General features: G+C 44.1%; 46 protein-coding genes, 1 tRNA gene and 1 riboswitch (2 of these 48 only partly in view). Of the genes, 23 read left to right on the forward strand and 24 right to left on the reverse strand.

Annotation, left to right across the window (positions count from 1 at the left end; translation table 11 throughout):
- Nucleotides 1-884, reverse strand: the 5' portion of a protein-coding gene (locus tag JSY38_RS08460; protein WP_205116425.1) for an ABC transporter ATP-binding protein. 199 nt of this gene lie to the left of the window's left edge; only the first 884 of its 1,083 coding nucleotides appear in the window; it begins with the start codon at nt 882-884; the stop codon falls past the left edge of the window.
- A 74-nt stretch (nt 885-958) separates the two neighbouring features.
- Nucleotides 959-2,068: an extracellular solute-binding protein gene (locus tag JSY38_RS08465; protein ID WP_205116427.1), complete on the reverse strand. Its 1,110-nt coding sequence runs from the start codon at nt 2,066-2,068 to the stop codon at nt 959-961.
- 425 nt (nt 2,069-2,493) lie between these two features.
- On the opposite strand from JSY38_RS08465, the gene JSY38_RS08470 reads away from it, so the two are divergent.
- On the forward strand, nt 2,494-4,380 hold the full coding sequence (locus tag JSY38_RS08470) for a methyl-accepting chemotaxis protein (protein WP_205116429.1): 1,887 nt from the start codon (nt 2,494-2,496) through the stop codon (nt 4,378-4,380).
- 94 nt (nt 4,381-4,474) lie between these two features.
- On the opposite strand, the gene serA is transcribed toward JSY38_RS08470, so the two are convergent.
- The 11 genes from serA to tkt all read right to left on the reverse strand — a co-directional run bounded on the left by serA (nt 4,475) and on the right by tkt (nt 18,620).
- Nucleotides 4,475-5,704, reverse strand: a complete 1,230-nt coding sequence (serA, locus tag JSY38_RS08475) for a phosphoglycerate dehydrogenase (protein WP_114411456.1) — start codon at nt 5,702-5,704, stop codon at nt 4,475-4,477.
- 219 nt (nt 5,705-5,923) lie between these two features.
- Nucleotides 5,924-7,027, reverse strand: coding sequence for a tRNA (uridine(54)-C5)-methyltransferase TrmA (gene trmA, locus JSY38_RS08480; RefSeq protein WP_114411455.1), 1,104 nt, complete (start codon nt 7,025-7,027; stop codon nt 5,924-5,926).
- 113 nt (nt 7,028-7,140) lie between these two features.
- Entirely contained in the window at nt 7,141-8,127 is a 987-nt protein-coding gene (locus JSY38_RS08485) for a hypothetical protein (RefSeq protein WP_205116431.1), read from the reverse strand.
- Nucleotides 8,128-8,131: 4 nt separating this feature from the next.
- A complete protein-coding gene (gene mtnN, locus JSY38_RS08490; protein WP_205116438.1) occupies nt 8,132-8,827 on the reverse strand; it encodes a 5'-methylthioadenosine/S-adenosylhomocysteine nucleosidase in 696 nt (231 codons plus the stop codon).
- Nucleotides 8,824-11,421, reverse strand: a complete 2,598-nt coding sequence (locus JSY38_RS08495; protein ID WP_205116440.1) for a hypothetical protein — start codon at nt 11,419-11,421, stop codon at nt 8,824-8,826. Before JSY38_RS08495 ends, mtnN begins: the two co-directional genes overlap by 4 nt.
- Nucleotides 11,409-12,440: a type 1 periplasmic-binding domain-containing protein gene (locus JSY38_RS08500; RefSeq protein WP_239544447.1), complete on the reverse strand. Its 1,032-nt coding sequence runs from the start codon at nt 12,438-12,440 to the stop codon at nt 11,409-11,411. Before JSY38_RS08500 ends, JSY38_RS08495 begins: the two co-directional genes overlap by 13 nt.
- 265 nt (nt 12,441-12,705) lie before the next feature.
- Nucleotides 12,706-12,790, reverse strand: a tRNA-Leu gene (locus JSY38_RS08505).
- A gap of 124 nt (nt 12,791-12,914) precedes the next feature.
- A complete protein-coding gene (fba, locus tag JSY38_RS08510) occupies nt 12,915-13,982 on the reverse strand; it encodes a class II fructose-bisphosphate aldolase (RefSeq protein WP_114411450.1) in 1,068 nt (355 codons plus the stop codon).
- A gap of 297 nt (nt 13,983-14,279) precedes the next feature.
- Nucleotides 14,280-15,443 (reverse strand): phosphoglycerate kinase, encoded by a 1,164-nt coding sequence (locus JSY38_RS08515; protein ID WP_114411449.1) that lies wholly within the window; start codon nt 15,441-15,443, stop codon nt 14,280-14,282.
- 34 nt (nt 15,444-15,477) lie between these two features.
- A complete protein-coding gene (locus JSY38_RS08520; protein ID WP_114411448.1) occupies nt 15,478-16,509 on the reverse strand; it encodes a type I glyceraldehyde-3-phosphate dehydrogenase in 1,032 nt (343 codons plus the stop codon).
- A gap of 110 nt (nt 16,510-16,619) precedes the next feature.
- Nucleotides 16,620-18,620: a transketolase gene (gene tkt / locus JSY38_RS08525; protein WP_205116442.1), complete on the reverse strand. Its 2,001-nt coding sequence runs from the start codon at nt 18,618-18,620 to the stop codon at nt 16,620-16,622.
- Nucleotides 18,621-18,990: 370 nt separating this feature from the next.
- Between tkt and metK the strand changes: the two genes are divergently transcribed.
- The 5 genes from metK (at nt 18,991) to JSY38_RS08550 (ending at nt 24,648) form a co-directional block, all read left to right on the forward strand.
- Entirely contained in the window at nt 18,991-20,154 is a 1,164-nt protein-coding gene (metK, locus tag JSY38_RS08530) for a methionine adenosyltransferase (RefSeq protein ID WP_114411446.1), read from the forward strand.
- A 105-nt stretch (nt 20,155-20,259) separates the two neighbouring features.
- Nucleotides 20,260-20,991, forward strand: coding sequence for a 16S rRNA (uracil(1498)-N(3))-methyltransferase (locus JSY38_RS08535; protein WP_205116444.1), 732 nt, complete (start codon nt 20,260-20,262; stop codon nt 20,989-20,991).
- 86 nt (nt 20,992-21,077) lie between these two features.
- Nucleotides 21,078-22,586 (forward strand): TolC family outer membrane protein, encoded by a 1,509-nt coding sequence (locus JSY38_RS08540; protein ID WP_205116445.1) that lies wholly within the window; start codon nt 21,078-21,080, stop codon nt 22,584-22,586.
- Between the two features lie 247 nt (nt 22,587-22,833).
- Nucleotides 22,834-23,781: a glutathione synthase gene (gene gshB, locus JSY38_RS08545; RefSeq protein WP_114411443.1), complete on the forward strand. Its 948-nt coding sequence runs from the start codon at nt 22,834-22,836 to the stop codon at nt 23,779-23,781.
- 6 nt (nt 23,782-23,787) lie between these two features.
- Nucleotides 23,788-24,648, forward strand: a complete 861-nt coding sequence (locus tag JSY38_RS08550) for an energy transducer TonB (protein WP_114411442.1) — start codon at nt 23,788-23,790, stop codon at nt 24,646-24,648.
- Nucleotides 24,649-24,733: 85 nt separating this feature from the next.
- Here JSY38_RS08550 and rpoH read toward each other — a convergent pair whose 3' ends face one another.
- From rpoH to ftsY, 4 genes are all read right to left on the reverse strand, one after another.
- Nucleotides 24,734-25,600, reverse strand: a complete 867-nt coding sequence (rpoH, locus tag JSY38_RS08555) for an RNA polymerase sigma factor RpoH (RefSeq protein ID WP_114411441.1) — start codon at nt 25,598-25,600, stop codon at nt 24,734-24,736.
- Nucleotides 25,601-25,729: 129 nt separating this feature from the next.
- The gene (gene ftsX, locus JSY38_RS08560; RefSeq protein WP_114411440.1) at nt 25,730-26,737 is read right to left on the reverse strand and encodes a permease-like cell division protein FtsX; all 1,008 of its coding nucleotides are present in this window, start codon (nt 26,735-26,737) and stop codon (nt 25,730-25,732) included.
- Complete coding sequence (ftsE, locus tag JSY38_RS08565; RefSeq protein WP_110577038.1) at nt 26,738-27,409, reverse strand: cell division ATP-binding protein FtsE; 672 nt, start codon at nt 27,407-27,409, stop codon at nt 26,738-26,740.
- 40 nt (nt 27,410-27,449) lie between these two features.
- Nucleotides 27,450-28,670: a signal recognition particle-docking protein FtsY gene (gene ftsY, locus JSY38_RS08570; RefSeq protein WP_205116447.1), complete on the reverse strand. Its 1,221-nt coding sequence runs from the start codon at nt 28,668-28,670 to the stop codon at nt 27,450-27,452.
- Between the two features lie 161 nt (nt 28,671-28,831).
- On the opposite strand from ftsY, the gene JSY38_RS08575 reads away from it, so the two are divergent.
- The 11 genes from JSY38_RS08575 to JSY38_RS08625 all read left to right on the forward strand — a co-directional run bounded on the left by JSY38_RS08575 (nt 28,832) and on the right by JSY38_RS08625 (nt 42,134).
- Nucleotides 28,832-30,148, forward strand: coding sequence for an insulinase family protein (locus tag JSY38_RS08575; protein WP_205116449.1), 1,317 nt, complete (start codon nt 28,832-28,834; stop codon nt 30,146-30,148).
- A complete protein-coding gene (rsmD, locus tag JSY38_RS08580) occupies nt 30,145-30,744 on the forward strand; it encodes a 16S rRNA (guanine(966)-N(2))-methyltransferase RsmD (RefSeq protein ID WP_114411437.1) in 600 nt (199 codons plus the stop codon). The genes JSY38_RS08575 and rsmD overlap by 4 nt, the downstream gene beginning before the upstream one ends.
- Before the next feature lie 233 nt (nt 30,745-30,977).
- Complete coding sequence (locus JSY38_RS08585; RefSeq protein ID WP_205116451.1) at nt 30,978-32,864, forward strand: methyl-accepting chemotaxis protein; 1,887 nt, start codon at nt 30,978-30,980, stop codon at nt 32,862-32,864.
- 202 nt (nt 32,865-33,066) lie between these two features.
- The gene (gene metX, locus JSY38_RS08590) at nt 33,067-34,224 is read left to right on the forward strand and encodes a homoserine O-succinyltransferase MetX (protein WP_114411435.1); all 1,158 of its coding nucleotides are present in this window, start codon (nt 33,067-33,069) and stop codon (nt 34,222-34,224) included.
- Nucleotides 34,224-34,817, forward strand: coding sequence for a methionine biosynthesis protein MetW (gene metW / locus JSY38_RS08595; protein ID WP_114411434.1), 594 nt, complete (start codon nt 34,224-34,226; stop codon nt 34,815-34,817). The genes metX and metW overlap by 1 nt, the downstream gene beginning before the upstream one ends.
- A gap of 83 nt (nt 34,818-34,900) precedes the next feature.
- Nucleotides 34,901-35,524 (forward strand): RdgB/HAM1 family non-canonical purine NTP pyrophosphatase, encoded by a 624-nt coding sequence (gene rdgB / locus JSY38_RS08600; protein WP_205116458.1) that lies wholly within the window; start codon nt 34,901-34,903, stop codon nt 35,522-35,524.
- Nucleotides 35,521-36,690: a radical SAM family heme chaperone HemW gene (gene hemW, locus JSY38_RS08605; protein WP_205116460.1), complete on the forward strand. Its 1,170-nt coding sequence runs from the start codon at nt 35,521-35,523 to the stop codon at nt 36,688-36,690. The genes rdgB and hemW overlap by 4 nt, the downstream gene beginning before the upstream one ends.
- 418 nt (nt 36,691-37,108) lie before the next feature.
- Nucleotides 37,109-38,692 carry a BCCT family transporter gene (locus JSY38_RS08610; protein WP_114411432.1) on the forward strand — a complete coding sequence of 528 codons (1,584 nt, stop codon included), beginning with the start codon at nt 37,109-37,111 and terminating at the stop codon, nt 38,690-38,692.
- Between the two features lie 69 nt (nt 38,693-38,761).
- Nucleotides 38,762-38,960: riboswitch (yybP-ykoY riboswitch) on the forward strand.
- 6 nt (nt 38,961-38,966) lie between these two features.
- Complete coding sequence (locus JSY38_RS08615; protein WP_114411431.1) at nt 38,967-39,533, forward strand: TMEM165/GDT1 family protein; 567 nt, start codon at nt 38,967-38,969, stop codon at nt 39,531-39,533.
- A gap of 27 nt (nt 39,534-39,560) precedes the next feature.
- Nucleotides 39,561-41,417: a DUF294 nucleotidyltransferase-like domain-containing protein gene (locus tag JSY38_RS08620; protein WP_205116467.1), complete on the forward strand. Its 1,857-nt coding sequence runs from the start codon at nt 39,561-39,563 to the stop codon at nt 41,415-41,417.
- Nucleotides 41,418-42,134 carry a 3'-5' exonuclease gene (locus tag JSY38_RS08625; RefSeq protein ID WP_114411429.1) on the forward strand — a complete coding sequence of 239 codons (717 nt, stop codon included), beginning with the start codon at nt 41,418-41,420 and terminating at the stop codon, nt 42,132-42,134.
- Nucleotides 42,135-42,138: 4 nt separating this feature from the next.
- Here the strand turns inward: JSY38_RS08625 and JSY38_RS08630 are convergent, their stop codons facing one another.
- The 7 genes from JSY38_RS08630 to JSY38_RS08660 all read right to left on the reverse strand — a co-directional run bounded on the left by JSY38_RS08630 (nt 42,139) and on the right by JSY38_RS08660 (nt 51,207).
- Nucleotides 42,139-43,200 (reverse strand): LacI family DNA-binding transcriptional regulator, encoded by a 1,062-nt coding sequence (locus tag JSY38_RS08630; RefSeq protein WP_114411428.1) that lies wholly within the window; start codon nt 43,198-43,200, stop codon nt 42,139-42,141.
- A 106-nt stretch (nt 43,201-43,306) separates the two neighbouring features.
- On the reverse strand, nt 43,307-44,926 hold the full coding sequence (locus JSY38_RS08635) for an alpha-glucosidase (RefSeq protein WP_205116474.1): 1,620 nt from the start codon (nt 44,924-44,926) through the stop codon (nt 43,307-43,309).
- A 66-nt stretch (nt 44,927-44,992) separates the two neighbouring features.
- Nucleotides 44,993-46,087, reverse strand: a complete 1,095-nt coding sequence (locus JSY38_RS08640; RefSeq protein WP_114411426.1) for an ABC transporter ATP-binding protein — start codon at nt 46,085-46,087, stop codon at nt 44,993-44,995.
- Between the two features lie 71 nt (nt 46,088-46,158).
- A complete protein-coding gene (locus JSY38_RS08645; protein WP_114411425.1) occupies nt 46,159-47,301 on the reverse strand; it encodes a carbohydrate ABC transporter permease in 1,143 nt (380 codons plus the stop codon).
- Nucleotide 47,302: 1 nt separating this feature from the next.
- Nucleotides 47,303-48,313, reverse strand: coding sequence for a carbohydrate ABC transporter permease (locus tag JSY38_RS08650; RefSeq protein WP_205116477.1), 1,011 nt, complete (start codon nt 48,311-48,313; stop codon nt 47,303-47,305).
- Nucleotides 48,314-48,424: 111 nt separating this feature from the next.
- Nucleotides 48,425-49,777: an ABC transporter substrate-binding protein gene (locus JSY38_RS08655; protein WP_114411423.1), complete on the reverse strand. Its 1,353-nt coding sequence runs from the start codon at nt 49,775-49,777 to the stop codon at nt 48,425-48,427.
- Between the two features lie 458 nt (nt 49,778-50,235).
- Entirely contained in the window at nt 50,236-51,207 is a 972-nt protein-coding gene (locus tag JSY38_RS08660) for a carbohydrate kinase family protein (RefSeq protein WP_114411422.1), read from the reverse strand.
- A 227-nt stretch (nt 51,208-51,434) separates the two neighbouring features.
- On the opposite strand from JSY38_RS08660, the gene JSY38_RS08665 reads away from it, so the two are divergent.
- The 6 genes from JSY38_RS08665 to JSY38_RS08690 all read left to right on the forward strand — a co-directional run.
- Entirely contained in the window at nt 51,435-52,169 is a 735-nt protein-coding gene (locus tag JSY38_RS08665; protein WP_205116479.1) for a response regulator, read from the forward strand.
- Entirely contained in the window at nt 52,159-53,625 is a 1,467-nt protein-coding gene (locus JSY38_RS08670) for an ATP-binding protein (RefSeq protein WP_114411420.1), read from the forward strand. The genes JSY38_RS08665 and JSY38_RS08670 overlap by 11 nt, the downstream gene beginning before the upstream one ends.
- A 241-nt stretch (nt 53,626-53,866) precedes the next feature.
- Nucleotides 53,867-55,114, forward strand: a complete 1,248-nt coding sequence (locus JSY38_RS08675) for an ABC transporter substrate-binding protein (protein WP_114411419.1) — start codon at nt 53,867-53,869, stop codon at nt 55,112-55,114.
- Nucleotides 55,115-55,293: 179 nt separating this feature from the next.
- Nucleotides 55,294-56,223: a carbohydrate ABC transporter permease gene (locus tag JSY38_RS08680; protein ID WP_181858502.1), complete on the forward strand. Its 930-nt coding sequence runs from the start codon at nt 55,294-55,296 to the stop codon at nt 56,221-56,223.
- Nucleotides 56,216-57,100 carry a carbohydrate ABC transporter permease gene (locus tag JSY38_RS08685; RefSeq protein ID WP_114411418.1) on the forward strand — a complete coding sequence of 295 codons (885 nt, stop codon included), beginning with the start codon at nt 56,216-56,218 and terminating at the stop codon, nt 57,098-57,100. Before JSY38_RS08680 ends, JSY38_RS08685 begins: the two co-directional genes overlap by 8 nt.
- A 99-nt stretch (nt 57,101-57,199) precedes the next feature.
- A protein-coding gene (locus JSY38_RS08690) for an ABC transporter ATP-binding protein (protein ID WP_114411417.1) crosses the window boundary here: on the forward strand, nt 57,200-57,671 show its 5' end (the start). The gene runs 638 nt beyond the window's last position; the window shows 472 of its 1,110 coding nt (coding positions 1-472); it begins with the start codon at nt 57,200-57,202; its stop codon lies beyond the right edge, outside the window.

The following is a 57,671-nucleotide window of genomic DNA, read 5'->3' on the forward strand; positions in this document are numbered from 1 at the left end:
TGCATTCCGTTTTCTGCTTGTAACCTAAAGTGCTCAGGTCGAATAAAAAGCGTGGCATCCGTTCCAATAGCAATGTTGCCTTGTGAACGCCCAGCTAACTTACCAAGCGCACCACAATCCAACACAACAAGACCCGAGTTAGCCTCAATGACTTTGCCAGAAATGCCATTATTTTCGCCCACAAAAGAGGCAACAAATGCTGTATGGGGATCTCTATATAAAGTAATAGGATCAGCAACTTGTTGAATGCGACCTGCAGACATAACAGCCACTCGGTCTGACATAGTCAGTGCCTCGCCTTGGTCATGAGTAATATAGATAAAAGTAATGCCTGTTTTACGTTGAATGGCTTTCAACTCGGTGCGCATATGTTGGCGTAATTTTAAATCTAATGCGGATAAAGGCTCATCCAATAGCAAGACTTGCGGCTCAACCGCCAATGCACGAGCAATGGCGATTCGCTGTCTTTGACCACCAGATAATTCAGAGACTTTTTTTGTTCCACTGCCCTCCAGAGCCACCAATTCGAGTAAGCTGTCAGAGGCTTTTTTGCGCTCACTTTTCGAAACACCGCGAACCTCTAGACCGAACTCAATATTTTCGGCCACAGTCATAAGAGGAAAAAGTGCGAGGTTTTGAAAAATCATCGAGGTTGGACGTTTATTGGCCGGCACGCCACGCATGCTCTTACCACCAATTTTAATATCACCCTGAGTTGGATCTATAAAACCACTAATCATGTTTAAAATCGTGGTCTTACCACAACCTGAAGGGCCTAAGAAACTAAAAAACTCTCCGGATTGTATCGTTAGATCGGTTTTCTGTATGGCGGTAAAGTCACCAAATTGCATGACGGTATTATCTAGGTGAACACTGCTATCCATATTTCTCTCGCTGGTTATTTTTTCTCGATACAAAAAAGCCCCTTGTGACATACAGTCACAAGAGGCCTTCGAGGTTATGCAGACAAGTAACGGTCTTGGTATTCATTGCGTAACGATAAATACCAAGCTTCTTGTATTGGCCACCACCATAGGTTGGCTAAATCTTGTTCGCTGTAAGAGTCTTGGAAGAACTGCTTAGTTTCAGCTGGCAATAAAGCATCCGCACCTTTTGATGTAGAGTTATAACCAGTGGACTTAACGAACATCGCGCCCGCTTCAGGCGTGTAATACCAGTTAATAAATTCATAAACTGAATCCACATTATTAGCATTTTTAGGAATAACAAAGCCTTCCATCCATGCCAGAGCGCCCTCTTTTGGCGCGCCGTAGGCAATAGGTTCGCCTTCTGATTGCAACTTGAAGGCAGTACTATCCCAAGTTTGGCCAATAACCGCACCGTTGGTGCGAAATGCCCCCTGCGCTTCATTTTCTGTAGACCAGAACTGAGCAAGTGCGCCCTTATGTTCGACCGCAACCTTTAAGATGACTTCGAAGTTTGCGCGCATGGCTTTTTCAGTTTTGTAAGAATCTAAAAGAGGGAAAGGAAGTTTGCCCGCTTTTTCAAGCCACAAACCAATACCGACAAGAGCCGAGTGACCACGAACCGTTACGCCACCCGCATTTTCTGGTAACCAAAGATCACCATAACTAAGCTCTTTACTGGTTTTTGCATAGTCCTTATTGTAAGCAATCGCCTCGGTTCCCCAATCAGATGGAGCGAAGTAGCGCTTACCATTTACGATTCCGCCAACATCCGACCCGGATAAAGCGCTTTCCAAACAACCATCCCAGTTAACTCTTTTCACATCAAGAGGCTGAATTAAATCGTAATCTACATAACCTGGGACACGGTCTACTGTCGGCATAATAATATCAAAGCCAGTTCCATCTGTAGCACGCAGTGAGTTCATTAACTCGTCGTTCGTTCCGTACGGCGTAAACGTCGCATTAATACCTGTTTTGGCTTTAAAGTCCGCTAACATTTCATCGGTTATATAACCTGCCCACGCATAAATGCGCAGCTCTTTGTTAGCAGCAATAGCCTTGTTTATCGAAAAAGGGGTAGCGGCAACAGCACCTGCAATAGAGGCGCCTTTCACGAATTGGCGACGAGAAAGGGTCATTCTTGAGCTCCTTTGATTTATATAATTAATGGATATTTCAGTCAGAAAGCATCTCTTCAGCTAAAAACTCACTTTAATTAAATGCTTATTCAATAATCTTATAAAGCTAATACAAAATAATGACGAAAAAGTGACCATGGAAGGTTTTTTTGCTAATCAGTCAGGATCGGCACCATTTATGTCGTAAAAAAACAAAATTATGCCGTTTTAAGTCAAATCGTTGTAGATGTAAATCTTTTGCCCCATATACCTCACACAACGACCGTCACATTTTTGTCACATACACCTATTAAGGTAGTCGTATTCATCGATTTATGTAGATTAAAGTAGGTTCTGAATTGAAAATATCCCATGTCACACGCACTACAACTGTGAGCTATCTTGTTATTGCGGTCATGCTTGTCGCCCTGCTCCTTTGGAGTTTAATGAAATTTCGCAGCGCCTTTGAGCAAAGTGACGCCTACACACAAGTTTGGGAATATTCTTCTATTAATTTAAAGCAGAAAATTGAAGGCTATTTATCGTCAGGGGAAGCATCCGCGCTACAATCATCACAGGAATTCATCGCGAAACAGATTCGCCCCGCACTTAGCTCACTTCCCGACACGATCAAGGACCCAATTAACACCCAATTAATTGAAATAGAAAAAAGCCTTCAATCTGACGTTAGAGCGGCAGGAAAGCTATCTGGAAATCCCTATGCTTTAATCGAAAACAATGAAAGGCAAACCTTATTATCACTAAATACCCTGTCGGATAAGATTGCACAATTTCAATCACTGCATGATATGCAATCCGCCGCAGTTTACTTAGCAAGCCAAGCTTTACTATACGCAGACCTTGCTAATATGAGTGACGCAAAGGGTAACTACCTTGCCAAAAATACAGCGGACAATAAGCAGCGCTTAGTTCAATCTATTACAACATTTCAATCTCATATCGCTGACTTTAATACACTCCCCATTCTAGAGCTGAATGAAGAACAAGATACCGAGACTGCTGATGACTTGTCCTCATTAATGGGGTGGGCAAGCGACGCAGAAGACGCAACCGAAGTAGACGATCCTCTCGAAGAAACCAAAAGCGAGCTTCATACTTGGTCAAGCCGCTATCTAAAAGACGTTGACTCTAGCCTTATCAATATCCAACAAGCCCTAACCGCACAAAACAAAATTCGGTCATTAATCAGCCAACTTGAAGACATTTTAAAAGCAGGCACTGAAGACATTCAGAAAAGTGCTCAAGAGACTCAACAACAAACCTTGATCGCATTTTCTATCTTTGTCATCCTGATGATATTAACCACTATTTCAGTGCATATATTTCAAAATAGAGTCGTTGTAAAAAGTGCTAGAGACTTATACACAGCGGTAAAAGACTTGGTTGAACATCAAAACATCAACTCCCTTAAAGTCGGAAAGAATAAAAATGAACTATCGGACGTAGCACACTATTTAAATCGCTACCTAGAACAAATAGCAGTGCAACGCCAGCAACGGGATACCGAGCTCAGTAACATTTCGACATCACTCAATGACATGCTCAATGCTTTTGGGCAAGTACACGAACTGAGCTCAGCATCGCGGCAAGAACTGGATGATACGCTTAACATGTCGAATCAAGTAGAGACCCTTGCAGGTAAAGCAGAAGTGCGTGCTCAAGAAGTAGCAAGTTATGCTACCGATACCAATACCGCGATGACGCATAGCGTGAAACAAGCCGCTTCGTTAGCCGCCGCCAATCAAACAACGGTGGATCGACTCAGTAGCAGTAAAAAGGCATTAACCAGTTTAAACTCATCCGTGTCTAGCGCATCGTCTATTGTCGGTGGTATCAAAGACATTTCGGAGCAAACCAATTTACTCGCACTAAACGCTGCCATTGAAGCCGCACGAGCAGGTGAACATGGCCGTGGTTTTGCTGTCGTCGCCTCTGAGGTAAGAACCCTTTCAACCCGAACCCAACAATCCCTAGAAGAGATCACTAAGATTTTCTCTCTTCTTACATCGGCGACAGATAAACTTACCCAGAATATCGAACTGATTGAAACGGCTTCGATCGAGCAAATAGACTTAACCCACGCGCTTGGACAGTCCGCTCAAGATATTCTCGAAAAGTCTAAACAATCGAGTCACTTGGCGAAAAAGGCAACAGGCTATGCTGCGGAGCAAAAATTGGGCATGAATAAGCTAAATAGTGCTGTGGTAAAAGTCAGAGAGCAAGCAAACGAATCGGAAGAATTTATGACAGGCGTGACAAACAACATCAAACAGAAGATTCAAGACATCACGACAACCTTAGGAATTAGCTAACTCCCAAGGCTGAATTCTCATCCAAAATGAAAAGTCACAGAAACAAAAAATCCAGCCGTAGCTGGATTTTTTATTAAGAATACAAAGTAAAAGCTTAAAACAAAACGCGTGCTTTAACGGTTCCTTCGACTTCTTTCACTTTCTCAAGCGCTAATTCGCCTTCTTCTGCATCTACGTCCATTACCATGTAGCCAAGTTTCTCCGTGGTACGAAGGTACTGACCTGTGATATTGATGTTGTTCTCAGAGAAGATCGCATTGATCTTAGAAAGCACACCTGGGCGGTTTTCATGAATATGAAGAATACGATGATTATTAGCTTGAGCTGGTAGCGCCACTTCAGGGAAGTTAACCGCTGCGGTTGTCGTACCAACGTCAGAGTATTTAACCAGCTTATCAGCTACTTCAATACCAATGTTCTCTTGCGCTTCCATTGTGCTACCGCCGATATGAGGCGTTAGTATCACATTGTCCAAACCCCGAAGCGGAGAAACAAATTCTTCGTCATTGCCTTTGGGCTCAACAGGGAACACATCGACTGCCGCACCACCCAAAGCACCCGTTTTAATCGCTTCTGCCACTGCGTCTAGATCAGCTACTGTGCCGCGAGAAGCATTAACAAAGATAGAGCCTTGCTTCATCTGTGACACTTCTTTCGCACCAATCATCATCTTAGTGGAACTCGTTTCTGGCACATGCAAGCTGATAATGTCACTTGTTGAAAGCAATTCTTTCAGACTTTTAATTTGACGTGCATTACCCAAAGGTAGCTTGGTAACGATATCGTAAAAGCATACTTCCATGCCTAAAGATTCCGCCAAAACACTCAATTGAGTACCGATACTTCCGTAACCAATAATGCCTAAACGCTTACCACGAGTTTCGAAAGACCCTACAGCAGACTTAATCCAACCGCCGCGATGACATGCTGCGTTTTTCGCAGGAATGCCGCGAAGTAATAGAATTAATTGACCCAACACCAACTCAGCAACACTACGAGTATTAGAGTAAGGCGCATTAAATACCACAATGCCTTTTTCGCTTGCCGCATCTAAATCAACTTGATTTGTACCGATGCAGAAACAACCAATAGCAACCAGCTTATTAGCATGCGCTAAAACTTTTTCAGTCAACTGAGTGCGAGAGCGAATACCAATGAAGTGCGCTTCTGAGATCTTTTCGATCAGCTCATCTTCCGCTAATGCTGTCTTATGATATTCAATGTTGGTGTAACCAGCGTCATGCAATGCGTCCAATGCAGATTGATGAACGCCTTCTAATAACAAAATTTTGATTTTGCCTTTGTCTAGTGAGTTGTTGCTCATGGCTCGTTCGACTTCTCTATTATGGTGGGGGAAATGTATGCGCATATGTTACCACAGAACATTCTTTGTCGTATTCAAGATACAAGAATGTCTTTCATTATGATAAGAGTGAAACTCATACAAAATATTGATACTAATACAATCTAAACGTCTTCAAAAAATGTGAGTCACACTGTCTCAATATAAAAAAAAGAGGCCTCACTGCCTCTTTTTTTTATTTTAGGAATTAGTCTTACGCTCCAAGTAAATGCCAGTTTCCACATGATGCGTATAAGGAAACTGATCAAACATCGCATATCGAACCACATCATGAGTACTTGATAATGCTTCTAAATTTGCTTTGAGCGTCTCAGGGTTACAGGAGATATACAGAATAGAATCTATTTTACGTATGAGCTCTACCGTCGCATCATCTAGACCTGCACGAGGTGGGTCAACTAACACAACAGAGGGTGATAACTCACTCACGCCAGCCTGAAGTAAGCTTTTAGGCAATTCGGCGTCACCATTCAAGGCTGCAGAAACATCTTCACTAGCCATTTTAACCACTTGAACATTATCCATACCGTTAATTGCGATATTCAGCTGCGCAGAGTTTACCGAGACCTTAGATATTTCTGTCGCGACCACTCGCGTAAACTGGCGTGCCAGAGGAATAGAAAAATTGCCATTACCACAATACATCTCTAGCAAGTCACCCGATGCATCTTTGGTCACATCCAAAGCCCACTCTAACATTTTTTCATTAATACCAGCATTCGGCTGTGTAAAGCTATTTTCCACTTGTTGATAGTGAAACTTTTGCCCGCCAACTGTGAGTGTTTCCATTACAAAGTCACGAGTCAAAATTTGCTTTTTCTTACGACTACGACCAATAAAGTGACACGCAGGAAATAATTTATTGAGCTGCTGAGCGGCAAGATTCCACTCGTCATCAATTGGCTTATGGTAAAGCAAACTAATTAGCGCTTCGCCCGTTGTCGTGGTTAAAAAATCCACTTGGAATAATTTGTATCGCAAAACTGGAATATCGCGAACCGCATCCAGAAGCTTTGGCATAAGTTCATTAATAAGGCTCGATGCCGCCAAAAATTGATCGGTACGAATAGGAGTTCTTGGGTCAGCTGAGTCAAACATGGCATAAAACAGGTCATCGCCATCGTGCCAAATACGAAATTCAGCTCTCATACGATAATGAGAAGATGCACTTTCATAGACCTCCAGCTCGGGCAATGACAAGGCTGCCATTAAAGAAGCGAGATCAGACTGCTTTTTTTGCAGCTGTTCTTGGTACATTTCTGGTTGAATTTGATCCGGTCTCATAGCTGACTCTCTTGGAAGCGGTAAGTACTAATTATCGTAGAGCGCGGCATTATACGAGTTACAGGAATGCAAATCTAATAGCACGCAAGAAAATTCGACATTTGACTCAGCAACTAATGCAAATACTCAGGCCCTAGTAGAATAGCCAGCGACAAGGTTAATGAAAAAACGCCATCATAATCGTCTTCGGCCTCATAAGTCATTTGCGGTTTGATTTGTCCAATTAACCAATCTTTATAAAGCAACCTTTCGTATTGAACATTATATAAATAGCTATCCGGCTCAATACTATGTTCGCCAGATTGCAAGAAGCTCAATTGGTAACCCAAGCGATTTTTGTCATTCACGCGATGTTGTATCGAAAAGTTTTCTCGTACATAAAAAAGCCCTTCTTTATCTAACCAAGTAGTACCAAAATCCATTCCGAAGTTCAGTGTCGGACTAGTAGCGTAGCCAACACCAATACCATAACGCGCACCCACGCCTTTAGAATAATAGGCAAACGCCTCTTGCTTCTGCCACCATTCAAACGAACCAATTGCTTCTCCCTGCGTTAAACGAAAACGCAAAAAAGGGTCTAGAGGGAAATCCACCTTTATCCCTGCGTCAACATCTAAGCCGATATCTTCTTTTATGTAACGTACAGCGGCAGAAATACTGGTTTTTAAGGCTGAACTGACTACACTGTCTTGCTGAGAAGATTCGCCTCGTAGGCTTTCCGGAGCTAAAGAGTCACTCTCAGACTCGACGACAAGACGCAATCTATCTTGGGTATTTGGTAATCTTAATTTGGCACTAAAATCAAAAAAACCTGAGCTTTCATCCTTTTCTAAGACTGAACCAAATCGAATCTCCACATAACTATCATTATGCTGCAGGCTTGGTTCACCAGACAAAAAAGAATCTATATTAGTCGACCAATTACCGATCGTATTTGACACTGTTTCATGTGAACTAAACCACCATGGTATTTCAGTTTCGTCGGACGTCTGCTGATCTACAGGCTGAGTCTCCGCAGCTTTAGCCACTTCATCTGTAGCCAGTAAATAGAAGGGACAGCATGCAACTAAATAAGCCGCAATGCGACCCTTCGATCTCATTGTACTAATCGCCTTTAAGCATTTGTTGAATCATCAAAGAAGAATTCTCAGCAGCTACTTTTAGATACTCCTCAAAACTCTTAGGTGATTCTTTTCCTGCGATATCAGATAAAGAACGAACTACCACGAACGGCGTTCCAAATTTGAAACACACTTGAGCAACAGCCGCAGCTTCCATCTCAACAGCAACAAGGGCTGGAAATGTTGCACGCACAGCTTCAACACGAACCGGATCATTCATGAAGCTATCCCCAGTGCCGATCAAACCCACTTTAGCTTGAACCTGAGTCACTGTTTGCAAGGCGCTATTAGCTTTGTTAATTAAAGCCACATCGGCTGGGTAAGTCGCTGGCATATTGGGAACTTGCCCCATAACATAACCAAAGGCGGTCACATCCACATCATGGTGGACAACCTGATCTGAAATCACCACATCGCCAACCTGTAGTTCAGGATCGAAGCCTCCTGCAGAACCAATATTAATCACATATTCAGGTTTAAACTCAGACAATAGCAATGTAGTAGACACAGCGGCGTTTACTTTACCAATACCAGATTTAAGCAAAACAACGTCTTTACCTTCAAAGTGGCCGATAAAAAAATCACACCCAGCAATAGACTGCTCTCGAAGGTCTGTCATCCAAGCTTTGATGACTGCGACTTCTTCATCCATGGCGCCGATTAATCCAATTACGCTCATTCATTACTCCTAGAATTTGTATTGTGTTGCATAACATCTTTTGCAAAAAACCGTATTTTCTCACCAGAGTTAGGTGAAACCAAATCAAACACAACCACATTATCCGGCATTTCCAGCCACTTTTGTACAGCATAGAAGCGCACATTAGGAAAAGCAGCCTGTGCAGCTAAAATGACAGCCGGTGGCTGGGGCTCCAACAACACGATAATGGCATTAGGCTGATACGATAACACCACATCATAATCAACCAAATCTGCCAGCCATTGCGTGGCAATAGTGCATTGATCCAGTTCATTGTACCAAATAGCCTTGGTGACTCGGCTGCCACCGACCATCACCCAACACACTTCTTCTTCGTTATAATGTGCAATGGAGATCCCGTCTTCTTCGCATGCCTTAAGCAGCACTTGATACAAATTGTAATCGAAGAAACAACCTTGCAAGGTATAAACACTATCATCAATATGTAAAGGGAATCGGCTATTCAGCCAAATAACGGGAAGATGGTCTCGTTTATGTTTCAGCTTGAGAGCCAATGTCATATCAATTTGAGATTGGACGTCTTTATCACAACCTATCAATACCGCATCAAACTTCGTTAAAACACTGGACTGAGTAAAAAAACTATCTGAAGAAGCATACACCTCCACCTCCAAGCCAAACCTTTGTAACGCCTCAGTGATATTAGAAGCGTAAGGATAATCATTGGCGACCCAAGCGATAACTTGGTTTGGTTTTAACGATAAAGTTTCCTCTGCTGAGTGGTTAACCTCCATCATTAAATTTAGCTGCAAAGCGTTATTTTGAAGTGTTTGTTTCTGTCCACCAAGACTTTCAGACAACATTTTAATCATCCAAAAAAACAATGGCCGAAAAGCCATATCGTTCATTGCGATGATCTCTAGCTCCATATCGCTGATAAATCGAATACTTAAACGTCGTTCGGCCATATCATTCGACATAACCATCATGAGTAACGTACGAACCAACCCACGAAAATGCTTTCCTATCGCCACGACTTTGCTACCAGACTCAACAGAACAGTCAACCACCGCCCGCGTAGCTTCCATGCCCATGGCTGCCATCACTCTATCGCTTTCCTGTCGAAAGATATCCCCAAGAGGAAGGTAGGAGACATCCGTTTCTTGCTGACTAATGTCATCTAAAACAGACAACAGCAAGGTCATCCATCCTTGTAAATGGCTTGATTCAATATGATCTGGTAATGTAGAAAGGTAGTTTAATTCATTCAATATGGCATCCGTATCTACTTTTTTCTCTACCAGAGATGACAATGGATGTAATTGTTCTAACTGCCAAGTAAGGCTAGTTTCTCGAGTAATATTTTTCCCTACCAATAGCAAACCACGGTAGTCATTTTCATTTCTAAATGTATAAGCCTGCCATTGATATATCCGACCTAAATCATTCATAGTCAAATCAAAGGTAATACCGATATTACCCTTCAATGCATCTTGAATAGATCGATGGCTGGCAATAGGCATAAAGTCAAAAAGCGTTCGGGCTTTGACTGAATCAGGAAAAACATGACGGGCTTCGCTATTAATCAACTCAACTTCTGCAACCTCATTGCAGAAGATAACAGCACTGTTTATCGAGTCTGATAGCAAAAGAAAACGCTTATTTTTCGCTTGAATCTCAGCCATAAGCTGACGATTTTGACGTTGGATAGGCTGCAACTCAATGTAGGGAATAAGCTCTTCTTGATGTTTATATACTACCGTTTCGATAGGCTGAAAGATTAATATTTTCATCTGTCGAGCAAGCAAAAAATAAAACACCAACAAAACAACACCCACAGATAGGATTAGCGGCAAAGCATTCGTAAAAATGGCAGAGGAAATGGAATGCGCTTCTATCACATCCAACTGTAGATTTGCCTGAATAGGTGAAACTAAAGGCAAACTCGCACGCAATGTATTATTGGATAAATTCACTCCCGCTTTACGCTCTTCCAATAAAACACGGTTATGTGACACATCGTAAATACGAACGGCACTCACACCTGCGCTTTCCAACAGCTCATTTGCTAAGGTCAAATTGTCATTTAATGAAATAAAGCCATACAGAAAGCCAGTACTGTCCTTCTCAGCCGATAACAATTTCGTTTTCAGCATCAGCAAGGATGCACCATCGTCTGTCTTAACAGATGCCCACCGATTTAACAGCCCTGCCCCAATGACTGCTTTAAAGTCCGTCTTAGTAAACAGACGAGCTCTTGGATCCATGGAAGAGTTACCATTGGCCCATTCGATATAGAAAAAGTCTAAACCTCCGAAAAACAACACTTCATGATGACTGAATAATAAGTCCAACTCACGCCCAGCAATATAGTCACTCGAAGAAAGGTCTTGCCCAATAAACTTCATCTCATCTTCAGCGCGTGCTAAATACGCATTAAAAGCTTGCTCAGCCACTTGGTGCTTTAGCACCAAGTTTTTGTCTTTCGCAGCTTGAGTCAATGTTTCAATAAAAAAGACACTTAATAATGCGACGACCAAAAAAATCGCGCCCATCAACAAGAGCGATTTTTGCTGTAATCGACGCTGTAAACTCTCCGTTACTGCTGCCATAATTCCACCGAATATTGATAAGCTTGCTGAACCATCAAACGTAAACTCTCTGAGTCTAATTCAGCAGGCATTAGGGTTGAATTCCCAACATAGAGAGCTGGCATGTTCTTTCCTTCGAGATCAAGCTTAATGGCCTCAGCAACAGCAATGGATAAATCATCCTTCATAAACAGAACACTCACTTTGACGTTCCGGTTGACTAAATCCGCAATCCCATTAGGGGATAATCCCCACGCATTGGTTTGCGTCTTCAAGCCAGGAGAGTCTTCTTCCAAAGCCGCAACAACGCCCTCAGATATATGTTGAGAGCAACTAAAAATAAAATCTGTCGGTGTTTCTTTTAAGAATACTTTCGCTGCCTTAAACGCTTGCACCTTATCATCTGCAACGACACGGATACGGCTAACTTGTCGGTTGTACTTCAGCATTTCATCTAAAAATAAATCACAACGTGAATGACCAAGGTAACTGGCTGGTAATACCAAAGCTGAAATGGTGGTTTCTGGAGGCAATTGGCGATCAAGATAGCTTGCTAATCTAGTTGTTGCTCTTTTCTGATCAAAACCGATATACATTAGTGGGGGATTATTCATCCAATGGGTTAGCGGCGAGGCAAAATCATACAAAATAACTTTGCTCTTCCCCGTTCGTAGAAAACGCTCTAAAAAACGTCGCTGAACAAAACCAAGCTTCGTCATCACAATATAATCGGGAGGCGTCGCAGCTATTTTAAGGTACGCCGAAAAATCTGTTTCACTTTCCGTACGATCTAGATAAACATCCAACCGATAATCAATGCCCAATTCTCGCATACGTTTTCTGAGCGCAACCTGAAGCGCTCTATTTTCAATAGAGTCTTCATCCCCAAATAGAAACAACGCAATACGTACCGCACTTTTTTGCGTTATTCGGACTGGACTAGGGGGAGAATTAATAATGGTTGTAAACTGTTCGGCTAAAGGGCCTTGCCTCGGGCTCATCTGATAATAATCATGGCTGTCCATAATATTTAACGCCATATTTGCAGCTTGCGCTGTCAGGCAAGCACATCCAAGAAAAAGGAATACGACAAAAATACGAAGCCTATGCATTATCAAACCTGATATACCATCCGCAGAAAGATTTATTCTAACTAAATTAACGAACTTTCGTGACAACAGGAACAAGAAAATACCGACAGACGCCCAAAAATGGCAGAAAGAGTAACCAAAAGTAGGAACATGACAGGCTAGTACAAATTTCAGACATAAAAAAAGCCGACATAAAGTCAGCTTTTTTTAAATTTGGTGCGGAAGGAGAGACTCGAACTCTCACGCCGTGAAGCACTGGAACCTAAATCCAGCGTGTCTACCAATTCCACCACTCCCGCAAGGAATGGCGAGCATTATAGGTAATTGAGTTTTTCGGTCAATAGTTTTTTTATATTTTTAGTAAAAAACTTAAAAAATATTTCCCTAGCCCCACTTGCTCGCCATTTTTATGCGCTACAGCGTTTAAAAAACACGACCGTTAGCGTATTCGCCACGCTCGTAACGCACAGCCATTTCTTCAAGATCCATCGTGTGGATACGAGAAGCCTGACCAGCACAACCAAACGCTTCATAGCGGTCGATACAAACTGCCTTCATCGCTTTAATACTTTCTGTTAAGTATTTACGTGGATCAAAGTTACCTTTGTGTTCAGCCAAACTACGACGAATCGCGCCTGTTGCAGCCAAACGTAAATCCGTATCGATATTCACTTTACGAACTCCGTAACGAATCGCCTTAACGATTTCATCTACTGGCACACCGTAAGTTTCTGGAATTTCACCACCGAACTCGTTGATGATAGACAACCAATCCTGAGGAACAGAAGACGAGCCGTGCAATACGATATGCGTGTTTGGTAGTAGTTCTACGATTTTCGCAATACGTTCGATGTCAAGAATATCGCCAGTAGGCGGACGCGTAAATTTGTAAGCACCATGGCTTGTACCAATCGCTACTGCCAATGCATCAATACCTGTAGCATTAACAAAATCTACAGCTTCTTGTGGATCCGTCAGCATTTGATCGTGAGAAAGAATACCTTCTGCGCCTACGCCATCTTCTTCACCCGCTTGGCCTGTCTCTAGAGAGCCCAATACACCAAGCTCGCCTTCCACAGATACGCCACAAGCATGAGCGAACTCAACCGTACGACGGGTTACGTCTACGTTGTAATCATAACTTGCTGGCGTTTTACCATCAGCCATCAAAGAGCCGTCCATCATCACAGACGAAAAGCCAAGCTGTATAGAACGTTGGCAAATAGCAGGAGACGTACCATGGTCCTGATGCATAACAACAGGGATATGTGGATAATCTTCAATGGCAGCCGCAATCAAGTGACGTAAAAAGTGTGAGCCAGCGTACTTACGAGCACCAGCTGATGCTTGCATGATAACTGGCGAGTTCACTTCGTGAGCCGCTTCCATGATCGCCTTAACTTGTTCCATGTTATTCACATTGAACGCTGGCAAACCATAGCTGTGTTCCGCTGCATGATCGAGCAGTTGACGCATACTAATTAAAGGCATAAAAGCTTTCCTCTGACAATTTGTCTTATATTGTATTTATAACGTTTGGAGTTACGGTGTTAGTTAACTCACATTATTTGTAGTCATAGCATTGTTCATCACAAGCTATGTGGCTTACGCCTTATCGTTATTGTCATACTCGGCTTTCGCTGAGTAGGTCACTCTCTAGTTTTGTTTTTCATCAACACCGCTTTCAGCACAACTCACATTAAGCTTACACCGGTGTTAACGAAACAGGCTTTACGCCTTTTTATTTCTTATAAAGTGTTTTAGAACAATCTTTGTCATTCTTTGATACTAATTTTGCGCGCGTGATTCCAACATCGCAACCGCTGGAAGCACTTTTCCTTCAACAAATTCTAAAAACGCCCCACCACCGGTTGAAATATAAGAAATCTTGTCTGCCAGACCGTACTTATCAATCGCCGCTAATGTATCTCCGCCACCAGCAACAGAGAAGGCATCGCTATCAGCAATGGCTTGAGCAACAACCTCTGTGCCCTTAGAAAAATTATCAAACTCAAACACACCACACGGGCCATTCCATAGAATGGTTTTAGCATTTTTTAGAATATCAGCAAGCACTTGAGCGGAATCCGGACCTAAGTCCATGATTTCCTCGTTATCAGCTACCTGGTCAACAGGCTTAATCGTTGCAACCGCCGTTTCTGAAAACTCTGTGCCCACACGAACATCTGTCAACTCAGGAATATCTAAGTCAGCCATTAGCTTTTGAGCTTGAGGAATTAAATCTTTTTCATGCAATGACTTACCTACATTGTAGCCTCGAGCAGCAACAAATGTATTGGAAATACCACCACCCACGATCAGCTGATCGCAGACTTTAGATAAGGACTCTAATACCGTTAATTTAGTCGATACTTTTGAACCACCAACCACAGCAACCAAAGGACGTGCTGGATTATCAAGCGCTTTACCTAATGCCTCTAACTCTGCAGCTAATAATGGGCCAGCACAAGCCACAGGCGCGTATTTGGCAACGCCGTGAGTTGATGCGTGAGCTCGGTGAGCCGTTCCAAATGCGTCCATTACGAACACATCACACAAAGCCGCCATTTTTTTAGACAAGGTTTCGTCATCTTTTTTCTCGCCAAGGTTAAAACGCACGTTTTCAACCAAAACAAGTTGACCAGATTCAACCTCAACGCCATCCAACCAGTCTTTGGCTAATGGCACATCTTGCCCTAGCAAACTAGCAAGATGTGTCGCTACAGGTTGAAGAGAAAATTCTTCTTCGTACTGCCCTTCTGTTGGACGACCAAGGTGTGACATCACCATCACTTTAGCGCCAGCGGCTAACGCCAACTTAATAGTTGGCAAGGCTGCGCGAATACGTGCATCACTCGTCACTTTGCCATCTTTAACAGGTACGTTAAGATCTTCACGGATCAATACTCTTTTGTTCGTCAGATCCACGTCTTTCATATTAATTACAGTCATGTACGATGTCCTCGTCGTTTAAACTTCTGATGTCTCAATCCAAATTTGATTGTTCAATCACACCTGCCCAATGCTTAGCCACGTCCAACATACGGTTAGCGTAGCCCCATTCATTATCAAACCAACACAGCAACTTCACCATTCTCTGATCAATTACTTGGGTTTGTGTACTATCGATAATTACAGAACGTGGATCATGATTAAAATCCACAGACGCATGCGCTTCTTTGGTAAACCCCATTAATCCAGCGTATTTTGAGCTTGCTGCTTGCTCTAACTGGGTATTTATTTGTTCTACTGTTACATCCCGCTCTGTACGCAATACCAAATCAATTACAGAGACATTTAATGTTGGCACACGCACTGCATTACAACCCAACTTTCCGTCAAGTTCTGGCATCATCCGTGTAATACCTTTCGCTAAACCGGTATCAACTGGAATAATAGAGCTCAACGCTGCACGGGTAAGACGTAAATCCTTGGTGTGATAGCCATCAATCACAGGCTGATCATTCATCGCCGAGTGGATTGTTTGCGTCATGCCATGCGCCACACCCGCAAACTGCTTCACCACATCCAAAACCGGAATCAAACAATTCGTCGTACAAGATGCCGCTGACACAATGTTTTGATTTGCCTGAATGTCCTGATGATTAAAACCATACACAATAGTCGCATCTACATCAGCCGCAGCAGGCTGGGATAGCAACATTCTGGGAACACCGGCATTCAGATAGGCTTGCGCACCTTCTCGACTAGAAAAACTGCCCGAACACTCCAGCACCATATCCAGTTCAAGAGACGACCAATCCAACTCATCAGGAGTAGCACAAGAAAAACATAAAATACTATCGTCACCGATCAACAAGGCATTGCCTTGGGTCGAAACAGGCTTAGGGAAACGTCCATGAGTGGTGTCATAGCGAGTAAGATAACTGATTGTCTCAATATCGGACAATTCATTAATAGCAACCACTTGAATGTGATCGCGGTAGCCGTTTTCATACAACGCTCGCAATATCGAACGTCCGATACGACCATAACCATTTATAGCGACTCGCAACATATTCCTACTACTTCATCGCAAAGAAAGTGATCAAAAACCATCACCTTCCGCCTTAATAAAAGGAAAAAGAGGCATACAAACGTATACCTCTTTTCTTATCAAGCACCAGATTACGCAGCTAGAATTTTCTCAGCAGTCGCAACCACATTGTCTACTGTAAAGCCGAAGTGTTTCATAAGATCACCACCAGGAGCCGACTCACCAAACGTCGTCATCCCCACCATAGCGCCGTCGAAACCAACGTATTTGTACCAGTAATCAGTATGGGCCGCTTCGATAGAAACGCGCTTAGTCACGCTACTTGGCAATACAGATTCTTTGTAAGCAGCGTCTTGAACATCAAAGACATCAGTGGATGGCATAGAAACCACACGCACATTCTTGCCTTTCGCTGTAAGTGCTTCAGCAGAGTCCATTGCTAGGCCTACTTCAGAACCTGTAGCGATCAAGATAAGATCAGGTGTACCAGTGCAATCTTTCAGCACATAGCCACCTTTCGCTGCGTTAGCTAATTGCTGTGCATCACGTGCTTGCGCAGGCAAACCTTGGCGAGAGAATACCAAAGACGTTGGGCCAGTACGACGTTCAATACCCGCTTTCCAAGCAATCGCTGTTTCCGCGGCATCACATGGACGCCATACAGACATATTTGGCGTCATACGCAAATTCGCTAACTGCTCAATAGGTTGATGCGTTGGACCGTCTTCGCCTTGACCAATAGAATCGTGCGTGTAAACAAATACGTTTTGAATGCCCATCAAAGCAGACATACGAACCGCGTTACGGGCATATTCCATAAACATCATAAAGGTCGCACCGTAGTTAATAAAACCACCATGCAAAGAAGCACCATTCATGATACCGCTCATACCAAACTCACGAACACCATAGAAAACATAGTTGCCTGCTGGATCGTCTTGAATACCTTTTGAACCAGACCATAACGTCAAGTTAGAACCAGCAAGATCCGCAGAGCCACCTAGCAACTCTGGCAACATAGCACCAAAGAAACCAATCGAATTCTGAGATGCTTTACGGCTCGCGATGCTTTCACCTTTGTCTTGGCTTTCTTGAATGAAAGCTTGTGCTTTCGCTTCGAAATCCGCAGGCAATTCACCCTTAATCACACGACGTTCAAATTCAGCCGCCAATTCTGGGTAAGCTGCTTTGTACGCTTCAAATTGTGCATTCCACTGCGCTTCACGAGCAGAACCGGCTTCTTTCGCATCCCAACCAGAGTAAACATCAGCAGGAACCTCGAACGGAGCATGCGGCCAACCAAGGAATTCACGTGCAGCCGCAATTTCTGCATCGCCTAGTGGCGCGCCGTGGCAATCATGACTACCAGATTTATTTGGCGAACCAAAACCAATAATGGTTTTGCAGCAAATCAACGTTGGCTTAGTTGTTTCAGCTTTTGCCGCTTCAATCGCCGCTTTGATCGCTTCTGGATCATGTCCATCTACATCAGCAATAACATGCCAGCCGTACGCTTCGAAACGCTGCGGTGTATTATCAGTAAACCAACCTTCAACATGACCATCGATAGAAATACCGTTGTCATCCCAAAACGCAACCAATTTACCCAAACCTAGCGTTCCAGCAAGAGAAGCCGACTCGTGAGAAATACCTTCCATCAAACAACCGTCACCAAGGAAGCAATAGGTGTTGTGGTCGACGACAGTATGCCCTTCGCGGTTAAACTGCGCAGCTAAGGTTTTCTCAGCAAGCGCCATACCGACGGCGTTACTAATACCCGCGCCCAATGGTCCCGTTGTGGTTTCTACGCCATCGGTATATCCATATTCTGGGTGCCCAGGTGTTTTAGAGTGAAGTTGACGAAACTGTTTTAAGTCTTCAATTGCCAATTTATAACCAGATAGGTGCAATAAAGAATAAATCAGCATAGAGCCATGGCCGTTTGACAACACAAAGCGGTCGCGATCAACCCATTTTGAATTGTTTGGGTTGTGCTTTAAAAAATCATTCCATAGCACTTCAGCGATATCCGCCATACCCATTGGTGCACCGGGGTGACCAGAGTTAGCTTTTTGTACGGCATCCATACTCAATGCACGTATGGCGTTAGCAAGTTGTTTACGAGACGGCATGGTTATTCCACTCCTGATAGCTTAACGAACAATAGAAGTAACATTCTCTACGGGATAGAACCACGATACAAGGTTGGCACCATCGTAACGCCCAAACACTGGGCAAAGAAAATGAAATCACTTAGAAATCTGCACCATCGTAACAAAAAAACCACCTTTTGCCTCATTAAAATCCACATACTGGGTTGATATTTAAACAATGCTAGTTCATGATTCGCCCTACTAATACAGCGTCGATTTGTCTCGGCTTGCGGGCGCTATATAAACTCAGCTAAACAGATACGCAAGAACCTGTTTAGCACTTTTGATGCCGAACAGGTTTTTTTTATGCCTGTTTAGCGACTAACTCAGCTAAAGAGGAAAACTCAATATGTCAGAATATTCTTTATTTACCTCAGAATCCGTTTCTGAAGGCCATCCAGATAAAATCGCCGACCAAGTCTCCGACGCCATCCTTGATGCCATTTTGGCAGAAGACCCTGAAGCACGTGTTGCCTGCGAAACTCTCGTTAAAACCGGCATGGTCTTGGTTGCAGGTGAAGTTCGTACCAACGCATGGGTCGACATCGAAGAAATCGCTCGCGGTGTTATCCGTGAAATTGGCTACAACAGCTCAGACATGGGTTTCGACTGGGAATCTTGTGCCGTAATGAATGCCATTGGTAAACAATCTGCTGATATCGCGGTAGGTGTTGATGAAGCCAGTGAAAAAGAGCTGGGGGCTGGCGACCAAGGTTTGATGTTTGGTTTTGCAACGAACGAAACTGACGTGCTAATGCCTGCCCCAATCACCTACGCACATCGTTTGGTTCAACGCCAAGCTGAGGTTCGTAAAAACGGCACCCTAGACTTCCTTCGCCCAGATGCGAAAAGCCAAGTCACTTTCCGTTACGATGAAAATGGCAAGCCCTGCGCAATCGATGCGGTTGTTCTTTCGACACAACACAGCGCATCTGTTAAGCAAGCGGATCTTCGTGAAGCCGTCATGGAAGAAATCATCAAACCTGTTCTTCCTGCTGAATGGCTATCCAAAGACACCAAATACTTCATCAACCCAACAGGTCAGTTCATCATTGGCGGTCCAGTTGGCGATTGCGGTCTAACAGGTCGTAAAATCATCGTTGATACTTACGGCGGTATGGCTCGTCACGGTGGTGGCGCTTTCTCTGGTAAGGATCCGTCTAAAGTTGACCGTTCTGCTGCTTACGCTGGTCGCTATGTAGCAAAAAACATCGTTGCAGCAGGACTTGCAGATAAATGTGAGATTCAAATTTCTTACGCCATCGGCGTGGCTGAGCCAACATCCATTAGTATCAATACGTTTGGTACTGGCAAAGTAAGTGATGCGGTGATTTCACAATTGGTTCGTGAGCACTTCGAATTACGTCCAGCAGGCCTTATCAAAATGCTCGATTTGAAACGCCCGATCTACCTGCCAACAGCGGCTTACGGTCACTTTGGTCGTGAAGGTGAAAATTTCACTTGGGAAAAAACGGACAAAGCAGACGCATTACGCAAAGCTGCTGGTTTATAATTTTCTCAATTTCCGTTATAAAGCCTTCTTCTGCCTTTCTTTTAGAAAACAGACGAAGGCTTTTTTATTTCTACGTCCTCAAGCATTAGGGAACATAAGACACGTATGCGTATTCCACGAATTTTTATCGATACAGAACTCAGCGAGAATACTAGCCTTGTCTTACCTGACTCATCCTTCCAGCACCTCTGCAAGGTTCTGCGCCTCAAATCAGGCCACCCTATTCGCGTGTTTAATGGTAAAGGTGGTCAATATAATGCGATGTTAAGTGATGTCGAAAAACGCTCAGCCAGTATTCAGGTAGCCGATTTTGAAATGCTTGAAAACGAATCGCCAATCCAAGTCACCGTTGGACAAACATTGTCTAGAGGCGAACGTATGGATTACGCTATTCAAAAAGCCGTCGAAGCTGGCGTATTTGCTATCCAACCACTTTTTAGTCAACGTTGCGAAGTGAAACTACAAGACAACCGTGCAGAAAAGCGCCAACAACATTGGCAGCAAGTCGCAACAAGTGCAGCTGAACAATGCGGTCGTGGTATTGTACCTGTTGTGTATCCACCAATAGAATTAACTGAGTGGATTTTAAATTGTAATGAAATGTTAAAGCTAACATTGCATCACCATAGCGCTAAACCCATTCGACAATTCGAAAAGCCAATCAATAATCGTATCGCGTTATTGATTGGGCCAGAAGGTGGCCTTAGTGAAAAAGAAGTGCAACTGTCTGAAAATGCTGGGTTTAATGCTATTTCGCTGGGACCTAGAGTACTAAGAACTGAAACTGCGCCAATTGTTGCGCTCAGTGTAATCAACACGCTATGGGGAGATATCTAATCTACTCGTCATAACAGAATAGCAACATATTCATAAAATAAATGGATTTATCATCCCAATAGGAATTATAAAGGACAGAGAATCACATGTTTTACCGAATAGTGTTAACTTGCACGGTTTATATTGGAGCTGCTTTTGTACCTGCAATATCGCACGCTATATCCCTTGAAGAAGCCACTTACACAGCAATAGAAAATAGCCCATCAGTACGACAAGCTGTAGCAAAATATAGAGAATCGCAAGAAAGTGCAGACATTGCTAGACGTTCGGGCTATTACCCAAGTGTCGACCTTTCAGCAGGCATAGGACATGAAACGACCTACGCCGACGACAACCCCAACTCTGCTGACATTGATCTAGCCCGTCGAGAGTTAACACTGTCTTTGAATCAGCCTCTTTTTAATGGTTTTTCTACCGTAAATGAAATAGAGCGTTTAAGCAGCGAAGCCGAAGCGGATCGCTGGAGCGCTCTCATTTCTGTCGAAAATACTGCACTTGAAGTTGCTCAAGTTTATGCCAACATTTTACGTTATCGAGAGCTGGTGAATTTGGCAGAACTGAATCTTGAGACCCACCAACGCATTTATGGCCAGATCAAGCTTAAAAGTGATTCGGGCATAGGGCGGCAATCTGATCTCAGTCAAATCACCGCACGACTATCGAAAGCGCATGCAAATTATTTCGCCGCGGTTAACAACTTAAAAGACGCAGAAAGTAACTACAACAACATCGTGGGCGAAATGCCACCTAAAGAACTTATTTACCCAGTTCCAGACCAGGACCTACTGCCAAAAGATCTTGACTCAGCACTTAACGACTCCCTTAAGAGAAACCCTGCAATTGAAGGGGCTCGTTGGGACGTAGCCGCAACAGAGAGTGCACAGAAAGTCACCGATGCAGGAAAATACCCGACTGTTAGCTTTGTTCTAGAGCGAACATGGAATAACAATATTGATGGTGATGAAGGCCCAAGCGAAGACCTACTTGCAATGGTTCGTCTAAATTACAACCTTTACAGTGGCAGCACACAAAAACGCCAAGCCGAAGTGGCATCTCAACAAAATATACAAGCCACTGAAATACGACGAAAAACAATCAGAGATACTGAATTAACGGTACGCTTAGCATGGGCTGCTTTTGAAGCAACAACAGGGCAAAAAGAACATATTCGTCAATATGTTATTGCCACGAAAGAGTCTCAAATTGCCTATGAAAAGCAATTCCGTTTAGGCCGACGTACATTGCTGGATGTGTTGGATAGCGAAAATGAACTGTTTCAAGCTCGTCAAGATTACGTGAATGCAGACTACGATCAGCTTTTCTCTGAATTCAGGCTGTTTAATGCAAAAGGCGAGCTAATGCGCGCGTTCCGTATTTATCGCCCGCAGGTACTTGGATTTAATGACTCTTTTGAATCAGCCAAAGTGCCAGCAAAGATTCCACCAACAGCTACTGAAGAATTGCAAGCTGCGGAGAACGCACTGACAGAAAAAGCGTCAGTCAACTCTCAACGTACACCACCCACCAACAACGAAGAAGTGCCAACAGAGAGTGAGCTTTTCCTTGATGCAGGTGAAAAAGGCAGTAGTTGGTAACAACAGGCCAGTTAATACAGAGTCTTTGCGTTCAAAGACTCTGTTGCTATATGGCTTCAAGTCCTAGATGACGATTAATTCAGACCTTAATCATTCGTAATACGCCCGATTTTTATTTCTCAAATCAACTATATGAAAATCATGGGTGTTTTTTCTTCTCAGCGTCCCCATATTTCTATAGCATCAACACCTATTAATCGTTTTATCAAAGCGCTAAAACGTCGCTTTCGCTTTAGGAACTACCCCTATGACTATTAAGCTCGGCATTGTTATGGATCCAATCGCATCCATCAACTACAAAAAAGACACCTCACTCGCCATGCTATGGGCCGCTGCAGACAAAGGTTGGCAGCTTATATACATGGAGCAAAAGGACTTATTTCTAGACAATGGTAAAGCCTATGCCATGACTCGTCCGCTCAATGTATACAAAGACCCTGAGCATTTTTATGACCTAGGCAATGAAAGCAAAATGGCACTTGGTGAATTAGACGTTATCTTGATGCGTAAAGACCCACCGTTTGACAGTGAATTTGTTTACAGCACCATGATTTTAGAACAAGCAGAACGTGATGGCGCTATGGTGGTAAACGATCCAAAAAGCCTACGCGACTGCAATGAAAAACTGTTCGCGACACAATTTCCGCAATGCTGTCCAACGGTGCTTGTAACACGTCGCACAGATTTACTGAAAGACTTCCATAAAGAACATGGCGACGTCATTTTCAAGCCTTTAGATGGTATGGGAGGCACCTCTATCTTCCGCCTAAAACCAGACGACTCCAACGTCAGCGTCATTATCGAAACATTGACTAACATGGGTACAGAACAAATCATGGCGCAAAAATTTATCCCAGAAATCAAACAGGGGGATAAACGCATTTTAGTCGTTGATGGCGTACCAGTACCTTACACTCTGGCCCGTATCCCTGCATCCGGTGAGACACGTGGTAATTTAGCCGCAGGTGGTCGTGGTGAAGGCCGCCCACTCAGTGACAGAGATCGCTGGATTTGTGAACAAGTGATTCCTTCTTTAAAAGAAAAGAATTTAATGTTTGTTGGCTTAGATGTTATCGGCGATTATCTCACTGAAATCAATGTCACCAGTCCAACTTGCGTGCGTGAATTAGACTCACAATTCGATCTCAATATCGCAATGACATTAATCGAAGCCATTGAGAAACGTCTCCCGTAATAGCCGATGCGAGTAATTGATAAATTTTCTATCGCGCTCTTCATTGCCATTAGCCTTCATGTGCTAATGGTGATGATTATTGGTTTCGATTTCGAGCTGCCTTCACCAAAACCCAAAACACTGGAGGTAACGCTTGTTCAACACACTACAAAAGCGCCCAATGAAGCGGACTTCATCGCACAAGCCAATCAACAAGCAAGCGGAACGGAGCTTCGCAAACAGAAGCTAACCACCACAGAAAACGCACAATTTTTATCTGATACTATCCAAGAAATTTCGCCTCCGGTTCAACCTCAACTCGCTTCCCAAAGACCCATAGATGAACCCAGCTTGCTGGCGACACAAAATCAAGAAGCCGTTTTTGAGATCATCAACGAGCCAGATGAGGCAGCTAAAACACTCGAAGAGCAGTTTCGTGGTGAAACGCAAATACCCAGCCACATATCCAACGATATTGCGACTCTAGAAGCACTGCTCGATCAACAAAGGCAATCCTATGCGAAACGCCCAAGGATTCGACGACTGACTTCAGTGTCAGCAAAAGCAGCAGTTGATGCCCAATATTTGGATGACTGGCGCCGTAAAATAGAGCGGATAGGAAATATTCACTACCCTGAAGAAGCCAAGCGTAATCACCTATATGGCGAACTACGCCTTGCTGTGATCATCCAGCCCAGTGGTTACGTCGATGATATAGAAGTGCTACAGTCCTCTGGAATTAGAGTCTTAGACGACGCTGCAATGCGTATTGTTCGCCTTGCCGAACCCTTTCAAGCCTTCCCAAGCGAATTAAAAAAAGAAGTAGATAAGCTAGAAATCATCCGCACTTGGCGATTTGTACCTGGCAACCAACTGCAAAGCCGATAAACATAAACCAATATATTAAAAACATTAGGCACAAAAAAAGCCCTCATCTAGAGGGCTTCTTCTTACCGTTTACTAAAGTTAACGATCAGTCAAATTGACCATCACCCATAGCAAGACGTATTTTCTTCATCGCATTTTTTTCGAGCTGTCGAATACGCTCTGCAGACACACCGTATTCATCTGCCAGTTCATGCAATGTCGATTTCGCATCAGATAACCAACGCTGTACTAGAATATTTCGGCTACGCTCATCAAGGTCTGACATTGCAACTTCTAAACGCTGGTTAGAGTCTTCTTCCCAGTTACCGTTTTCAAGCAAGGTTGCAGGGTCGGATCGATGATCCTCTAAATACTGAGAAGGCGCTTGGAAAGCACTGTCATCATCGTCATCAGCAGAAGCATCAAATGCCATATCAGACGCGCTTAAACGCCCTTCCATTTGGCGAACCACTTCCGGCGTGACGCCAAGATCACTAGCAACTGACTCAACTTCGGAGTTACTGAACCAAGACAGGCTCTTTTTCGCACTGCGCAGATTAAAAAACATCTTACGTTGCGCTTTCGTTGTAGCGACTTTCACAATACGCCAGTTTTTCAGAATAAACTCATGAATTTCAGCTTTGATCCAGTGCACAGCAAAAGACACAAGACGCACACCCACTTCAGGGTTAAATCGTTTTACTGCTTTCATCAGGCCAACATTGCCTTCTTGAATAAGGTCGCCTTGGGCTAAACCGTATCCTGAGTAACTTTTTGCAATATGCACAACAAATCTCAAGTGCGACATAACCAATGTACGTGCCGCTTCAAGATCTTCTTTATAATAAAGACGCTCGGCTAACGCTTTTTCTTCGTCTGCCGTAAGAATCGGAATTCGTCCGACTGCTTGCATATAAGATTCAAGGTTTTGACCTGGAATCATCATGTCTGTAGGTTGGAGAGCTTTACCCATCTCTGTTTCCACCTTCTAGTTGTTCATACTGTGTATGACAAAATACTAACAAGTAAATTCTGCCTGTGTGTGACATAAATGTGAATAAACCATGGCTATTATCTTTAGACTGATTCTAGCCTTTCATCGTCACTGCAGTTCAATATTTGCGATATGTCGGTTAACGGCAATCCACGCGCCGAATACTCCAACAAACGCGCTGATAGTTAAACATAAAACAATCTCATCTGCATTAAAAGACTGAAGATCAAAACCACTCTGATAAAGATCAATCAATCGCTCCGCTGGCGCACTTACCCACCAGCTAAGCAAGAGAATACATAGGCTTGCAAAAAAACCGCCTAATACACCGAACCAAAACCCCATGTATAAAAAGGGCCTACGAATGTACGCATCTGTAGCGCCTACCAACTTCATCACCAACACTTCGTCTCGACGACTTTCTACCGCCATGCGAATGGTATTTCCCACGATAAGTAATACAGCAACTACCAACAATACTGATAAGGCATACACAAAACGCTGGCCAAAACTCAGTATATTCGCAAGACGCTGTAACCATTGTGCATCTAATTCTGCATGATCCACTTCTTTTTCAGCGGCCAATGTATCGCGTAGGGCTTGCAAGCTCGACAAAGTCGTAATGTCCACTGCTTGCTTAGGAATCACTCGTAAAACGATCGGCAACGGGTTCTCTGGAAGTGCAGACATAATCTGCTCATAACCACTGGATTGCTCAAAATACCTTAGCCCTTCTTCCTTAGAAATATATTCCACCGATGCGATGTCATCTTGTGCAGATAAACGATGGGATAATGCCAAAGCCTGAGTGTCTTCCATATTAGGGAAAAGATACAGAGTAATAACAGACTGCTGTTCCCATTGATCAGTCACCGACTGCACGTTTTTCAATAAAACATACAAACCACCGGGTAATGACAATGCGATAGCAATCACCATCACTGTCATGACGCTCGCCAAAGGATAGCTGATCAAACGCATGAAGCTTTCTGCTAGCGTTGCTTGGTGCTGACGAAAGTACTTATTGGGACTAAACGTAGTCCGTGTCGGCCAATTATGTTTCGTCGCTTTAATGGACTCTCGAGTGGCGCCTCGCTGATTCGGCTTTTGTGCCATTTAGCCAAACCCTCCATCGTTAACCATTCGACCTTGATTTAACGTCAAGACTCGATGTCGCATACGTGCCACCAACGCAAGATCGTGACTTGCCACAAGGACTGTCACGCCAACACGATTAAACTCTTGGAATAGATTCATAATTTCAGCGGACAACTTAGGGTCTAAGTTACCCGTTGGCTCATCCGCTAACAGTAATTGAGGTTTGTTCACTACCGCTCTGGCAATACCAACACGTTGCTGTTCACCACCAGACAATGCCATAGGGTTATATTTTTCTTTGTCTAATAAGCCGACTTTGTCCAACGCTGCTCTAACACGTTTAGCAATCTGCGCCGGGTCAGCACCGCTCACTTGTAGGGGCAGGGCTACGTTATGGAATACGCTTCGATCTAATAACAACTGGTGATTTTGAAAAACCACACCGACACGACGTCTATGGTGAGGCACGGCTCGTCGGCTTAAGGTACGCAGATCAACCCCATCAACCAAAATTTGGCCAGAGGTTTGACGTTCAATCATCATCATGAGTTTCATTAAGGTACTTTTACCTGCACCAGAATGCCCAGTAAGAAAAGCCATTTCGCCCTGTCGCAAATGAAAACTCACTTGTGACAATGCTTCTTGACCACTCTCGTACTTTTTACCCACCCGTTGAAATTCAATTTCCACGTTTATCCACTATCCTTAACTAAAAAGGTTGAATGTTTTTCTATTCGCCATCAAACAAGGCATCAATGAATTCTTGCGCAACAAAAGGACGCAAGTCATCCGCTTGCTCGCCCACGCCAATGTAGCGTATTGGCAGAGCAAACTGTTTAGAGATCGCAAAAATAATTCCGCCTTTTGCCGTACCGTCTAGCTTAGTTAATGTGATACCGCTCACACCAACCGCTTCAGAGAACAACTTCGCCTGACTAATTGCGTTTTGACCTGTCCCCGCGTCAAGTACAAGCATCACCTCATGAGGCGCATGTACATCTAGTTTTTTCATGACACGAACGACTTTAGACAGCTCGTTCATTAGGTTTGCTTTGTTTTGCAAACGACCCGCCGTATCAGCAATCACAACATCAATACCTTTGGCTTTAGCAGACTCAATAGCATCGTAAATGACTGAAGCGGAATCCGCGCCACTATGTTGCGCCACAACAGGTACATTATTGCGCTCGCCCCACACTTGCAACTGTTCAACTGCGGCTGCACGAAAAGTATCGCCCGCCGCCAACATAACACTTTTACCTTCTGCCTGATATTTTTTCGCTAGTTTGCCAATAGTCGTCGTTTTGCCTACGCCATTTACGCCAACCATCAAGATAACAAAAGGGCCTTCTTGGTTAGCTGGCTCTAGCTCTTGTTCAGAGACAGCAAGAATACCCTGCATATCGGCTTTCAATTGATTCAACAAGGCATCAGAATCTTTTAACTCTTTACGGTTCAGCTTCTCTGTTAAACCAGTCATTAAGGCCTGTGTTGCATCAATACCAACATCCGCCATTAATAGCTGAGTTTCTAATTCCTCTAAAACGTCTGCATCTACTTTTTTATGTCCACGGACAACCGAAGACAAACCATTACCTAAACCGCTTCGTGTACGAGATAATCCAGACTTAATACGCTGAGACCAAGATAACGCTGGCGCCGGCTCTTCAACAGGCAGACTTTCAATAGGGCTATGATCACTTACTTCTTCAATTGAAGAGGAATCCACATCAATTGTTTCCGGCGTGCTTGTAGTGCCATCTTTAGCTTCAGATGCATCTATATCCTTTTTCTTAGCCGCTTTAATATCTGCATTCATTTTATTCACAAACCGGCGGCGAATAATAAAGGCTATAATGGCTAATAGCGTTCCAATCGCAATAGGAACATAACGCGCATATTCACCAAAATACGGTGTAAAAAAAACAATGATTTGATTAACAACTTCCATTAAATCGGTCTCTTTATTTTGACTGATGCAGTTAACATCAGTGAAATGCTATGATTGGACATTGTGCCACGCAGATAAGCACTAAAACGACTATTTTAACATCATTTTAGTGTGCAAACAGGCCTAGTTTCACACTAACACATACCGATTCAAGGTTAATTATGTCTGACAGTAACAAACCTCTCTTTAGTCGACCTGTTTTAGCGGCCATTATGCTGTTCTGCACACTGGCAATTTGGTTGCTCAATTTAACCGCGACCAGTAGCACACTTCCTACACCTAAGGTAGAAACCTGGACAACCTCATCAGGCGTTCCTGTGGTGTGGCTCAAGCAAGAGACGTGGGAAAACAGCAATAAAGTAGAGCTTCGCTTTGCTTTTCGTTCCGTCACCACCAATACCGTATTGATAGAAACAACACTGGCCATGTTGATGAGCGATTCTCTTCCATTAAGTACCGCCTCAATTAACCAAAGACTTGCACCATTGGCAGCCAGTGCAAACAGCTATTATGACCATGAAAACCAAGTCATTGGCTTAACTTTAAACAATGAAACCGATTATTTACTGCCCTCATTATCATTAGTCACCAAATGGCTAAAGAGCCCAGATTTCAAACGTCGTACTTTTGACAATTGGCAAGCTCAGAGGCCTTTGTCACCAGATGCACAGCACGAGCTTGAAGGTGCCTTATTCTTTGACAGTGCGGCAGAACAAATCAGTAGAAACCGTACACCAGCATCGCTAGAACGCATTATCGATTACTACCAGAGTTTAAAAAACGCGGCCGTTGCCATTTATATAGTCGGAGATCTAACGCTTGAAGCACAGAAAAGCCTTCAAACAGCACTGAACGAGATCAGCCGAGACTTTCAAATAGCCAAGAATCCAGCAGAGCAAATCCAACACGAACCACTCAGCACCATCATTCAACAGAACCAAGGTGAGCTTTGGCAGACTCGCAGTGCCATTGCATTAAAGCCAGTAGCCACGATAAAGGAATGGATTAGCTTACAGATTTGGGGAGCAGACCTAGTTGCCACACTAAATCAGCAACAACATATAGACTTTGTTCAACTTGCCCTCACCCTTTCCCCAACCAATCCTTGGGCATGGTGGAGCATTCAATACAGTAATAACCCTATCATTGCACCTACAGTATCGAACGAAGAAATGGACCAATTAATTGATGCAAAAAGCCTCGTGTTTACCGAACAAGTGCCCTCCATCAAAAGTGAGAAAAGGTTTCAGACCTTACTAGATACCTTTAAAACGCAACTCGAAACACAAGCGTTATCACCCACATGGTGGAGCTACATCGCTACACAAATCACCCACGTAGACAGCCAACTGACTCTAGAGCAATTCGCCAATAACTACCAAGAGGCGGTCGATAGCTTCAGCGCAGAAGATTATCAAGTGGCTCTCACTCAGCTATTAATATCATCCTCTTACCAAGAGATTCAGGTTTACCAATGAAAAAAAAACCACTAAATAACGCGTCAAGTAAAAGCCAAGCGAAAGCCGCCAAGTTGCGAATTATTGCTGGTGAATGGCGCTCACGCCAACTGCCAATTCCAAACATCGAAGGGCTGCGCCCCACTCCCGACAGAGTCCGAGAAACTCTCTTCAACTGGATCAACCATGAGATTCCGGGCGCTGTTTGTGCCGATTTTTTTTGTGGTTCAGGTGCGCTTGGGCTAGAAGCCTTATCACGGGGAGCGAAACACCTAACTTTCGTCGATAACTCCCGAGTTGTCACCCAACAAATGACGCAAAATCTAGCCACCTTAGGAGCCACCAATGCGAGCGTGACAGCACAAAACACCGCCGTATTTCTCGACACGGCAACCCCACAGCCTATGGACATAGTATTTTTAGACCCGCCATTTCGTAAAGGCTGGCTAGCGCAAATTATCCCCTTACTTGAAAAAGGCTGGCTGGCGGACCGTGCGTTGGTGTACATAGAAATGGAAAAAGAAGCACTGCTACCGGAATTACCAGCGCATTGGTCTTTGATAAAAGAGAAAACCGCCGGACAACTTGTCTACCGATTGTTTAGCATTACTAAATAATTGACCTAACTATTATTAGCCCTGCTCAAAACAGGGCTTTTTATATTTTCATCTCCCTAGATCCTGCACCAATTAAAAGCATTTTTTAAACAAAATCGACTAATTATTTGACCCTAACCTAAGCGCACTCACCTCTTAAACTTTTTAGCACGATGATTGCATAGCCAAACAGCCTATGCATTTATTATATGCATGTTATTTCTATAAACTGACGAGCTGGAAGGTCATTAATTATGCTGTTAAACCTATCCTTTAAAACGAAGTTGTTAATACTATTGATCACTGCAATTTTAGGTCTCGTCATTGTCACTTTTGTGGCTATTGGCGGACTGTCTTCTCAACAAAAAGCCAATAATGAGCTGAGATCCCTTTCCAAGATACAAGCGTCTAACGACAACCTCAGCATTCAAATGCTAGACATCGCGGACCGATTAAGATCGGTTTCGGTTGAAACCGTTCAAGAATATCTGGCAACAACACACCAACAGATAGAGCAAAATGCAAACACCATTACCGCCAGCATCGAGAAAGCCAATGGCCAAGATCTAAAAAACGCGCTTGAGGAGAGCTTAGAGCACATCAATCTCTACAGCCAATCGCTCGTAGCCCTTATCAACGAGCGTAACATCATTGGTTTTAACTCTTCTTCTGGCTTACGTGGCAGCATTGATAGTATGGGGACAGAAATCAGTGAAGACATTCAAAAGCTCAGTTTATTAAAACGCGAGTTCACCAACGTTCGAAAAGCGGAAGCCAATTATTTATCTGATCCTACAGAGGATAATTTAGAAGAATTTAGCACCAGCTTCACTCGATTAGACAACCGAATCGAAAACTTTGGTTTTCAAGATACTCATGGCGTAAAGGCTAACGCCTATCGTGAAGCAATTTTGCAGTATGGCCAAGCATACGTCTCTCTTCAAGAGACAGAAAACATATTTACGCAACAAAAAAATAGCTTTACAGAAGGCCAGCTAGCCACCAACAAACTTATTGAAGCCAAACTAGTTGAAGCCGAAGAAGAGGCGCAAAAAAGTTCCTCTCAAGCAAACGCGACCTTACTAACGGTAAGTATTGCCATTATTCTGGTAGCAGCATTGTTGATGATCGCAATTGGACGCAGTGTAAACACCACGCTACAAGGTATTATCTCCGACCTTAATAAAGTTAAAAAAGGTGACATGTCCTCCAAAGCAATCGTCAACACAAAGCGCAATGACGAATTTGACCAACTAAGCCAGTCACTGAATGAAATGACCAGTGGATTAAGCAATGTTCTAAAGGACGTAGTGTCGACTACAGATAATGTCAGCTCCATGTCGACGGATTTAAATAACACCATAAGCAGCATCTCTGGCAGCAACCACTTGGTAAACCAGCGCACCCACTCTTTAGCAACGGCCACAGACGATATATCAAATCGCTTAGCAGAATTGTCGAACACCACCCACGCGCTAAAAAACCACTCCAGCGAGACCTATCAGTCAGCAAAATCCGGTGCGGACACCATAAAAATGGTATTGAACAGTATTAGCGATACTGTAGAGATCGTTAATACAACCAGCCAACAGCTGAACGAGCTAGGCCGTTTGTCCAAGGATATTGATAGCGTTATCGCCATGATCAATGACCTTGCCAGCCAAACAAACCTTCTTGCATTAAACGCAGCCATTGAAGCAGCTCGCGCTGGGGAAGCCGGCCGAGGTTTTTCTGTCGTGGCCGACGAAGTGCGAGCATTAGCAGAAAAAACAGTTGATGCCACCTCAAAAATTACAGGTATTGTTAGCACTATCCAACATTCAACCCAAACAGCAATCACCACCATGGAAAGCGGACAAAACAACTTAAAGGTCATCGGTGAAAATGGCAGCAAAGCAGAAGACGCCATGCGTGATATCGAGAGTAATGCCATGACTGGGTCTAAATCCACAGACTCAATGGCGAACGCTATCCAAGGCGTTGCCAGCACTGCGGTGCAAATGAGTTCTGAAATGGAGCAAATCGCTCAACAACTGAACCAAGATACAAACTCTATCGATATTATGGCGGACAAAACCAAACAGATTCAGCAGCTCTCCGAGCAGCTGGCCAGCAAGACACAAGTGTTCACCCTCCCTTAACCTGTCAATCACATATTTAAAGACGCTTCTATATACTCCAAAAAAAGGCAATAGAAGCGTTTTTTGCTGCGCATGTTTTCCTCCTCCCGCCTCTTGATGACACTAGGCGCAAACGCTAGACTGTACGGCATCATTCATTGATGGACTTTCCCACGTCTCTTCACGGGAATTCGAGCACTTTCATTAGGATACAAACAAACCTATGCCGGACGTCATTCCAGCCGACTCTATTGGTATTGTCACGCCGCAGATTGCGCAATTCGACACGCCATTAACGCTTTCTTGTGGGCAAACACTGTCATCATACGAACTCGTCTATGAGACATATGGAACGCTGAATAAAGCCGCCTCCAATGCCATTTTGATTTGCCACGCACTCAGCGGCGATCACCACGCAGCGGGCTACCATGCTATGTCTGACAAAAAACCAGGCTGGTGGGACTCGGCGATTGGACCTGGCAAAGCCATTGATACCAATAAATTTTTTGTTATTGCACTTAACAACCTGGGCGGTTGCTGTGGCTCAACAGGCCCAACCAGCATCAACCCAGAAACAGGGCAACGTTGGGAAGCTAGCTTTCCAATTGTCACTGTAGAAGATTGGGTCGAAAGCCAAGCTCGTTTAGCGAACTTATTAGGTATCCAAACCTTTGCTGCCATCGTTGGTGGTAGCTTAGGAGGCATGCAGGTACTTGAATGGAGTATTCGCTTTCCAACGCGTTTGCAGTCCGCAGTGATAGTGGCTTCAGCACCAAAGTTATCGACACAAAATATCGCCTTCAACGAAGTGGCACGTCAATCTATTCGCCGTGATCCAGACTTTTTTGATGGAAATTACCTAGACAACAGTTCAGTGCCAACCAATGGCCTTGGCTTGGCACGCATGCTCGGCCACATCACCTATTTATCTGACGATGCCATGGGGGCTAAATTTGGCCGTCAAATGCGTCATGACAGCTACCAATACAACTACGGTGTTGAATTCGAAGTAGAAAGCTACTTACGCTATCAAGGCGAAGCCTTCACCAAACGCTTTGACGCCAACACCTACATGTTAATGACCAAAGCGTTGGATTATTTTGACCCTGCAGCACAAACCAATGGCGACCTCGCGACAGTATTAAGTCGAGCGCAATGCGAATTTTTATTAGTCTCCTTCACTACCGATTGGCGTTTCTCACCAGAGCGCAGTGAAGAAATCGTCAACGCACTCGTCAAAGCTGGCAAGCAGGTGTCTTACGCTAAGATAGAAGCGGCAGAAGGTCACGATGCCTTTTTATTCCCGATTCCGCGCTATATGTCCGTGTTGAATACCTTTTTAACCCGTGTTGCCAATCGCTTAACCACGGAGGTCAAATAATGCGTTCTGATTTAGAAATAATCGACGAATGGGTACTGCCTAATATTCGCGTACTCGATTTGGCTTGTGGCCCCGGAGAATTACTTCATCACCTGATTCAAAATAAACAGGTAAACGGCTATGGCTTGGAAATCGGCCATGACGATTTGAATACCTGTATTGAAAAAGGCATTCCGGTTTTAGAGCAAAATATCGACGAAGGTTTGCAAAACTTCGACGATCAAAGTTTTGATCTCGTTCTAATGACCCATGCTTTGCAACAGTTCCGTCGTCCCGATTTATTGATCGACGAAATGCTGCGTATTGGTAAAGAATGCATAATTACCTTCCCGAACTTTGGCCATTGGCGTAGCCGTATGCATTTGGCATTAAAAGGCCGCATGCCTGTATCGGACTTTTTGCCATACAACTGGTACGACACGCCAAACATTCACTTTTTTACCTTCCAAGATTTTGAACGCCTGTGTGAAGAGAAAAATATAAAAGTGCTACGTTGGGCCGCAGTCGATGGTCAGCTAAAAGACCACTGGTGGATTCGATCTATGCCGAACTTATTCAGCGAAACAGCGATATTTCACATCAGCCGCTCATGATAAGCCATTGAAATCGAGCAACTAAATATGGCAACAAGGCGGCGAAAGAGCCGTCTTTGTTTTACGACATCGAGGAAAAATCCGTGAATAAAACCATCGTACTCGCCAGCAACAATGCCGGTAAAATCAAAGAATTTAATGCGTTACTGGGTGACATGGGCATTGATGTAAAACCGCAAAGCGAGTTTAACGTCGAAGAAGCCGAAGAAACGGGCTTAAGTTTTATCGAGAATGCTATTTTAAAAGCCCGCAATGCTTGCGCTCATACTGGCTTGCCAGCCTTAGCAGATGATTCTGGCATCGAAGTCGACTATCTTGATGGTGCACCGGGAATTTACTCCGCTCGTTTTGCCGGTGAACATGGCGATAATGAAGCGAATAACGCATTGTTATTAGAAAAACTAGAGGGTGTAGCAGAACTTGAACGCACTGCTCGCTTTCATTGTGTTCTAGCTTATATGCGTCACAAAGACGACCCTACTCCGCTGGTGTTTCATGGTGTTTGGGAAGGCCGCATTATGACTTCTACGGAAGGTCAGGAAGGCTTTGGTTATGACCCTTTGTTTTACGTACCAGAATGCGCTTGCAGTGCCGCCAGCTTGCCAAAAGAAGTAAAAAACCAAATTAGCCATCGTGCCAAGGCCTTAAAGCAGCTTTTTAGTGCTTTCCAAAAACAATCATCTGTACAGCAAGGTACGCCATTTTGAGCACCCAGTTACCACCGCTAAGTTTATACATACATTTACCTTGGTGCGTGCGTAAGTGCCCATATTGTGACTTCAACTCCCATCAAGCGGATCGCTTTGAAGCCAATGGCAATCTTCCAGAAGACGCTTATTTGGCGCAGCTTCTAGCCGATCTAGACGCCGATTTGCCTTATGTCGCTGGACGACCAATCCAAACGGCTTTTATTGGTGGTGGTACGCCAAGCTTAATGAGCGAAGATTTTTATTATCGACTCATGGATGCGCTACGCGGCAAGCTGACATGGGCAGACAATGCTGAAATCACCATGGAAGCCAACCCAGGCACCTTTGAGCAAGAAAAATTTCGTCATTTTCGCCAAGCCGGCATCAATCGCTTATCAATTGGTATTCAAAGTTTTCAACCAAACCTGTTGAAAACCCTAGGAAGAATCCACAACCGTGAGGAAGCGATACACGCTGTGGATAAGTCTAGAGCCGCCGGCTTCGATAATATCAACCTAGATTTGATGCATGGTTTACCCGATCAAAGCCTTGAAATGGCATTAGAAGACCTGTCGCTTGCTATCGAACTGAATCCTGAGCACTTGTCTTGGTATCAGTTAACAATTGAACCAAACACCGAGTTCTACCGCCGCCCTCCAAAGCTGCCTGAAGACAATACTTTGTGGGGCATTCAAGATGCAGGACAAGAGTTGCTTAATAAGCATGGTTATGCTCAATACGAGGTATCAGCAAACTCAAAAGAACATCATCGTGCAGCGCACAACCTGAATTATTGGCGCTTCGGTGATTACATCGGAATTGGCGCGGGCGCTCATGGAAAGATCACATTGGTTAATGGTCAAATATTTCGTACACGAAAGACCCGTCACCCAAATCATTACTTAAATAATCTACCTGAAGCCTTGGTCATTAAAGAAGCCATAGAACAAGAAGACCTTCCTCTTGAGTTCATGATGAATCGTCTGCGCTTGTTTGAAACCTTTGATTTAAAGGATTATGAACGATTCACTTATCAAAATGTGCCTGACGCTCTAATCAAAGCCTGTGAGATAGCAATAAAACAAGGTTTTTTAGACACTGATGAGTGGAAAAAACAGAGCATAAAAACCACCGAAAAAGGCAAATTATTCCTCAACGAGTTGCTTGAATTATTCCTTCCTTAGCCGGTCAATTTGTTTACTATAATTTGACATCTAAACATATTGATGTAACTCTTAACCAGTTAAGAACAAAAAAGGCCATCATCGATGGCCTTTTTTGTTCTCTTTCAAAGCTTTAACGTCGAGTTACGCTAGCTTAAATAGTCAGTCCTTATTGACAGGAAAAAGGCTTAAACAGACAAAAATTTAAACGAAAACTCAAATGATACTAAGACTGACGGAAACTGTTGAAATGGTTCCAAAAACGTCGCGTTCAGAACAATTTGATGTTATGAATTCTCTTAATGTTGATTAGCAGTATTGTGCAAAAAATATTCATGTGGGTTTTCGTTTAAATAACGTACCAAGAGTCCCTGACACATGGCATGGCTATATAAGCAAAAAATTCGGGAAAAGTTTTCACTAATTCGGGAGAAGATTTATGACTAACAAAGTACCTGACAATGGTCGGGCAGAATACAATACATCGTATAAGGTGGGACAAGATAACGTTCAGTTTCTTGGCCTCGATGTATTGAACCCAGTCTTTAGTACTAGCGCTGTAATCATTTTCGCATTTATCATCGGCAGTATCTTGTTCCCTGCTGATGCAAGTGTCATTTTATCCGGTGCAAAGAATTGGTCGATCAATAATTTTGATTGGTTCTTTATGGTTGCAGGTAATATTTTCGTTCTCTTTTGTTTGCTACTAATCCTTCTTCCTCTCGGTAAAATCCGTCTTGGTGGCACCGAAGCAAGTGCAGAACATTCAACGATCACATGGTTCTCTATGCTGTTCGCAGCAGGTATGGGTATCGGTCTGATGTTCTGGAGTGTGGCTGAGCCTGTTGGCTATTACACCGGTTGGTACGGCACACCTTTTGATGTCACAGCCAACACACCGGAAGCAAGAGATTTAGCAATGGGCGCAACTATGTTCCACTGGGGTCTTCACCCATGGGCTATTTACGCTGTTGTTGGTTTGTCTTTGGCTTTCTTTGCATATAACAAAGGTCTTCCTCTTACGATTCGTTCTGCTTTTTACCCATTATTCGGTGAGAAAGTTTGGGGCGGCATCGGTCACGTAATCGATGTTATTTCGGTTATTGCGACTATCTTTGGTCTAGCAACTTCGCTAGGTTTTGGCGCGCTACAAGCAACAAGTGGCCTTCACTTCCTTTTTGATATTCCAAATACGCTAACGACACAAATTATTGTCATCTTAGGTGTCACTGCGGTTGCCATTATTTCAGTAGCTCGTGGTCTTGAAGGCGGTGTAAAACTACTGTCTAACGTGAACATGATCATTGCGGCCGTATTAGCAATCTTCATCGTGATCGTTGGTAACACTGGCGCTATCTTTGCAGCAATGGGCTCTTACTTCTTAAACTACGTTGAAAACATCATTCCATTAAGTAACTGGATTGGCCGTGACGATACTACTTTCTACCACGGTTGGACTGTATTCTACTGGGCTTGGTGGATTTCCTGGTCACCATTTGTCGGTATGTTTATCGCGCGCGTTTCTCGTGGTCGTACTGTTCGTGAGTTCCTTGTAGCTGTTCTATTGGTTCCAACAGTTGTTTCTCTTGTCTGGATGTCTATTTTTGGCGGATCAGCTCTAGATCAATCTGCAAATGGCATTGGTGCATTAGCAAACGGAATTTCTGATTCTTCTCTAGCTATGTTCCAAATGTTTGCCAGCCTACCAATGACGTCTGTGATTTCCTTCGTTGGTATCATTCTTGTGTTGGTATTCTTCGTAACCTCTTCAGACTCTGGTTCTTTGGTTATCGATGGTATTACCGCTGGTGGTAAAACTGACGCACCAATGATCCAACGTGTTTTCTGGGCGGTCCTAGAAGGTATCATTGCGATTGCATTGCTTGTTGGTGGTGGTTCTGAAGCACTTGGTGCTATCCAAGCTGCAGCCATTACCATTGGCCTACCGTTTACTTTGCTCATGTTGGTCATGTGTGTAAGTCTATGGAAAGGTCTACATAGCGATATGCACTTGTACAAATAATTTATATTGCAGAGCAACGCGGACAGCAGTGTCTGACCGCGTTGTATTTTTAATATAAATGCTATATTCTCTGCGTCCTCTTAGGGGAGTAATCTTCTTTGCACATACAAACTGCAAAGATTCTTTGTCAACATAATTGAGCCTCAAGCTCATGGCAAAGAAGTCCTGACTCGATAATAAATCGTTGGGATTGGTGAGACTTAAGACAATGACTTGGCTCAGGTGGGCTCAGGTTTGTTGTCTTTCGTTTTATTGCCCACCTAGGACCTATCAAATGGAAGCACTACTCACATCAGTCTCCACTGTCGCTCTCGCGGAAATGGGAGATAAAACCCAACTTCTCGCTCTATTCCTTGCTACGCGCTTCGCGTCTAAATCCTCTATTGTCCTTGGTATTCTTGCCGCCACATTACTCAACCATGCATTATCGGCTTGGATTGGTGTTGAGGTCGCACAATGGATTCCAGAAAGTGCCATTAGCTGGGTAGTTGGTCTAAGCTTTATAGCGGTGGGTCTATGGCTATTGATTCCAGACAAAGACGACAGTGATGATAATAGCATGCTGAAATTCGGTGCATTTGGCGCCACCTTTGTATTATTTTTTCTTGCAGAGATTGGTGACAAAACTCAAATTGCCACTGTTTTGCTAGGCGCACACTACGGCAGTGTCTGGATGGTATTGCTCGGGTCCACTATTGGCATGATGTTAGCCAATGTGCCTGTTGTCTTTGCTGGCAACTGGATCATGGATAGAATAAATGCTGACCGAACTCGTCAGCTTGCTTGTTTGTTGTTTCTTATCTTAGGCGCAGTGACCATTGCTTCGCCATTACTTCAATAAAAAGGCTCTAATAAACAGGAATGTATTATGGACGTCGAATTAACAGAAATACTTGAAGCGCTTTGCCAACATGCCCCATTCAATGAAATTGCAGACGACCCGCAACTTAATGATATGGCGAAAGAAATAGAGATCCAGTATGTTCGCGCTGGGGAAATGGTTATCGCTCAAAGTGCACTGAACAACACCTTGTTCTTTATTCGTAGCGGTGCAATAGAGATTCTCAGCAAAGAGAAAAAGTTAATTCGACGTATGAACGAAGGTGAGCTGTTTGGTTACGCCTCTATTTTACGTGGCGGTAAATCCTCTCAGGCGATGCGAACCATTGAAGATAGCCTTTTGTATCGTATTCCTGCTCGCTGGTTCCTCAAACTGCATCAAGAAAATGATAATTTTTCTGATTTTTTCCAGCTGGCTCGCGAAGCAAGATTACGTGCTGCCATGGATGCGCAAAATTCGGATGTCTCCTTAATGACGTGCCCTGTCGTCAGCTTATTAAGACGACCTCCGATCAGCACACACATAGACTCAAACATTCGTGTCGCCGCTCAAATCATGGCAGAGCACCGTGTTTCTAGTTTATTAATTACTGACAACGACGAACTTATAGGCATACTTACAGATCGAGATTTGCGCACACGAGCAGTGGCTCAAGGTCTGGCTTACGACACTCCGGTATCAGAAATAATGACGCGCGACCCTATCGTCATGGACAGCGGTGACTATGCATCAGAAGCTGTGCTAAAAATGATGGAGCGCAACGTTCACCATATCCCAATCGTCAAAAACGGTCGACCTATTGGCGTTGTCAGCACAGGCGACATCATTCAAAAAGAAAGCCATGGCAGTGTCTATCTGATCAGTGATATTTATAAGCAAACCAGCATTGAAGGCTTAAAAAGCATCAGTCAAAAAATGACCCATACTTTCACGCAACTTGTGGTCGCAGATGCCAATACGCAAATGATTGGTAATGCGATGTCGCACATTGGCACCGCGTTTGTGAAACGGCTTTTGCAATTGGCAGAAGAAATATACGGACCGCCACCAGTACCTTATTGCTTTATTGCACTTGGCTCACAAGCACGCGAAGAACAAACCATTAAAACAGACCAAGACAACGCTCTTATTTTAAGCGATAAATACGACAAGACACTACATGGTGAGTACTTTGAAGCATTAAGTGACTGGGTATGTCGGAACCTTGACGAATGTGGTTACACACTTTGTACTGGCGACATCATGGCGTCTAACCCACGCTGGCGTCAGCCGTTAAAAGTGTGGCAAGAATACTTTAGCGATTGGATACAAAAACCCAAAGCGGAAGCCTTGTTGCGTATGTCTATTTTCTTTGATTTACGCGGTATCTATGGAGACAAAACTCTCGCCAAACAGCTGAACCAACACATACGTCAACAAGCTCAACAGCACTCTGGCTTCTTAACCTTTATGGCAAGAAACGCCAACCAGCGCAAACCACCGCTTGGCTTCTTTAGACAATTTGTCTTAGACGGTGAAGGTAAGCAGTCACGTACCTTCAACTTAAAAGAACGAGGCATTGCTCCGATTATCGACATTGTCCGAGTACACGCCCTTGCCTGCGGGAGCGACAAACTCAACACCTTGGAGCGAATAGAAGACATCGAAGCGGCAGGCTTGTTACCAGGTGGTCGAGCCAAAGATCTTGCTTTGGCACTAGAGATGATCGGCATGGTACGAATTCGCAACCAAAAAGAGCAGATTGAAGCAGGCGAAGAGCCAAATAATCACGTTAACCCAGAACATCTTTCTTCATTTGAAAAGCGTCATTTGCGCGATGCATTCCACATCGTTTCTCGCCAACAGGAGTTCATCAAATTCCGATATGCAGGGAAGCGTAGTTAAATGTCAAAACACGTATTGAAAAATAAAAAAGAAGAAGAGATTCAAGACTGGCAGGAAATGTTTGCGCAATGGGCTGAAGAAGCACCTGAAGGCCCATTAAAACGCTATTACCAAGCTGGTATGATTGCTGCCAACACTTCTCTGAAAGACGCGCCTTTACTGGCGTTGGACTTGGAAACAACAGGGCTTGACCCACACCAAGACGAGATTATCAGCCTTGGTTTGATCCCACTAAGCAGCAAGATCATTCGCTGCCAAGGTGCGAAATACTGGATGGCAAAACCAGAGCATTCATTGAACGCTGAATCCGTAACGATTCATGAAATAACCCATGCTGAGTTGGCCGGAGCGCCCTCTTTGAATGCTATTTTAGACGAGATACTCATCGCGTTAACAAATCAAGTGGTTGTTGTGCATTGCGTCTCTATAGAGCGACAGTTTCTACTCGAAGCCTCAATGAAAGCCTACGGTTATCCGCTGTACTTTCCGGTACTTGATACCATGGATATTGAGCGCCAAGCGACCTTCAAACCTTGGTGGCAGCGCTTTGGCAGACGACCATCGCTGCGTTTAGACGCGTGTCGACAACGTTATAAACTGCCTCGCTACAAGGCTCATCACGCACTCACAGATGCCTTGTCATCGGCGGAACTACTGCAAGCACAGATTTCTTATCACATGGACCCCGAAGCTGACATTTCAAATTATTGGATGTAAGGCTCTATATAATCGAGGGGCAGCTCTCACGGACGACCAATTCGGTTTCTAACACCACGTCCCTGGCCTCTCTAAGTCCTAAGAACACTTCGGCTGCCACGCGACCTTTTTCCACTGTATGCTGGTGGATTGTGGTGATCGAAGGGTGAATATTGGCACTTTCCGCAATCCCATCAAAGCCCACGACCTGTAAATCTTCAGGCACTCGCAAACCTAAATGCAAAGCGGCTTGCACTGCAGCAATAGCAATACAGTCGCTCATGCACAGTAACAACTGTGGACGTTTCGCCATGGTTAATGCTTCGCGGGCGGCTTGATACGCCTGCTTATGATTATTCTCTGGGATATTCCATATATACTCAGAGGCCACCGATAATTGATGCTCTTCCAAGGCTTCGAAGTAACCATGCAAGCGTTGAATAGAAATCGACGCTGCACGATCAAATAGCTCATCTTCTCGGATACGACAAACGCGATCTGTATCCAACAAGCTCAATCCTAAAATGGCGACGGCCTCAGGTTTGTGCTGCAACGCATGGCTTGCCACACGATAAGCACCACTGTGGTTTTCAATGTTGACCGACGTAGTACCTGGAATAAAACTGTCTACTGTAATGATGTTTTTATTCGGCATTAACCAAGGAGCGTTAATACATTGCTGAGGTTTGTGGCCGTAAACGATAAAACCATCCACCATAGAAGACTGCATCCGACTTTGTGCATCTTGTTCCACATGGTCAGACGACAGCAGTAACATATTGTATTCATTGGCTTCAAAGACTTCCGCCATGCCCTTCAGAAACTGATTCGCAACGGGGTCAGTTAGGCTATAACTCAAGTCATCCGAGAGCACTATACCAACGATGCCTGTTCGACCTGTTCGCAAGCTTCGAGCAGCGGCATTAGGGCCAAAGTAGCCCATTTTTTCACATTCACTCAGAATGTTTTCACGCAAATGAGCCGATAATTGATCTGGGCGATTGAACGCATTTGAAATAGTTGCCGTAGACACCTTCAGGCGCTCTGCGACATCTTTTAAAGTCAGCTTTTTTATATTTTTTGTCATGCTCACTGTCCATAATTGCAAAATAACAACGACAAACAAGCCGATTTAGGTCTCCCAAAAATCGGCTTGTTTGTTACTAAAACAGAATGTCGTATAGCAGAGAGGTTTAAGAAAGCTTAGCGAAAAACGCTTGATACGCTGGTAACGTCAAGGCTTGGCCATTCAACGTTGACACAAAGCCATGTCCTTGTAGTTCAGTCATGATATCAGCCCCTACAGTCGCTTGTTGCGACTCTCCTGTCATATTCAACACCACAAGCAAACGCTCACCTTGATATTCACGAACCAAAGCAACTAATTGAGCATTGTTCACGTCACGCTGTGATAACTCACCATTAACCAGTGCTGGTTGCTGTTGGCGCCAATGAATCAGCTGACGCACCTTATGCAATAGTGCATCTGGATTCGCTTCCTGCTCAGCCACGCTCAAAGGTAACTGCTCTTTAGATACAGGTAACCAAGGTTCTACCGTAGAAAAACCACCTAATAGTGACTTATCCCACACCATTGGCGTACGACAACCGTCACGGCCTTTAAATACAGGCCACAATGGAATGCCATAAGGATCTTGAATTCGTTCAAACGGCACATCCGCTTCAGGTAAACCTAACTCTTCACCTTGATACAAACACACACTACCACGTAGAGATAAAATAAGCGCTAAAGCAACCAAAGGGTAGGCTTCACCATCTTCATTAGCCCCCCAGCGAGTACGAGAACGCTCTACATCGTGGTTTGACAACGCCCAACATGGCCAGCCATCGCCCACAATTTCCTGCATGTTTTTCAACACATCACGAATATAGTCTGGCGTATGTGGTTTATTCAAAAAATCAAAGGTGTACGCCATATGTAGCTTGTCGCCACCAGAAGTGTATTCCGCCATGCGCTTGAGTGGAAAATCGTCACCAATTTCGCCCACTGTTGTCGTACCCGGATATTCGTCCATCATGGCACGCATGTCTTTTAGAAAATCGAGATTTTCTGGGCGGCTCAAATCGTATACATGACGTTGGTAAGTATAAGGATTATCGTGTGGCGCCCCCATAGTTTTTGGCTCACCAGCGGGTACAGGAGGATTATCTTCCAAACCTTCACTGTGGAAATAGAAATTCACCGTATCCAAACGGAAACCATCAACCCCCATATCTAACCAAAAACGCATATTATCTAAATGTGCTTTACGTACATCAGGGTTATGGAAATTAAAATCAGGCTGAGACTCCAAGAAATTATGCAGATAATACTGCAAACGACGACTGTCCCACTTCCATGCACTACCACCAAAAATAGATAACCAGTTATTTGGTGGTGAGCCATCTGGTTTTGGGTCCGACCATACATACCAATCGGCTTTAGGATTGGTTTTATCTTGTCGACTTTCTTCAAACCAAGGGTGGGCATCTGCAGAATGACTAATAACCTGATCGATCATAACCTTGAGTCCTAACTCATGAGAACGGTCAATTAAGGCTTTAAAATCCGCTAACGTGCCAAACATAGGATCGATATCACAATAGTCTGACACATCGTAACCAAAATCTTTCATTGGCGATGTAAAAATAGGCGACAACCAAATTGCATCCACACCCAATGACGCTACGTAATCAAGCTTACTCGTAATACCCGCTAAATCACCAATACCATCGCCATTCGCATCCATAAAGCTACGTGGGTAAATCTGGTAAATCACTCCACCTTTCCACCAATTCAAACTGGTCGTCATAACGGCTCTCCATAAACAACTAAAACAGGGAGCAACACAGTGCTCCAATAAAAAGAATTCAAATGATTAACGACGATAAGACACTTCTTTATCATCAAATAAATGCATTTTTTCAGGCAAAGCAGACAGATGGACAGTGTCTCCACGTTGAGTTTTCAAGGTACCTGCTTGCTTCGCAATCACCATTTCTTCACAGCCTGGAACAGTGACGTACAGTAAAGTTGCTTCACCTAAGGACTCAACAAACGTTACCTGACCTGATAAGAAGCCTTCAGCCTCAGTCGCTACAACCAATAAATCTTCTGGGCGAATGCCAAAGAATGCCGCTTTAGCTTGCTCGCTGCTGCCAGTAATAATGGGAGTTTCAACCATAACGGTAGAAGATAAAGACACCTGGGTTTGCTCGCCGGTTTTCTCGATACGACAAGGCACCACATTCATTGCTGGCGAACCAATAAACTTAGCAACAAAGACATTAGCTGGATGCTCATACAAGTCTAATGGCGACCCCACCTGTTCAATGTTACCCGCAGACAACAACACGATACGATCCGCCAAGGTCATAGCTTCCACCTGATCATGGGTCACATAAATCATGGTTGAGTCCGGCATGCTGTCTTTTAAGTTAGCAATTTCCATACGAGTCGCGACACGCAATGCTGCATCCAAGTTCGACAAAGGCTCATCAAACAAAAATACTTTAGGTCGACGAACAATCGCACGCCCAATCGCCACACGCTGACGCTGTCCACCGGATAGTGCTTTTGGCAATCGATCCAAGTAAGGAGTGAGTTGCAACATATCAGCCGCTTTACGCACCTGCTGGTCAATGCTCTCTTTACCGACCTTAGCGATCTGTAGACTGAACGCCATGTTGTCGTACACCGACATATGCGGATACAACGCATAACTTTGAAAAACCATCGCAATGCCGCGCAGTGCCGGCGGTATATCATTCACCACCTGACCATCTATCTCTAAAGTACCTGCTGAAATTTCTTCCAAACCAGAGATCATGCGCAACAAGGTTGACTTGCCGCAGCCTGAAGGCCCAACAAAAACGATAAACTCGCCTTTTTTAATGTCTAAATTGATGTCTTTTAACACTTCCACTTTATTGGAATAAATCTTTTTAACATGGGTTAACTTTACATCTGCCATGATTCAATCGCCTCAATCTAAATACGTACTTTGAGTGAGGAGCCAAGCTCAACTCACTCGCGCAACGGGTGTTATTTCACAGAACCTGCCAACAAACCGCGCACTAAATAGCGCTGTAAGCTGAAGAAGACACACAAAGGAACAATAATGGTAATAAACGCCGACGCCGTCAGAATCTCCCAATTACCACCTCGAGACCCTAGTAGCTCTCGCAGCTGACCGGTTAATACCAAATGCTCTTCATTATTTCCCAAGAAAACCATGGCGATTAGCAAGTCGTTCCATACCCAAAGAAATTGGAAAATGGCAAACGAGGCCAACGCAGGAAATGACAAGGGCAAAATAATTTTGCGGAAAATATCGAAGTCTGACGCCCCATCCACACGAGCTGACTCGATGATTTCACTCGGCAGTCCGGCGATATAGTTACGTAATAAATAAATCGCTAAAGGCAGACCAAATCCCGTATGCGCCAGCCAAATCCCTACATAGGTTTTTGAACCAACACCAAAGAATTCACCAATCAAATTGTAGCTTTTTAACAAAGGAATCAACGACATTTGCAGTGGCACTACCAACAAGCCCACTACTGCAGCGACCAATAACGCTCGGCCTGGAAAACGCATCCAAGCCAATGCATACGCAGCAAACGCCGCCACTAAAATAGGAATAATCGTCGCAGGAATCGTCACCGTTAAGGAGTTTAGGAACGATTGGCCTAAACCTTCAGCACTCAACACCTCACGATAGTTGTCCAAGGTAAAACGCGGAGGCACTTCTGCCGTATAAAAAATTCGTTGTCCTCGAGATCCCTTCCATTGCGCAGGGGAAGCAAGAGCGTAGTCACCATTCGCCATCACTTGTAATGTCTGACCATTCCTCATTTCAGCCAAGGTTCCCGCGGCAAATGCTTCAGGATCTAATGAGCTAAAACCAAACTGCGTGATAACTGCAGATGAGTTCGTCAACAAATTACCGCGAATAACGAACTGATCACCCTCTTGGGTTTGAGTTTTCGGACCATTCGCACGGTCAACAATACGCTGTTCAGAAGTCGATAGTGCCGTCCACCAGCCAGACACAGACAACTGGTCTTTGTCACGGATAGAGGAAACAAATAACCCTGCTGTTGGGATAGTCCAAATCACCACCAAAAACAACACAGTGGCGTGTACCAAGTAAGTCAACGGGGAACGTTTCGATGATGCAATCATATTAACGCTCCTCCATTTCTGCGTTCGCACGCTTAATATTCCAAATCATAATAGGGATAACCAACACCATAATCACAATGGCAACCACAGCGCCACGACCAAAATCGCCACCACCACGGAACATCCAATCAAACATTTGATTCGCTAAGACTTGCGTATCCCATTGACCATTTGTCATCGCCAGCACGATATCAAACACCTTAAGAACCAAAATGGTGATCGTCGTCCAAACAACAGCAATGGTTCCCCAAATTTGCGGCACCATAATTTTAAAGAAAATCTGTACGCCGTTAGCACCATCTAATACCGCTGCCTCAATGGTCTCATCGGGGATTCCGCGTAGCGCAGCAGACAAAATAACCATCGCAAAACCGGTTTGAATCCAAATTAGGATGATCATCAAAAAGAAGTTGTTCCAGAAAGGAATCGTGATCCAATTTTGTGGCTCACCACCAAAGAACACCACAACGGCATTGAGCAAACCAATTTGAGCATCACCGCCACTGCGAAAATCGTAGATGAATTTCCAAATAACCGATGCACCGATAAACGAAATAGCCATCGGCATAAAAATCAGACTTTTCGCAATATTTCCCCACCAGATACGGTCTGTCATGGTGGCGATAACCAAACCAAAAAACGTCGCTGCTGTGGGCACAACAATTAGCCACAACATGTTGTTACGGAAGGATTCAAAAAACTCATCACTGCCAAATAGCCACACGTAGTTTGAAATACCAACAAACTCGTCGCCGCTACGGTCAAAGAAAGACAAGCGAATGGAGTCGATAACGGGATAAAATAGGTAAAACGTCAGCAACAATACCGCTGGGCCTAAAAACAGCCAAGGACGAATGGTATTGGAAATACGCAGATTTCGAGCGACTTTTTGAGCAGGTCCACTTTTTGTCGGAAACACTTTATCCAATAGGATATTAGAACCGTAAAAATACACAGCACATCCCAGTACACCCAAAAGCATGGTCACTAACGCGGAAGCGAGCTGAGCCATATAAACTCCAAAATACTTAGAACAAACAGATCACCCAAGGGCCATCTGGTAATGTGAACAACAAATAATAAAGCCTCTAAACGATCACTCGTTTAGAGGCTTTTAGTTAGCTTATTTCAACGCATCCCATGTTTTTTGAATATCATTAGCAACTTCTTTTGCGTCTTTACCGCCAGTGTAATCCACCATTCCAGTCCAGAAAGAGCCTGCACCGATTTTACCCGGCATCAAGTCAGACGCATCAAAGCGGAACGTGGTTGCATAACGCAGGATCTCACCTTGCTTCTTCGCTGTTTCACTCGCATAGGTTTCAGGATTGGCTTTCAAATGAGCCGAAATAAAACCTGTTTGCGCCATCCACAATTCATGAGCGATTGGAGAACGAATGAAGTCAATAAAAGCTCGCGCGCCTTTTGAATCATTCGTAATACTTACCAAAGTACCCGCACCCAAAACTGGATTACCTAGGTCTTTAGACTCATACGATGGGAAATAGAAGAAGTCAGCGTCTAAACCAAGCTCAGTACCTTCTGGGAAAAACGCCGGAATGAAAGACGCTTGACGATGCAAGTAACATTTAGGAGGCGATTGGAATAAGCCTTTAGGGCTGTCACGGAAGTCAGTAGAAGACACCGCGCCTGCTCCGCCATCCACAAAGTCATCATTACGAGCGAACCAACCAAACTCCTCAATCGCACCAACAACACGAGGGTCATCAAACTTAATTTCGTTGGTTACCCATTTGTCATAAACAGAGGCAGGTTGTGTACGCAACATTAAGTCTTCTACCCAGTCTGTTGCAGGCCAACCTGTTGCAGCACCAGAACCCAGTCCGATACACCAAGGAGTGCCGCCATCAGCAACAATCTGTTCAGTAAGTGACTTTAGGTCTTCCATAGTTTCAGGCACATCATAGCCAGCATCTTGGAAGTTATCTGGCGAGTACCAAACCAAAGACTTCAAATCAGCACGGTAAAAAACACCGAAGAACTCTTTATTACCCTTTTGATTTTTAAAGCTCGCTAAGTCCACCCAAGACTGCCCCGCAGCATAATCGTTCACTACAGCATTTTTTACGGTATCGCTAAGTGGCGCTATAAAGCCTTTCGCAGCTAAATCTGCCGCTAGGCCTGGCTGAGGGAAAACAGAAATATTAGGTGCACTGCCCGCTTGGGCATCAATCACAATTTGTTGCTCAAAGGAATCTGAGCCCGCGTAATTTACTTTAGCGCCAGTGGCTTGTTCAAAATACGCAACAACACGTTCAAAGTTACCTTTCTCGTCACCCATCCAAGGGCCAAATACAGAAATGGTTTCACCAGACAACTTGGTAGACTTCAACGCATCATAGCTGCTCCAGCTAAAGCGAGAGTCCTCACCAGGTGTAAACATAAGATCAGCTGCATGCACAGCATTTGCGGAAAGCGTCAGGGCTACCGCCGCAGACAATAGAGACTTTTTCATCATAGCTCCTTACGGCACACTGGGAATCCTCCCCTAGTACGCCTTTGTTTTTATTATCGTAGGTCGAAACACACTAAACATGTCTTCTATAAGGATTAAGAAGGAATTTGATTATTAACAAACAAAACCCGCGCTTCAAGCACTTAGCATCCTTAATATTGACTTAATTAATTACTAAATTTAGTTGGATATTATGAAAATGCGAATCTAATCTATTCGCACCAACCTGTATGAAAAACAAACAATATAGGGTTTTCTCTCTGAATTCAGCAAGTTATTGCTCATTTATCGAACATTTCATACGTGTTTCATTCTCAATTCTTGCTAAATTGGAGATCAGGATTTAGGCATAAAAAAGCGCAGACAAACTGCGCTTCATAGGTAACAAAACAATTTTATCGTCTTCTTAACCGTTTAACTAAACGATGAGCCAATGACCTAGATCAATGTCGGTTAAACTAGAACTTCGCCAATTGCGTTTCAGCTTCTGCCACAGTGGGTAAAGAAGGATACGCGCCTAATTTGGTCACAGAGTCCGCACCGCAAGCCGCAGCAAAGCGGACAATGGCGATAAGCTGCTGCTGCGATAGCTCTGCCAATGCCGCACGATCTCCACCTTGCTCAGCCAGCTTATAAAGTAAACCTCCAACAAAGGCATCTCCCGCAGCAGTGGTGTCTTTTACCTCGACTTTCGGCGTAATCACTTCACTAACACCATGTGCCTGTGTGTAGAAGCGGATTGGATTGCCGCCATCGGTTAACACAAACAAGGTAACACCCGCTGCCAGTGATTGCTCGATCAAAGCAAACGGGTCTTCCGCAAGCACGGCCAGTTCTTCAAGGCTAGCTTTCACCACATCGCCACTTTGCATCCAATCAATCACGCGCTTGGTATCGACTTGCCCATTGGGCCAAAGGTTCACACGTAAATTAACATCAATGCTGACAATCCAATTGGCAGAACGCGCCATGCCGACACCCACCAAGGTGGCTTTAGTAATATCTGCATCGGTTAATGTATTGGAACAAGTATGAAAAACGCCTTTGCCCCCCGCAAACCAAGCCGCATCAAAATCCTTCTCGCGAAACAAAATATCAGCGGAAGGGCTTCGGTAGAATTCAAAGCTACGCTCACCTGTTTGGTCCAGACTCACAAAGGCCAGCGCTGTTTTGGCTTCTTTGGTCATCAGCATATTGCTGGTATTTACCCCATAATCATCAAGGGATGCTTTCAAGAAATGACCAAACGCATCATCACCAACTTGACCTACAAAGTGACTATTGCCACCTAAGCGAGCCACAGCAACAGCAACGTTCGCTGGAGCACCGCCAGGAAACTTCGTAAAAGATTCAAGCTCTCCGGCTTTGGTTGCTCCATTTGAAAGAAAGTCGATTAAGGCTTCACCGAATGCCATCACTTTTGTTGTCATTATTGTGTTCTCTTTTAAATACGTGGGTAAAAATAAGGATAGTTGAAAAATTATGCAGGTGGAAAAGTCTTAAATCAATTTAATTTATTTAATTGACGAAACGTCGCCACGTCATTTGAACAATTGGTTCACTCTCACTTTCTTGCTAGACTCGAAACTTACAGACGGTTTTACACAAAATGAAACCTGTTCGCAGGTCTCTATAAACACTTCCACCGAGCAAAAGAATGACCAACGCAAAATGTATCTATGTTGTAGACGATGACGACGAGATCCGCACCCTGCTCAAAACATATTTAGAAAAGCACCAATTTAACGTACTTACCGCCGACTCCGGCGAAGCGTTCTTGGCTAATTTTCGCGCAGAGCAAGACATAGACCTTGTCATATTAGACATCATGCTTCCAGGGCAAGATGGCTTTGCTGTATGTCGTTCTTTGCGCGCTCTTTCACAAGTTCCTGTGATCATGCTGACCGCCAACTCTGATGAAATGGATCGTATTATTGGCCTAGAAATTGGCGCCGATGATTACTTAGCAAAACCTTTTAATCCCCGCGAATTACTGGCGCGCATTAAAGCGATTTTGCGTCGTATGGAACACACCGAAGTCGTTGAAATAACGCCCGTAAGCCACCGTTTTTATCGGTTCGCTCAGTTCACCTTGGATACCTTGTCACGGGAACTGCACTTTGATGATAAGAAAGAATCCTTATCTGGCGCCGATTATAATTTGCTCATGTTGTTTTTGACTCACCCGGGAGCGGTACTCACTCGCGAGCTGATTGCTGAAAATACCCGCGGACGCGACAGCGCGCCATTGGATCGCTTTATTGATGTCCATGTCAGCCGCTTACGCCAACGCTTGCATGAAGACGCGCGTCAGCCCCAACTAATAAAAACTATCCGTGGTCAAGGCTACATCCTAACCGCCAACGTCGAAGTTCTCAGTGATGTCCAATAACAACGCTGAAAGCACAAGCTCACGCATTAAGCGCTGGTCACAATCACTAACAGGACAAATCTTGATTATTATGGCGCTAGGAGTTGCTAGCGCTCAGTTCATCAGCTCAACAATATGGCTACGCCAACTCGAATCTGATACCGAACAAAACGTCCGTGAAGTATCTAAGCACATGGCCTTTCGTATTGCCGCGACTGTCAGTTACTTCAAATCCTTACCAACCAATTATCGCCACATTGTCATTGACCAGTTACAAGACATGGGGGGCACACGTTTCTTTGTTACCCTCAACAAAGAAGAAATCCTCATCAACAACATTCCCGACTCACCTCTCAAAAATATTGTGAAAAACGAGGTGCAATCGACACTGGTGAAGCAATTAGGTATCCGTAATGCTCATATTGCCTTTTCCAGCCCGAGCGATTTACATGTCATCAACAACCACACTCGCCTCGTGGATTTACCAGAGCGATGGGGACACCATAGTTTATTAGTAAAACCTCTTACTCCACCGATTATTGTCATTCAAATCCCTATCAACGACAAAGACTGGCTGTATTTAGCGAGTCTTATGCCAGACCCGTATTTTCTAGAGGGCAACTCGGCACTCACTGGCGACCGCTTATTTTCCATGGCGATGTCGGTCATCACCGTACTCTTGCTGAGCATTGTTATTCTGCGCCGTGTCACTCGTCCGCTGGCGACCTTGGCACGAGCAGCAGAACGCTTTGGACAAGGCGACTGGAAACCGATAAAGGAAGTGGGCAGTGTCGAAGTTCGTAACACTGCCAAAGCCTTTAATGATATGCAGCGTCGTATCCAGCGTTATTTAAATGACCGAGAAAGGTTATTTGCGTCTATATCGCATGATTTAAAAACCCCAATCACTCGCCTACGATTGCGTGCAGAAATGCTCGACGAAGACGATACGCGCGACGCTATGATTCGCGATTTAGAAGACCTAGACATGTTGGTGAAAGGCGCACTACAAAGTGTGAAAGAAACCGATATCCATGAAAATCGTATCGAGGTAAATATCTCCCGCATGTTACGAGACATGCAAACCGCAGCCAATTTACACGATGTGAAACTCACCGTTGTTGGTGAACTGGAGCACCCATTTATAGGTAAACCTCTCGCAATCAAACGCTGTTTGGGGAACCTAGTTGATAACGCACTGTATTACGGAAAAACCGCCATTGTGTACATTGAAGATGATGAAGACGAAGTCTGTATTCGTATTTGTGACCAAGGTCCAGGCATTCCAATAGATAAAATTGACAAAGTCTTTCAACCCTATACTCGTCTTACTCCAGATCACTCCGGTCACCCAGGTGGAATGGGATTGGGGCTGAGTATTGCACGAAATATTGCCCGCGCTCATGGCGGTGAAGTAACATTGAACAATAATATACAACAAGGACTTGAAGCCAAGCTTTGGCTACCAAGACACTGATTTCACGGACTTTTGTGCAAAAAAATAGCAATAAAGTCGGCAATAAAAAGCAACCTTGCAAGACTTTGTTACAATAGGTTGCTCTACTTTACCCCCCCTTGTCAGATCCTTTGCTAAATTCTTTAACTCGAACACTCGCTTAAGCTGGTCTTCAGACAGCGAGGTCGATACAAAAATAACGCAATATCAAAACACTAGATGATTTTGATTAGACGCAATAACAATAACAAAGGTTACTATCATGAAAAAAATTGCTTTCGGTTTAACCACAGTTGCACTTTCTCTAGCCGCGGCTACTGCTCAGGCTGGTGAGGTAGAAGTTCTACATTGGTGGACATCAGGTGGCGAAGCCGCTGCGATCAATGTACTTAAAGAAGAAATGGTAGACGCTGGCCACACTTGGAAAGACTTCGCAGTCGCAGGTGGCGGTGGTGAATCTGCTATGACCGTTCTAAAATCTCGTGCCATTTCTGGCAACCCACCTTCCGCTGCTCAAATTAAAGGCCCAACCATTCAAGAATGGGGTGATCTTGGTTTCCTAACAAACCTTGACGATGTGGCAGAAGCAGGCGAATGGGACGTTATCCTTCCTCAAGTCGTTAGCGATACAATGAAATACGACGGTAATTACGTTGCAGCACCAGTAAACGTTCACCGCGTAAACTGGATGTGGGCAAACCCAGAAGTATTCCGTAAATCTGGCGCATCTATCCCTACAACATGGGAACAGTTCATCGTAGAAGCGAAAAAAATCAAAGCAGCGGGTTTCACGCCACTTGCACATGGTGGTCAGAACTGGCAAGACGCGACTTTGTTCGAAGCAATTGCTTTGGCAAAAGGCGCGAAATTCTACAACAGCGCCTTCATCGGTTTGTCTGACAAAACGCTACGTAGCCAAGACATGATCGACGTGTTTGATACTTTCAAGCAAATGCGTGAGTTCGTTGACCCAGGTTTTTCTGGTCGCGATTGGAACGTTGCTACTTCTATGGTTATCAATGGCGATGCAGCAATGCAAATCATGGGTGACTGGGCGAAAGGCGAGTTCACTGCAGCGGGCAAAAAAGCGGGTATCGATTACGTTTGTTACCCAGCACCAGGCACAAGCGGCTCTTTTACTTTCAACATAGACTCTCTTGCTATGTTTAAAGTAGACGGCAAAGAAAAACAAGCAGCTCAAAAAGACCTTGCTCGTTTGATTCTTGAGCCTAAATTCCAAGAAACATTCAACTTGAATAAGGGTTCTATCCCTGTTCGTTTGAACATGCCACGTGAAAAATTTGATACCTGTGCACACGCATCTATGGATGCTTTCCTAGCAAGCTCTACTACTGGCAACCTAGTGCCAAGTATGGCTCACGGTATGGCTGCAAACTCTATGGTTCAAGGCGCTATCTTTGACGTTGTGACTAACTTCTTCAACGATGAGTCTATGACATCTAAAGAAGCTGTAGACAAGCTAGCACGTGCAGTAAAAGCAAGTATGTAAGATCACGTTTGCAAACATCGTTTGTAGATAAGCATACGAGGCTGGTCCTCTGACCAGCCTCTTCTTAATATTTCTTAGAGAATGCCAGAAACAACACGAGTAAAGATGAATTAGGTTTAATACCACTCCATCAAGCGCAGTCGTTTTATCGCACTCTCTTCTATAGTGAAGCATCAAATATGAACACTAAAGCCGCCAATACTGGGTCAGGGCCGACTCAGTCAGGACGTCCTGCGCGCCTCAGCCTGGCAGATTGGATGCCTAAAATCGTCATGGCGCCAACGGTAATTGTTACCTTGGTGTGCATTTACGGCTACATGATTTGGACAGCCGTTCTCTCTTTCACTGGTTCTCGTATGTTGCCGTCGTACAATTTTGTCGGCTTTGACCAATACGAGCGCCTATTCAACAACGACCGCTGGATGGTAGCCCTATCCAACCTTGGGATCTTCGGTGGTTTGTTTATTGCTATCTGTTTGTTCCTTGGCGTGACTTTAGCCATTTTCTTGGATCAAAAGATTCGTGCCGAAGGCGCGATCCGTACTATTTATCTTTATCCGATGGCGATTTCTTTCATCGTCACAGGTACCGCTTGGAAATGGTTACTTAACCCAACCAACGGTCTAGAAAAAATGATGATCGACTTTGGTTTTGAAAACTTCAAATTCGATTGGTTGATTAATCCAGACATGGTTATTTACTGTTTGGTTATCGCGGCCGTTTGGCAAGCCTCTGGCTTCGTCATGGCGTTGTTCCTAGCCGGACTTCGTGGCGTAGATGGTGATCTTATTAAAGCCGCACACCTTGATGGCGCAAGCACATTTACGACTTACCGTCGTATTATTTTGCCATCACTTAAACCTGTCTTCTTCAGTGCCTTGGTCGTTCTATCGCACATTGCGATTAAGAGTTTCGACTTGGTGGCGGCGTTAACCAATGGTGGACCAGGTTACGCATCCGATCTGCCTGCTAACTTCATGTACACCTACACCTTTACCCGTAGCCAAATCGGCTTAGGTTCGGCGTCTGCTATGGTGATGCTAGGTTGTGTCTTGGCGATTTTGGTTCCTTATTTGTATTCTGAGTTGCGAGGTAAACGCCATGAGTAATAAAGCTGTTGGCCGTAAAACATCTGGCCTAGACAAAGCATTACGCGTTGCCTTGTACACGGTATTAATCGTCGTAGCTGCGTTTTACTTGATGCCTTTTATCGTCATGTTATTAACCTCACTTAAAGACGTTGAAGAGATTCGAACTGGAACACTGCTGTCTTTGCCTGCTTCCTTGAATTTCGATTCTTGGTCAAAAGCTTGGTCAAGTGCCTGTACTGGCGGTAGCTGTGGCGGTATCTCGCCTTACTTCATGAACTCGTTTCAAATCGTCTTGCCAGCCGTAGCTATCTCAACTTTGGTTGGTGCACTAAACGGTTACGTTATTTCCCTATGGAAATTCCGTGGTAGCGATTTCTTCTTTGCCGCCATGTTGGTTGGTTGTTTCATTCCATTCCAAGTTATTTTGTTGCCAATGGCACAAACGCTAGGCTGGTTGGGAATTGCTAATACCACATCGGGGTTAGTCTTCGTACATGTGGTTTACGGTATCGCTTTTACAACCTTGTTCTTCCGTAACTTTTATCAGTCAATTCCAGGTGAATTGGTAAAAGCGGCTCGCCTTGATGGTGCTGGCTTTTTTACTATTTTCTATCGCATTATTTTGCCAGTCTCTACGCCGATTATCGTCGTAACCGTCATTTGGCAGTTTACGCAAATTTGGAATGACTTCTTATTTGGTGTGGCTTTTTCTGGTTTTGATACTCAGCCAGTAACAGTGGCCTTGAACAATTTGGTAAACACCAGCTTCGGCGGTAAGGAATACAACGTCGATATGGCCGCCGCTATTATCGCAGCCCTACCAACACTGGCTGTTTACGTGTTCGCAGGAAAATACTTCGTCCGTGGCTTAACGGCTGGTGCTGTAAAAGGCTAACAGTGGTTTAGCAACCTAGCGAACAACGATAAAGACAAAATGCACTCGTGCCTTCTATCTAACACAGCACGAGTGACCTAAAAAATTCGGAGTAATAACATGGCAAACCTAGTCATTGATAATGTAAAAAAACGCTACGGCGAGACTGAAATCTTAAAAGGCATCAATATTTCCATCAAAACGGGTGAATTCCTGATTTTGGTTGGGCCATCTGGTTGTGGTAAATCCACCCTGATGAACTCGATTGCAGGCCTTGAAGACGTTAGCGAAGGTCGTATTCTGATCGCTGATAAAGACGTGACTTATACCAGCCCAAAAGATCGTGATATCGCGATGGTGTTCCAGTCTTACGCCCTGTACCCAAACATGACGGTAGAGCAAAACATCTCTTTCGGTTTGGAAATGCGCAAAGTACCAAAAGAAGAGCGTGATGTGGAAGTACAACGCGTTGCGGAATTGCTGCAAATCAGTCACCTACTTGACCGTAAACCAGCACAATTATCTGGTGGTCAGCGTCAGCGTGTTGCTATGGGTCGTGCCTTAGCGCGTCGTCCTCAGCTTTACTTGTTTG

Origin of the sequence: Marinomonas foliarum, assembly GCF_016906065.1 — a bacterium.
Classification (GTDB): Bacteria; Pseudomonadota; Gammaproteobacteria; order Pseudomonadales; family Marinomonadaceae; genus Marinomonas; species Marinomonas foliarum.

What these genes read in the sequence shown, in the direction of transcription:
- JSY38_RS08465 (WP_205116427.1), bottom strand. Translation starts at nt 2,068, where the DNA reads ATGACCCTTTCTCGTCGCCAATTCGTGAAAGGCGCCTCTATTGCAGGT.
- JSY38_RS08470 (WP_205116429.1), top strand. Translation starts at nt 2,494, where the DNA reads ATGAAATTTCGCAGCGCCTTTGAGCAAAGTGACGCCTACACACAAGTT.
- serA (WP_114411456.1), bottom strand. Translation starts at nt 5,704, where the DNA reads ATGAGCAACAACTCACTAGACAAAGGCAAAATCAAAATTTTGTTATTA.
- trmA (WP_114411455.1), bottom strand. Translation starts at nt 7,027, where the DNA reads ATGAGACCGGATCAAATTCAACCAGAAATGTACCAAGAACAGCTGCAA.
- JSY38_RS08485 (WP_205116431.1), bottom strand. Translation starts at nt 8,127, where the DNA reads ATGAGATCGAAGGGTCGCATTGCGGCTTATTTAGTTGCATGCTGTCCC.
- mtnN (WP_205116438.1), bottom strand. Translation starts at nt 8,827, where the DNA reads ATGAGCGTAATTGGATTAATCGGCGCCATGGATGAAGAAGTCGCAGTC.
- JSY38_RS08495 (WP_205116440.1), bottom strand. Translation starts at nt 11,421, where the DNA reads ATGGCAGCAGTAACGGAGAGTTTACAGCGTCGATTACAGCAAAAATCG.
- JSY38_RS08500 (WP_239544447.1), bottom strand. Translation starts at nt 12,440, where the DNA reads ATGGCGTTAAATATTATGGACAGCCATGATTATTATCAGATGAGCCCG.
- fba (WP_114411450.1), bottom strand. Translation starts at nt 13,982, where the DNA reads ATGCCTTTAATTAGTATGCGTCAACTGCTCGATCATGCAGCGGAACAC.
- JSY38_RS08515 (WP_114411449.1), bottom strand. Translation starts at nt 15,443, where the DNA reads ATGACTGTAATTAATATGAAAGACGTGGATCTGACGAACAAAAGAGTA.
- JSY38_RS08520 (WP_114411448.1), bottom strand. Translation starts at nt 16,509, where the DNA reads ATGTTGCGAGTCGCTATAAATGGTTATGGTCGTATCGGACGTTCGATA.
- tkt (WP_205116442.1), bottom strand. Translation starts at nt 18,620, where the DNA reads ATGCCGTCTCGTAAACAACTTGCTAACGCCATACGTGCATTGAGTATG.
- metK (WP_114411446.1), top strand. Translation starts at nt 18,991, where the DNA reads ATGTCAGAATATTCTTTATTTACCTCAGAATCCGTTTCTGAAGGCCAT.
- JSY38_RS08535 (WP_205116444.1), top strand. Translation starts at nt 20,260, where the DNA reads ATGCGTATTCCACGAATTTTTATCGATACAGAACTCAGCGAGAATACT.
- JSY38_RS08540 (WP_205116445.1), top strand. Translation starts at nt 21,078, where the DNA reads ATGTTTTACCGAATAGTGTTAACTTGCACGGTTTATATTGGAGCTGCT.
- gshB (WP_114411443.1), top strand. Translation starts at nt 22,834, where the DNA reads ATGACTATTAAGCTCGGCATTGTTATGGATCCAATCGCATCCATCAAC.
- JSY38_RS08550 (WP_114411442.1), top strand. Translation starts at nt 23,788, where the DNA reads ATGCGAGTAATTGATAAATTTTCTATCGCGCTCTTCATTGCCATTAGC.
- rpoH (WP_114411441.1), bottom strand. Translation starts at nt 25,600, where the DNA reads ATGGGTAAAGCTCTCCAACCTACAGACATGATGATTCCAGGTCAAAAC.
- ftsX (WP_114411440.1), bottom strand. Translation starts at nt 26,737, where the DNA reads ATGGCACAAAAGCCGAATCAGCGAGGCGCCACTCGAGAGTCCATTAAA.
- ftsY (WP_205116447.1), bottom strand. Translation starts at nt 28,670, where the DNA reads ATGGAAGTTGTTAATCAAATCATTGTTTTTTTTACACCGTATTTTGGT.
- JSY38_RS08575 (WP_205116449.1), top strand. Translation starts at nt 28,832, where the DNA reads ATGTCTGACAGTAACAAACCTCTCTTTAGTCGACCTGTTTTAGCGGCC.
- rsmD (WP_114411437.1), top strand. Translation starts at nt 30,145, where the DNA reads ATGAAAAAAAAACCACTAAATAACGCGTCAAGTAAAAGCCAAGCGAAA.
- JSY38_RS08585 (WP_205116451.1), top strand. Translation starts at nt 30,978, where the DNA reads ATGCTGTTAAACCTATCCTTTAAAACGAAGTTGTTAATACTATTGATC.
- metX (WP_114411435.1), top strand. Translation starts at nt 33,067, where the DNA reads ATGCCGGACGTCATTCCAGCCGACTCTATTGGTATTGTCACGCCGCAG.
- metW (WP_114411434.1), top strand. Translation starts at nt 34,224, where the DNA reads ATGCGTTCTGATTTAGAAATAATCGACGAATGGGTACTGCCTAATATT.
- JSY38_RS08610 (WP_114411432.1), top strand. Translation starts at nt 37,109, where the DNA reads ATGACTAACAAAGTACCTGACAATGGTCGGGCAGAATACAATACATCG.
- JSY38_RS08615 (WP_114411431.1), top strand. Translation starts at nt 38,967, where the DNA reads ATGGAAGCACTACTCACATCAGTCTCCACTGTCGCTCTCGCGGAAATG.
- JSY38_RS08620 (WP_205116467.1), top strand. Translation starts at nt 39,561, where the DNA reads ATGGACGTCGAATTAACAGAAATACTTGAAGCGCTTTGCCAACATGCC.
- JSY38_RS08625 (WP_114411429.1), top strand. Translation starts at nt 41,418, where the DNA reads ATGTCAAAACACGTATTGAAAAATAAAAAAGAAGAAGAGATTCAAGAC.
- JSY38_RS08630 (WP_114411428.1), bottom strand. Translation starts at nt 43,200, where the DNA reads ATGACAAAAAATATAAAAAAGCTGACTTTAAAAGATGTCGCAGAGCGC.
- JSY38_RS08635 (WP_205116474.1), bottom strand. Translation starts at nt 44,926, where the DNA reads ATGACGACCAGTTTGAATTGGTGGAAAGGTGGAGTGATTTACCAGATT.
- JSY38_RS08640 (WP_114411426.1), bottom strand. Translation starts at nt 46,087, where the DNA reads ATGGCAGATGTAAAGTTAACCCATGTTAAAAAGATTTATTCCAATAAA.
- JSY38_RS08645 (WP_114411425.1), bottom strand. Translation starts at nt 47,301, where the DNA reads ATGATTGCATCATCGAAACGTTCCCCGTTGACTTACTTGGTACACGCC.
- JSY38_RS08650 (WP_205116477.1), bottom strand. Translation starts at nt 48,313, where the DNA reads ATGGCTCAGCTCGCTTCCGCGTTAGTGACCATGCTTTTGGGTGTACTG.
- JSY38_RS08655 (WP_114411423.1), bottom strand. Translation starts at nt 49,777, where the DNA reads ATGAAAAAGTCTCTATTGTCTGCGGCGGTAGCCCTGACGCTTTCCGCA.
- JSY38_RS08660 (WP_114411422.1), bottom strand. Translation starts at nt 51,207, where the DNA reads ATGACAACAAAAGTGATGGCATTCGGTGAAGCCTTAATCGACTTTCTT.
- JSY38_RS08665 (WP_205116479.1), top strand. Translation starts at nt 51,435, where the DNA reads ATGACCAACGCAAAATGTATCTATGTTGTAGACGATGACGACGAGATC.
- JSY38_RS08670 (WP_114411420.1), top strand. Translation starts at nt 52,159, where the DNA reads ATGTCCAATAACAACGCTGAAAGCACAAGCTCACGCATTAAGCGCTGG.
- JSY38_RS08675 (WP_114411419.1), top strand. Translation starts at nt 53,867, where the DNA reads ATGAAAAAAATTGCTTTCGGTTTAACCACAGTTGCACTTTCTCTAGCC.
- JSY38_RS08680 (WP_181858502.1), top strand. Translation starts at nt 55,294, where the DNA reads ATGAACACTAAAGCCGCCAATACTGGGTCAGGGCCGACTCAGTCAGGA.
- JSY38_RS08685 (WP_114411418.1), top strand. Translation starts at nt 56,216, where the DNA reads ATGAGTAATAAAGCTGTTGGCCGTAAAACATCTGGCCTAGACAAAGCA.